Source organism: Enterobacter sp. ECC-175, from assembly GCF_043968675.1.
Classification (GTDB): domain Bacteria; phylum Pseudomonadota; class Gammaproteobacteria; order Enterobacterales; family Enterobacteriaceae; genus Enterobacter.
Genome location: NZ_CP143776.1, coordinates 3495487 through 3553157 on the forward strand (window position 1 = coordinate 3495487; position 57671 = coordinate 3553157).

Here is a 57671-nt window from a genome sequence, read left to right on the forward strand (position 1 = left end):
TTTTTGTTGTAGAGTTTTTTAAAGCGGCAAGATGTCCATCAGCCAAATCCATTACGTGAATAAAATCACGGACACCTGTGCCATCTTTTGTTGCGTAGTCATTACCAAAGATGGATAACACCTTCAACTCTCCACATGCAACACGAGTCAAATATGGAACTAAATTATTGGGTATTCCCTGAGGCGCCTCTCCTATCAATCCGGATGGATGAGCACCAACAGGATTAAAATATCTTAACAGCGTTACATTGAAGTCCTTATTAGAAAATGCAATATCCTGTAATATACGCTCAGCAAAAAATTTAGATGTTCCATAAGGGTTAGTTGTCCCTCCAACAGTACATTTTTCTGTTAAAGGTATGCTTTCAGGCTCTCCATAAACTGTAGCTGAAGAACTAAATATAATATTATTGACACCAGCACAAAGCATAGCTTCGACTAGAGTCAAAGTTCCTATGACATTGTTAGTGTAATAGTCAATTGGCTTTTCGATGGATTCACTAACGGACTTTAACCCCGCGAAATGAATCACATCTGAGATTAAGTGTTTTGAAAAGATTTTTCTAAGCAAATCTTTATTATTCACATCACCTTCATAAAAATGAAAATCTTGCCCTGATAAGTATTTTATTTTATCAATTACGTCAGATGATGAATTTGCAAAGTTATCTATAATAACAACTTCATAGCCAGAGGATAAAAGTTCAACTGCAGTATGCGAGCCGATATAACCGGCCCCTCCAGTGATCAAAATCATATTTTCTCCAATAAAACCACATTCAAACCCACTGAAAATTAATATCTTTTATTAATAGTAAGAAAAACATAACTCATCATCAAATAAGACAATTTAACAGGCTTAAAGCCAATTATTTTCTTAAGGATTTCATAATGCCAGCGTAAAGACTTAAATTTATTTGATGATAAAGAAGACTTTCTCACCCTATATTCTGCAAGAGGTAACTGAATCCCAACCGAGTCTGTATTTGACATAATATTTAGCCACATCAAATAATCCTCATGGCCAATTGTTTCTTGATATATTTTCCCTAAAGCATAAACATCATACAGCCCAGTTAAATTTCCAATTTCGTTATGTTTTAGCATGTCTTTTAACGAAACTAGTTTTTTACAATTGACTGTTGAGATTATGTTACCATCTTCGGTTATCCTGTTATAAGCAGTGTGACAGCAATGACAATTCGACCTCAATAGTGTATCAATTTGCGTCTGCAGCTTCGTTGGCTTCCACATATCGTCGCTATCTAAAAAAGCAATAAACTGGCCAGATGCACGTCTTATTCCTTCGTTCCGAGCCTCCGCAACTCCTGAGTTGTGAGTCATATTAATAGCGATAATTCGATGATCATCGTAAGTTCTGATAATATTTAAAGTATTATCAGTGGAACAATCATTGATAACGATCAACTCGAAGTTTTCATAGGTCTGTGCTAATACTGAATCAATTGATTTAGCAATGTAATCGCCTGAATTATATGCAGGCATTATAACCGAAACACATCCATCCATAATAAATCCAATTATATTTTTTCGGCGAGATTAATCGCATCAATCATAGAATCTTCGATAGAACAATATTTCCAGTCGCCATAACGACCAATTGTAAATATATCACTTTTTGCAAGTTCTTCTTTAATCACCTGCTTCGTTTCATTTAAATCGCTATCAATGTGAACGTATGCAGGATTCATCATTATAGGAATATAAGATATTAACTTATGGTCACTGATTATGCCAGATGCTCTTAAACCTGCTAGGGTTTTTTCAAGTTGTTCTTCAACATCGAATTTATCTTGATCTGCATAACCAATCTCAACGTATAAACTAAGGCGTTCATCGTTAAGAATGTTGTTATAGAAACCAACTCGGTAAAAGTTATAATCTTTTTCAGGGAAGTATGCCCAATGAATATCTGTGAAATCAGTATTCTTGTCGAATCCAAGATTAAGCACCAGTACTTTATTCCATGAAAGCCGTGCAACAACCCCACTATAATCAACATCAGTAATCATACTGAGAAACTTATTAAAAGGGATTGAATTAATTAGATACTTAAAATTCACTCTCCGTTTATTAGTTATTATATATTTTTCATTGACACATATTGAAAGAACTTTTTCCTCAAGGTGGATTATATCTTCTGGTAATTCTTGGGTTAGTGCATCAATAAATACTTTAGCACCTTTTTTAGGATACAAGAAATGAGAATTGTAACTCCCCTGATAATTCTCTTTAAAACCTTTAACAATTTGTTCAAAGTTTGCATAGGGAAAGAAACGCCCCATTGCATTTTGGTCTAATTTATTCAAATTGCATGCATATAACTTCTCGTTGTAAGGTTTGAGGAACATATCTGTAATCGACTTCCCAAACTTACCATAAAGCATATCTAAAAAAGAATTGTATTCATCTTTATCTTCTCTAAAATAGAGATCATAAAGACAATTAATAAAATCCTGCTTTTCTAATTGATGTATGTTTGCTTGGAACGGAAAATCCAGTACATTTTTTTTATAGAAAATTTTCGTGCATTTCTCTTTTATTACTAATTGTTCTGCCGAGATTTTTTCTTCAAAGAATTTTTTAATTTCTGAATTTGCAAAGTGAAAAAAGTGCCCAGCATAATCCCAAATATATCCATCCTGATAAATCGTTCTACAATATCCTCCTAATTCATTCTCTTTTTCAATGATTAACGTATCATCATTCTTATGTTTATTAGCAAACATTAAACCTGAAACACCCCCGCCTAAAACGAGATAATCACAGCTTGTAACTTTCATTTCATATCCTCTCGAATAAACTTTATAGAGCCAGTAAACATCTTTGATGTGAATTTTGGAATGCTGTATTTAGAAATATATTCTTTTCTTTTTTTCATGGCAAATACAAGGTTTAAAAACATACCTTTGACCCCAAACAATCTAACAAAAGCAGCACCTTTGGAACTGATTAAGCTATCATTAAAATCAGAACCGGAACTTTCCTTCGGATGTATAACAATTGGTATTGGAATATAAAGTATTTTCAATCCTTTATCTAAAGCATCTTTTAAAAAAATAATTTCATCATGCACTCTATACTTACTACCGAGCCCAAAATTGGTATCTAACCGCAAGTTATTTTTGAGAATCGAATCACGTTTGAAAACAATTTCTATCGAAGCACACCGAAGAATTGAGCGCCAGTTATGCCATTGTTTATTTTTAAGGTATCCATCATTAAACAATGCTCCGTCTGGTGTTTTTATTTGGAATGTAATTATATCGGCCTCAGGGTTTTCATGGAATGCATTTCTGATGATCTCTTCAGCATTATCAACGTAGCCAACGTCATCATCCGCGATAACACAAATATCGCCCGTCGCATTTTCAATAGCCATATTTCGACTATTAGAAGAGCCTCTTTCATTACACGAAAGCATCGTGACGTTGTTGTAAATTTCCTTCCCAATAAAATCACTTTGATTAATTAAAAGAACAGGTAGATTTGTGTTTTTATAATCCCAATCAATTTCACTCACAGATTTTCTGTGCATGGTTGCCATTAAAATTTGTATGCTGTCCATTAACATTCCTAAATATTGAAAATTTTAGATTTCTCTTGCCCTTTGGCATTGAAAAAAAACACAGGTAAAGATAAAAAGATTAAAGAGTACAAATATGCATCCCATGACTGGAAAAAGAATAAAATATCAGTACCACCTCTGGCGATAAAGCATAGTAGAAAACTGAAAAGTAGATATTCTCGCATGCAAAATAGTCTTATTAGCGCCCAAAGAAGAAAATAAAAAATTATTAATGAAAAAAGCCCCAAATTTGAATAAAGACGAATGAAACTATTATGTGGATTATCCGTACCATTAGCTAAAAAACTACAAGTATTACTTGCGAAATAATCTAGACCTAATAATAGAGAAAAAGAATCGAATTTGTCATAATAGCATTTGATGACATCAAAACGACCAGTGTCCGATAACTCACCTGCCGATAAACGACGAACAACCCCGAGTGAATTATACAGATAGTCATATATTTCTGTAGTATAATTTAATATTACAATAGGTAATATAATTAAAACTCCAGATACCAGTACGAAAGATGTTTTTCTATACTTGTTTGCATTACAACATATATAGAACATTAAAACCAAAGAAAATGAAATAAATGCTGAACGACTATTGCTAAAGAGTATAATCAATGAAACTAGGACCAGAAACATTACTTTTAATTTGTTACTGGCGGTAGATATAACTACGCAATAAAAAGAGAAAATACCAAGAACAGAAATATAGTTTCGGCTGGATGATAAAAAAAGTGCTGTATTTAAATCCCATCCCATGATTATAGCATAACCACAGTAGCAAACAGAAAATGTACAAAATGCTAGTGCCGGCCATTTTAATTCATGCCTATGTAAACTAATAAGTCCAGCAAAGAGTGGCATTGTCACAGCAAAAGCGATATCACCGAATTTAAACTTTAAACTTAGTAGAGTCGTTAGTGTAGAAAACACAGCTAATAATATAATAAAAAACCAACCGTTACGACTTAAATATGGATAAATATAGAAAATTGAAAATGCTCCCAAAAGCATATTTAAGAATTGAAACGCAATCAATCCTGAATAAACATAGGAAAACTGGCATGCAAAAAATAAATAAAATAAAATTATCACACCATATTTCGACTTTGATGAATGTATGGTACTTTCGTTATGCATCGCGAGTTAGCCTACTAAAAGTCAAAATTGAAAGAATCACTGATACTATAGACGAAATCATAAGTGCATAAGGGACGTTGAATAGTGCCGAATTTGTATTTAGAATGCACCACAAAAAAGTCAAATGTGTAAGCGATGATATACTTGTCATTAAGAGAATTAATTTTGTTCTTCCTCTAATAAAAGCTATGTTCATCAATAAAATACTCAAAAACACTAGCGGATAGCTAAAGAAGTAAATTCTGGACATATATTGAGCTGAAATATATCTTGAATCAAAAAAGACATTCAAAATATATGGTGTCGCAATTGAAAGAATCACAATAACAAATGTGAAAAATAAAACCACTGACAAAGTAAATTTAAGGAATTGCCTTATTTTATTTTCATTTAGTAAGCGCATCGTAAAAGGCATAATAGCTTGATTTAGCGAAAGCATAAATATGTTTGCAATCATTGCGAATTGATAGCTTACACCGAATAATGCAAGACTTGAAACTCCAAAGAAGTGAGCAACATAAAATCTGTCAGCACCGAATCGTACAAAATTCATCAATCCATTAGGGAGTAATGGAATGGTAAACCGAATGAATGTAGAAAATTCATGCTTCGAAATAGTAGCATCCGATTTAAACTCTTTTAATAAAGAACGAAGGGACCATAAACAAAGCATTAATGCAGGTAAAAGTAAGGCAATTAATCGATTAGTTAAATTTTTTTCATTAAACGTAAAAGCTCCAATGGTGAGTAACACGCTTAATGAAATATTCAAAAATAATATTATTGATGCGGTCACCGTTTTTAGTTGCAATCTAAATGTTAGTGTTCTTATTTGAATAATACACATTGAGAATGCATATATTGGTGCAATTGCAAGCCAGAGAGATTGATTCAAAAGAATTAAAATAAAGAATGCAATCAAACTAATTATAGCTGATATTTTAATACCTAATATTAGTTTTCTTGAAAACTCATTCCTCTCCAGACCATTGTACATAGAAGCACACCAACCATCTAAACCAAACAAAATGAGGAGGGTAAGCAATCCAACATAAGTATTAAAAAGTTCTAAGTTACCAAGATCTACTACGGACAACATATGTGTAAGATAGGGCAAAAACAGAAATGGTATAGCCTTATTAATAATATCGAAAAAAAGATATGTCCCTGTATGCTTTAAAATAGCCTTATTAATCTTCAATTTGAAATGCCTCAACAAAATCTTCCCAACCATCGAAGTAGCTTTTGTTAAAATATTCCAATGGGATTAATTGTTTTTGCCTTAATGCTAAAGAATGCTCTTCAGAATTTATTGAACTCGAACAAAGGGCAACACAATAAATAAACTGCCCATCCAAAACATACTTGAGTAATTCAACAGGAAAATCTTTCGAAATAACGCGCGCATTAGGAATTTTATATTCTTTCTCTTTAGGGTGAAATTTGATATAAACCTCATAACCTTTATTCAGAAACTTCAGCGCAAGCTTACTATAAAGCTCAACTTTATCTTTCGTACAACATATTCCAACATCATCAATAGGCTGAGTTAAAATCAAACATGACCTGCTATTGTCAAATGATGAAAGCCCCTGAAGTTCGAAGCTATCTATCAACCGCGCTCTATTAGTGACATCCAACGATATAAGTAACGAAGATATAGTTAATTTATCTGCTTTCTTCCTAACCCTTTTCGGTAATAACTCCGGTGATTCTACTTCAAGGGATGCAACCCATTTTTCTTCCCCCCAAACCTGGCCAAAGGGAGATAACCCCCAAAATAACCGGACAGCGGCTTTTAAGGGATGTAAGGGTTGTATAACATAATTAGATAATCCATCCTCTCTAAGTATAATCTTTTGACTGACACTTCTTACTACTTTAGATGTGAAGGGTCCAGAATGATAGATGTATGTGGTATTGTATTTTCGTTTAGCTAAAAAATGAGGGACCCATTTACCACAACCGAAATAAAATCGGCCATCTTTAATGGAAAAATTTCGCCTGATAATTCCAGGTATATTTTTCTGAATAGGGCAAAAGTCGTTAATTAACTCGTATTCTTTGATAAAGAAAAATTCAATCGTTTCAAAATTAGTTATCAATCGTTCTTGCCTTTCAAAAGAAAGGTCTTGATAATCAAGAAGGAATATGATCGTGGTTTTTCTTTTTGTTATTACTGCATCACAAATTGATATTAATAACTGTCTGAGTGTAATACAAACATGCAGTGCATTATCTTTCATGCCTGAACCTTAATAGCTTTTTATTCAAATTCCAAATAAAAATCAACTTTCTCAAGCCTTGATATTAAGATCATAAAAATCTTTATAGCCAGTTGAGTTTTTCTCCAAAAAGCTCTTAATTATGCCAACGATATTATCAAGTACCTTTCTTTTGAAATAAGGATTTAATGTTTGTTGATTTTTTTTGTCGAAAAAATTAGTTTGGCTTTTCTCAATTGCTAAGAATATGCTCTCAGTTTCACAAATACAATCGATAACAGAGGGTCCTCGCACTCTCCCTTTCTGCCGATCACCGATATTTATAGTTGGAATAGCCAGAGAAGGTATTTCTATTAAACCAGATGACGAGTTACCAATCAGGCCCTGTGAATATTTATTAAGTGCAAGATATTCCTCAGGAAGGAGTGACGTGAAAAATTTAGAACCATACTCCTTACAGAACTGTTTTATTTTTATAGTAATTTCATCTGAGCCAGTATCAGAATTGGAACCAATGAAGACAAAATCATACTTTTGGATAAACTGACGTAAGGCTAATAAGAGAGACGCTGTTTGTTGAATTGGATCATTATGACTCATCGTTTCAGGATGAAATACTACTACAAAATATGGACGCTCCAATGCTCCGTACTTTTTCTCAATTTCTTGTTTAGTGGGAATATCCATTAGCATCGCATTTTCTGCACCCAATGCACCAACATCAAAAACAGTTTCTGGATTCTCTCCCATTTGAATGATGCGTTTCTGATATTCTGCAGTTGATGCTAAATGTAAGCGGCTCATTTTAGTAATTGCATGACGAATGAATTCATCATAGTTACCTAATGTTTTTTCACCGCCATGCAAATGAATAATAGGCAAATTATGCATAGCTGCTGCAATAGCAACTGAAAAAATTTCATATCGATCGCCAAGAATCATTACTGCATCAAACTTATGATCTTCAAAATATTCGCCAAATTCAGTTTGACATCTAGCCATTGTTGCGAGAATACCCGCATTGGTATCATTATTGATTTCAATGTCAATTAATTTGTCAATAACAAGGCCATCATTCTCAATATTTTTGTATGTAAATCCATATCTCTCATCACAATGCATACCAGTTGCGATAATGGTTAGTTCAATCTCTTTTTCTTCAGCAAGTCGCAATAACAATCGCTTCATTATACCGTATTCAGCACGAGACCCAGTAACGAAAACAATTTTTTTCATAAGATCAATTCCCTCAAATCACATTCAAGTTGCTCATACGCTTCTTGAGTGAAATGTAAACCATCATAAGTGTATGCAGCTTTTAGATTCCCGAATTGGTCATAAAAAGACTCATTAATTGGAACCCAGTTTACATTATGAATCTTTTTTATCTCTTTTTCTAATACCTTATTCAAATACTCAATAACTGAATTATCACGTTCTAGCCTACCCAACACTGGTGGTACGGAAAGAAAATAAATTACTACATTCGAATTTATTGATTTTATTTTTTCAATTATTTTCTTCGACCAAAAGACTGTATATTCAGCAGTCCAATTTTCAAGAACAATATCATTTGTACCTGATATCAACAGTACTGCATCACCAATTTTATCAATTAAATTTTTCGATAAGATAAGTTCATAGTATTCTTCACTTGTGATACCGGAGATACCAAAATTATTTACATCTTTATCATTTAGTCTTTCCAAATCCCAGTCATCAAATATCGAATGACCTATTAATGTAATCGGTTTCTTATCAATTTCATTTGCAAACTTTTCTTTAATCCTTTTTTTAATACTAAACCTCATGGTTTCTTTTCTTTTTCTTTTCAAAAGTTGAGATATAGCAAATTCAAAATCTAATCTATCATCTATATCAATAGAATCTGCTTTACTCATAATATATGCTACGCTATCAGCCCCAAAAAAATGTTTTTTATGAAGATACTCATCTTTTTTACCGATAAATATAGCACCATTTGGGCTATATTCTTTTGCGTCCTGCCTTCTATAATTACTAAAATCAAAACTGAAATTTGTTAACTTCAATGATGCATCTAATGGCTTAACTAATTCAGAACTTTTACTACTTTCTGTAACAGACACTAAGAAATTAGTGTTGTCAGAAGCTTCAAATAAATCAATTGATTCCTGAATATGTCTTGCATCACGGAACGGGGATGTGGGTTGTAATAAAACAAAATAGTCACACCGTTTGAACTGCTTCAATACATCCTCAACAACCATGAAAGAACTTGCTGTATCAGATGCAAGTTCCTTGCTTCGCATTACAACTTGAGCTCCATATTGTTCGGCGATATTTTTATATTCAAGAGAGTCTGTTGAGACTATGACCTTCGAAAAGCATTGAGATACCAATGCGGCTTCTATGGTATAGGCTATCAAAGGTTTGTTTCCGAGCATTAAAATATTTTTGTTCTTCAACCCCTTGGAACCTGACCTCGCCGGAATTATCGCGATCCGATTAACCATTTAAACCTCTTGTCCAACAAACCCAGAATGAATGATTAACTGATCTTCTTCAAAGTCCATTTCTGCTTCTTTACCCAAAATATCATACCATGACATTGGACTAATTCCATTCCCAGGCCGCTTAGTTGTGATGTTATCTATTGTAAACTTATCACCTTTATTAATGTTGCACTTTGCTACAATTGATTTTCTTGCCACAATTTTATTTTTTCGTTCTGATGGCGTAACTTTTTTATCAAAACTACCTAAAGATTTTTCTACTGCCCGAATACCTTCACATAGTAATGCTAGCTCATCTGGAGTAACCGAAGCCTTATGATCAGGCCCCTCAAAGTCTTTATTTAAGGTGAAATGCTTTTCGATGAAAGTAATTCCGAATGGTATTGATGCTATACCGCAAAAATAACCAGGAGAATGATCGGAAAATCCTATATTATATTCACTGAAGATCTTTTTAAAACCTGATATAGTGTTTAAATTAACATCTTCGAAAGGAGTGGGATATTCTGTATTGCAATGAAGAATTGTAATTGCAGAAGAGTTAATGCCATTATCACTAAGGACATTCAATGCCAGTTGAATTTCTTCAATTGTCGCCATCCCAGTTGAAATAACAATTTTTTTATCATTAATTGGTAATTGAGCTATTTTTTCTAAATATGGTAGATTGAGCAACTCACCAGATGGTATTTTCCATACCTTTTGATTTCTGGATGCTAAAAAATCAATTGAATCGAAATCAAAAGGCGTTGAAAAAACATCCAATCCCAGTGTTTTTGCATAATCTTCCAATTTTATGAACTCATCATATGGAAGTTCAAGTTTACGTGTCATTTCTAGCTGTGATTCGGTATTACCTGTAACTTTGATTTGATATTCAGCTTTCGGTGCATACCGAGAAATCAATTGGTCCGCTTTAAACGTTTGAAACTTTACAGCATCAACGCCTGCTTTTTTTGCCTCATCAACCATTTGTTTAGCTAATTTGAAATCACCATTGTGATTACAACCAATTTCTGCAACAATATACACGTTAGGCATTTTCTTTTCTCTTTCTCAATAATCTAGTAGGTGAACCAGCCACTACAACACAATCAGGTATATCACGGATAACAACTGAACCTGAACCCACGATGCTTGAATTACCAATAGTCAATTGCCCATTTACAACGGTACAACTCCCAACGAAAGTCTTTTCACCAACAACCACATCTCCATTCAACACAACATTCGTTGAAATATTAGAACAATATGAAATCCGATTCCCGTGTTCAATTAATGCTCTTGTATTAATCACAACACCATCTGCTAGAGAGGAATCGCAGTTTATTATTGCCATCTTGCCGACATATATACAGGAGCCCAGAGTAGCACGCGATGAAACAATAGCCGTTTTATCAATAACATTAATAGTATTTAAATTGGCATTTTTTATTTTTTCGAACCACGAAGCTCTATCATCTGGATCTCCAATTGCTATAAAGTATTTAAAACTATTCGGCACTGTAAGATCATCTAATGAACCACCAAGGATTGGATAACCTTGATGATGTCCAGATTTTATACTATCAAGGAACCCGATAATCTCATATTGATTGTGATCTAGGCTATCAATGACTGCCTTTGCGAATCCACCAGCGCCTATAATGACCAGCTTAGTTTTCATTTAGCACCATTCAAGATAACTTATCTGAGATAAATCAAAATACTTTTTAAAAACCCATGCTACCGCCCCTGGCTTAACAGCTACCAGTGCACTGGGTAAAGTTAAAATGCGTTAATCTTTGAGCAAACGTTCGCCAGAAGCAGCTACCAATTGTCGTCCTAAACGCCTTCAGAAACAAGCATAAATCTTCAAACGCGACTACCAAAAAACGGTACATAACCCATTGTTATGATTGCCATTTTAAAACGCAAAAGCGGCAAAGGCCAATCAGGCATCACTTGCATGCTCTGACCGATCGTTTGCCGCTTTCGGTGGTAAGTGCGTATCAGCCGTTAGCCAACAGCTTCTCAATCCTGCTTCTGAACTTCGCCCCTTCCTTATGGTTACGCAGGCCATAGTTCACAAACGCCTGCATATATCCCATCTTCTTACCGCAATCGTAGCTGTCCCCCGTCATCAGCATCGCATCAACGGACTGCTTCTTCGCCAGCTCGGCAATAGCATCCGTCAGCTGAATACGATCCCAGGCGCCAGGCTCGGTTTTTTCCAGCTCGGCCCAGATGTCGGCGTTCAGCACATAGCGGCCTACTGCCATCAGGTCAGAATCCAGCGTCTGCGGCTGATCTGGTTTTTCAATGAACTCGACGATGCGGCTCACCTGCCCTTCCGTCTCCAGCGCTTCTTTCGTCTGGATTACAGAGTACTCGGAAAGGTCGCCCTTCATACGTTTCGCCAACACCTGGCTGCGGCCCGTTTCGTTGAAACGCGCCACCATTGCCGCCAGGTTATAACGCAGTGGATCGGCAGAGGCGGTATCAATAATGATATCGGGCAGAACAACAATGAACGGATTATCGCCCACTACCGGGCGCGCGCACAAAATCGAGTGGCCCAGACCCAGCGGCTGCGCCTGACGCACGTTCATGATGGTCACGCCTGGCGGGCAGATAGACTGAACTTCTGCCAGCAGCTGACGTTTGACGCGCTGCTCAAGTAGCGCTTCAAGTTCGTAAGAGGTGTCGAAGTGGTTCTCTACCGCATTTTTGGAAGAGTGTGTAACCAGGACGATTTCTTTGATCCCTGCAGCAACAATCTCGTCGACAATGTACTGAATCATCGGCTTGTCGACGATCGGCAGCATCTCTTTTGGGATTGCCTTCGTGGCTGGCAGCATATGCATACCTAAACCCGCTACCGGAATGACTGCTTTCAAATTAATCATTATATCTTCCACCTTAAAATGGTTGACGAAGTATAGCCTCGATCCCGCGAATTAACAGGTGAATGAACTCTACTGCGCCATATGCAAATCACGTTTTTAGCTGTAACTGATACAACTTAACCGCAAAACGTGGTTTGCGTGACCCAGAATTGTCGGAAACCCCACTTAAAAACTGATTTAGGCTCTGTTTCCGACAAATCGCAGCCGGCCAGCGGTCATTCCGATACAAACGTAATGTCGTCCTGTTTTTCATGCACAAATTCATACTTAAGCGTACGGTCCAGCCCCTGTGAGAGGGTATAAGGAGCCGTAAAGCCGGAACTATGCACTTTGGTGGCGTCAAACTGGGTTGTGGCACAGAATTTTTTCACGCGGACCGAGCTGATTGCATATTTTTTGCCCGTGACCTTGCTGAGAATATCAAAGCAGTAACCGCCTAACATGCCGAGAGGATAGGGAAGATGAACGGACGGGATCTTCTTATTGAGGCTTTTCTCAACTTCCGACACCAGCTGATTCATGTTCAAATCCGGTTTATCAACGTAGTTGTACACATCATAACCGGGCTTGACGTTACTGAGTTTGAACTTGATAAACTCAACGATGTTGCCAACGTACGCCATGGACTTGTAGTTAGTACCTGCCCCTACCATCGCAAACTTACCCCCCGCTATCTGTTTAAGCAGGTTGTATACATTTCCGCGGTTGCGCTCACCGAAAATGACAGTGGGTCGAACGATCGTCAAAGAGCGCGCTTCTGGGGCTTTGTTGTACCACTCTCGCAAAACCTCTTCAGCCTGCCACTTGCTTTTCCCGTAATGGTTGAATGGGTCATGCGGATGAGTTTCATCAGGATTGACTTTATTGAGGCCATATACGGCAACCGAACTGGTAAAAATAATGTTTTGCACATTATTTTTTTCCATTGCAGCCAAAACGTTACGCGTTCCCTGCACGTTTACATCGTAGTACAAAGACGTTGGGCTTACGTCATCTCGGTGTTCAGCCGCAAGCAACACAACGGTATCGAAACCAGCCAGAGCCCGATCGAGTTGGTCCTGATTACGCACGTCACCTGAAACGGTGATGTCTGGGTAAAAGTGACTTTGCTGTTTGTCGAAGTTAGTGACATCAAACTCAGCCTGAGAAATCTCGATCAAACGGGTCCCAACAAAACCAGACGCGCCAATAAACAAAACTTTATCGTTCATACACCACTCAATGCGTTATATGTGTTTGTCACACCTCTGGTATTCACGATCTTCCCTGAGGTAGAGCTATTGATTAAACAAATCCGGCAGAATATTGCTACGGATTATAAACCCTAACATCACTGAGTTCAGTAACAAAATTTAGGGATAGCAGAAAGTTCCGCGATCCCATAAGTCTAAAGCATCATTTTCTGCTGGACGGAAGCGCAAAATTCAGCCGCTCCGTATTCACCACCTGCTGGTCCACCCGGTCGATATCCACCGAGCTTTGCCCCTTCTCATTCACCGCATGGATGTTCGCAAGCGACAGCAGCGTCTCGTCTTTGGCCATAAACTTACCGCGCACGTCCTTACGCAGATCGAAATTGATCTTCAGCGCAGGGCCTACCGCAGCCTCCTGCATCACATTGATATTGCGTAAGAAAAGGTGCTGCGGCTTGTTGTGCAGCTCAAGCGTTGCGCGCTGCATATCCACGTTGGTGATGGCGACAAACGAGGTCGCGTTCCCGGAGGAAATCTGTATCCCGCGCAGCTTATAGGCAAGCCTGCGGTTGTCCAGACGAATACCGTTGAGCCTAAAGTTCTGGGGTATCGACAGGTAATCGCCTTTGATGACGCCATAACCAATGAGCATTCCGGCGCTGTTTACCATATCCACATTATCAATAACGAAATTATCACAGCCATATATCGCGACGGTTGCGTTATCTATTCCCGCTTTTTTACTGAAGTCAGGTGTGATATTGACGGCCTTTATATTACGGATAATAAAATGTTTCCCGTTCTCAACGTGAACAAGCTGTCGACAGTTACTTCCCGTGATATTTGCCACCACAAAGTTTTTTACGGTTTGCTTTTCAGGGTAGTCGTTATCGTAGGTGCTGCCCGCGAGGCCGATGCCAATCCCCCAGTTTATCTTGCCGTTAGTGCAGTTAATGTTGTCGATTACGTGGTCGGAAATCAGAATGTTGCGATCGTTAATGGCGACGTTCCACTCGATGGCATCGCCCTGCAGGTGGCTAAACGTACTGTTGGTGATCCGTGCGCCGTCCACCTGATTGTGAAACCCCTGGCGCAGGATGGCGTAGTTGGCCTGGCTTACGTGGATGTCATCAATGAGCAGGTTGCGCATGACTTTCGGCTTTTTACCGCCGATATAAATCTGCGTAACCGGGCCAAAACCGCTCATCGCCAGCCCCTTTATTACGCAGTCAGAGCCGCGCACGTCGAGCGTAATGTTCTCGGTACGCCCCTTCCCTTCACCGATAACCTTACTCCCTTCCTGCAGCACGAACCGTCCGCGGCCGTTGCCGGTCAGCGCGCCGCGGATCAGCAGCGTTTTGCCGTCAGGAATAAAAATGCCGGTGTTGATGTTTTCACAGGTCACCCCGGCGGGGACAACAACGGTATCGCCTTCGCTAAACGCCTGCTTAAAGGCGGCGATCCAGTCGTTGTTATTGTACTGATTAACGGAGACGGTCTTTCCGCCTGCCGCCCGCGCGGTGCGAAGCGGCAGGAGCGGCATGGCTGCAAGAACGGACAGCGTTGATACAAAATGGCGTCGGGTAATCTTTTTCAGCATACAACCTCGGCGTTACAGCGTTTGCAGCAGGCTCGCGAGCCGGCGATTGATCGCCTGCTGGTTAAAATCAGCCTCGACCTTTTGTCGGGCATTGCGCAGCACGGGTACCAGCGTCTGCTGGTCGATATCGCTGAATGCGGCCAGGCGGTCGGCGAGCGCCAGCGCGTTGTTTTCAGGCACCAGCCAGCCGGAATGCTCGGACGTGATCAGCTCGGGAATGCCGCTGTGCAGCGTCGACACCACCGGAATGCCTACCGCCATCGCCTCCATCAGCGCCACCGGTATCCCTTCCATATCGCCATCGGTTCCCGTGACGGAGGGCAGCAGGAACACGTCCGCCTCGTCAAGCATTGCCTTCACCTCGTGGCTCGGCTTAAAGCCGGGCATCTCGACCAGGTCGTCCAGCTGATACTGCTCGATCAGCGTGCGCAGCCGGCGTTCCCACGGGCCAATGCCGAGGATGCGGTAGCGAAAATCAACGCCGCGCGCCTTAAGCTGGCGGCAGGCCTCAATCGCCACGTGCAGCCCCTTTTTCTCGGTGAGGCGCGCCACGGAGATAATCTGCAGCGGCTTGCCCGGCACCTTCACCGGACGCTGGGTAAAGCGTTCCATATCCACGCCCATTCTCGAGACGGCGATCTTCTCGCTCGGGCAGCCCATGGTCTTCAGGCGTCCGGCCCACAGGTCGCTGATCGGCAGCATCATGTCGCCGCGGCGAAACAGCTGCTGGTACTCCGGCGTGTAGTGGTTCAGCACCTCGCGGCTGGAGATGTCGATGCCGTGGAAAATGGTCGCGATTTTGCCTTCGATCACGCCCAGCTCGCGCAGCTTGGCCGCCGTAACCCCCGCCGGGCCAAAGTGGGCGATAAACACGTCCGCGCGGTACGGCGTCTGGGTTTGCCCGCAAATGGCAGAAAGAATAAGGTTGCGGGATTCCGCCCCGTAGCGAGAGACGTTAAGCGCCCGCCAGGTCGAAGGGCGATGGATGCCGCGCAGCGTCTGGCCGGCGCGATAGCGCAGCTTGTTTATCCGCCCGCTCGGCTCGTCCTGCAGCCAGCGGGTTTTCGCCTCCAGCCCATACTGGGTATACGCCGCATGGGTGTTTTGCGTGTCGCCCTTCTGCAGGGCGACAATCTCCACGTCGTATCCCATATCGATAAACGCGGTGATCTGGTTCAGCACGAAGGTCTCGGACGACAGGGGGAATTTCAGCAGGAAAAAGCCAACCTTCATTTCCCCTCCCCGACGCGATCCAGCACGGATTTCACCATCGCGATGCCCTTTTCGCGCTCGGCTTTCACCGCCGCGGCCAGGCGCTCGTTGATGGCAGGCAGCTGGCCGAGCGTATCGCCGACCATCGCCCCGAGGGAGCCGTCCAGCAGGTGGCGAATATCCACCGCCATTTCCGGCATGCCGAGCTGCTGCATGATGCCCGCAGACTTGTGTTCGTAGTTGATAGCAATGGCGGGGGTGCCAAAGTTCATGGAGATAATCGCCGAGTGCAGGCGCGTGCCCACGGTCAGGTCGCAGGCTGCAAGCAGCTTGCCCATCTCCAGATCGTTCAGCTCGTCCATCACCACGTGATAGCGCGACGGGTCGTTGACCAGGCCGCGAAGGTTGAGCGCCACCATGCGGTCATCCTTGTTGTAGCTGTCGATGCCGGTGCAGGTAGAGAGCGCCAGCACCTGGTAGCCGCTGTCCAGCACGCGGTTTACCACCTCGGCGAACGCTTTCTCGTAGGCAGCCTGAGTGGTACCGAGACGCTTGTCGAACGGAGCCAGCTCGCGCAGGGTAATCGCCACGGTTTTCTGCTTCGCCGCCACGTCCAGCCAGTGCTGCACCGCGTAGCTCGCCTGGAAGCTATCCTCCTGATGATCCACCAGCCACGCCGTGTCGACGCCGTGCTCCACTTTGGAGGTGTCGATGTCGCTGCGCTTCATCAGGTCGAGGCTCACGGACTCGCGCAGGATCAGCGCGTCGCAGTGGCCAAACACGTAGTTCGCCAGCTGGTTAAACTGCGGGTCCTGGAACGGCCCGACGCTGTGGCCAATCATAAACAGCGGCTTTTTCGCCATAAAGGTGCAGAGCGCGTGTTCGAACTGCGGCACGCCGTAGAGGTCGACGAAGAACGATCCGCCTACCTGAATAATGGCGTCGTAGCCGGACAGCAGGCGAACGAAGTCGGTAAAGCCCTGGGCAATCGCGATGTTGCGCAGCCTGCCGGTGTCGGTCACGCGGGAGAGCAGCACCTGGTGCTGGTAGCGGCGGCGCAGCACTTTTTTGACGCGCCCCATCACGCCCGCGGCGTTGTTGTGCTGCTTCATCTGGCCGTACAGCGGATCGCCCATCACCGGGCGGTTCAGCAGCCAGGACGAGCTGACCGGATAACGGCTCATCACGTCCACTTCGGTGTCAGGATTGAGTGTGTTAATCGCATCCAGTAAACCGCGCAGAATGGCGCTGTCGCCACGGTTGCCGCAGGTATGGTTGCCAAGAATCAGTAATTTCATAATGGCCTCTTAAAGAACTAGCCTGCGCGAAGCAGCGTTTTCATTTTTTCGTTACGGCAAAACTGGCGCTTCATCTCTACCACCAGCGCGTTGCGCGAGAGCACAATCATCACGCCGAAGGCCAGCGCGCCCGCGGCGACCTGCACCGCCAGCAGCGCGGCCAGCGGCAGATGGCCGTTGAGCACGATGCCCAGGCCATAGCTCACCGCAAGCGTGGGCAGCGAAAGATAAAACGGCAGCCACAGGCTCAGGATGTACTGCCGGTAGCTGGAGCCCAGCACCGGTTTGATCATCACGAAGTAGCTCAGCACGGTATTGATGATTTGCACCAGCAGGAAGCCGATCGTTACCCCGATGGCGCCCGCCGTATGCCCGCCGACGATAATCGCCGGAATGAACAGGAAGGTTTTGAAGACGTTAAACTTGAAGCTGATATCCACGCGGGCCTTCGCCATCAGCAGCGAGCCGATCGGGTTACCCACGGAGCGCAGCAGCCCCACCACGCACAGCAGCTGCAGGATCGGAATGATGCTGTTCCACTTCTCGCCAAACACCAGCGGCACGAAATTACTGGAAACGACCATCAGCCCCAGCAGCACCGGGAAGTTGATAATCCCCACCACCGAGAGCAGCTTGTAGAAGTTCACGCGCAGCTTCTCGGTGTCGTCCTGGATCTTGGCGAACGCCGGGAACAGCACGCGGGTGATAATCGGGTTCAGCTTCATCGGCGGCACAACGGCGACGTTATAGGCCAGGTTGTAGCCCCCCGCGACGCTCGCCCCGAGAATGCGCGCCAGCACCAGGGTGGAAAGGTTGGTATTGACGTAGTTGATGATGCTGTCCGCCGTCAGCCACGCGCCGAAGCGCAGGTTGGACGACACGGACGCCAGCGAGAAGTGCAGCCCCGGGCGGTAGATCTTGCGGCCAAAGTAGCCGAACAGCAGCGTGCGCACGGCGGAGTTCACCAGGTAGCCGAGAATGGCGGTCATCGCCAGCGGCCAGAAATGAGCGCTGACCACGGTAAAGGTAAAGCCCGCCAGCACGGCGCTGGTCTCAATCATGCCGATCTTGTTGAACTCCAGCTCTTTTTGCATTAGCGCGCGGAACTGCTGCCCGTGCGGGATCAGCACAAACGCGAACGACAGCGCGCGCATGAGCGGGGCCAGATCCGGGTTGTGGAGCACCTGCGCAATCACGTCGCTCAGCAGGAAGACCAGCACAAACACAACAATCCCCAGCCCAACGTTGAGCCAGTAGAGCGTGGTCAGCTCCAGATGGCTAATCTCCTTGCGCTGGATAATCGAGTTGGCAATACCAAAGTCGGACAGCGTATCGGCGAGGGCGATAATCACCAGCGAGACGGTCAGCAGGCCGAACTGGTGATTATCAATGATGCGCGCCAGCACCGTCATTTGCACCAGGCCAAGGCCGATGATGACGATGGTCGCCATCGCTGACCACTTCGCGCCGCTGATGGTTTTTTCTCGTAAGCTCATCTCAGTACGCCGCTTTGTTAACAAAACCTTTGAACACGGTCAGAAAGACGATCTTGATATCAAACCAGAGGCTCCACTCGCGGATGTACTCCAGGTCGAACTCGACGCGTTTTTCCATTTTTTCCAGGGTATCGGTCTCGCCGCGCCAGCCGTTGATCTGCGCCCAGCCGGTAATGCCCGGCTTCACCTTGTGGCGCAGCATGTAGCCCTCAATCAGCGAACGGTACTGCTCGTTGTGGGCGACCGCGTGCGGACGCGGCCCGACGATGGACATCCCGCCGGTAAAGACGTTGATAAACTGCGGCAGCTCGTCCAGCGAGGTGCGGCGCAGGAAGTTGCCCACGCGGGTTACGCGCGGATCGTTTTGCGTCGCCTGGGTGACCACCTTGTCGTTTTCCATCACCTTCATGGAGCGGAATTTCCACACCATGATCGGCTTGCCGTCCATGCCGTAGCGGGTCTGGCGGAAGATCACCGGGCCAGGCGAGGTCAATTTCACCGCCAGCGCAATGCAGCACAGCACCGGGGAGATCAGCAGCAGGATCAGCGACGAAAGCACAATATCTTCCGCGCGCTTCAGCACGCGGTTGATGCCTGACAGCGGCGTGTCGTACAGCGGAACGACGGGAACGCCGTTCACCTCTTCAATGCGGGAGTGAAGGATGTTGAAGGTAAAGACGTCCGGAATGAGGATCACCGAGCAGGTGGTATCCGCCAGCTCGCGCATCAGCGCTTTGATGCGCGTCTCGTCCTTCATCTGCATCGCGATATAGACGTTGTGAATTTTACCGGCCTTCGCGTCGTCGATAAGCTGATCGTAGCTGCCCGCCCATTCCGCGGGCACGCCGCCAGGCTTCGCATCGTGATAAACCCCGACGACCTCAAAGCCCAGCCACGGCTCTTTGCGGAAGCTGTCGAGCAGCACCTGCCCTACCGGCAAATCACCGGCCACGGCCACGTAGCGGGTGTTATAGCCGCGGTTGCGCAGCCAGCCTGCGCCAAAGCGAATCAGCGAGCGGCAGACCACCATCCCAACGCTGGTGAGCAGATACCAGCTCAGATAGGTGACGAGGCGGTTATCGAAAGCATGGCTGAAGGCCACCAGCCCGGCGCTGAAAATCAGGCTCAGGGTCCAGTTTTGCAGCAGCAGCATCAGCTCGGTCGTTATCTTCACGCCGCGCCACGAGCGGTAAAAATCGGTCATTCCGCCGATCATCTGGAACACCACCAGCGCGATCAGCGCCATCAGCAGGTGCATATATAAGAACGGCTGTCCGCTAACCTGACACACCAGCCACAATCCGCCGACCATGATGGTGATATCAGAAAATCGCTGCACCATAGAGATTAACGATGCATTCGTTCTCGCTCGGTCGCGCTTTTTTAGATTCGTCATCGTTGTTCCTTTAGTTCAAAACCCGAACCCCGCCCCTCACCCTAACCCTCTCCCCAGAGGGGAGAGGGTGTTTACGTTCCCTCTCCTCTCTGGGGAGAGGGTTAGGGTGAGGGGCAGGTTTTAGGTTTTGGTATTACTGATTCAACAGCGCCAAAATGTCCTTCGTTCGCGCTTCCATCAGCGCCGCATCCGCGCGCGACTCCACGTTCAGGCGCACCACCGGCTCGGTATTTGACGAGCGCAGGTTGAAGCGCCACTGCGGGAACGACATGCTGATCCCGTCGGTGCGGTCGATTTCCAGGGCGTGGATCGCAAAGTGGTGCTCCACGCGGGCAATCGCCTCGGCGGGCGCGGCCAGCTTGCTGTTAATTTCACCGCTCGCCGGGAACGCCGCCATGCGGTCGCGCACCAGCTCGCCCAGCGTCTGGCCCTTCAGGCACAGCAGTTCGGTCACCAGCAGCCACGGGATCATCCCGCTGTCGCAGTAGGCAAAGTCACGGAAGTAGTGGTGGGCGCTCATCTCGCCGCCGTAGATGGCGTCTTCTTCGCGCATGCGCTCTTTGATGAAGGCGTGACCGGTTTTCGACATCACCGGCTCGCCGCCCGCGGCGCTCACCACGTCGACGGTGTTCCAGGAGAGACGCGGATCGTGAATGATTTTTGCGCCCGGGTTCTTCTCGAGGAACGCCTCCGCCAGCAGGCCGACGATGTAGTAGCCCTCGATGAACTGCCCTTTCTCGTCGAACAGGAAGCAGCGGTCGAAATCGCCGTCAAAGGCGATGCCCATGTCCGCGCCGTGCTCAATCACCGCGTTGCGGGTGTCGTCGCGGCACTCCGGCAGCAGCGGGTTAGGAATACCGTTCGGAAAGTTGCCGTCCGGGGTGTTGTGTACTTTGATGAAAGTGACCGGCACGTTCAGCGCCTTAAAGCGCGCCTCCAGGGCGTCCACTACCGGGCCCGCCGCGCCGTTGCCGGAGTTAATCACCAGCTTCAGCGGCTTCAGGTTCGCCACGTTGATGTAGCCGAGCAGGTGGTCGATATACTCTTTTTGCAGATTGATCTGCCTGTAGCTGCCGCGTTTCGCTTCATCCACCGGCGGGAAGTCGTTGGCTTCCGCCAGGCGCTGCACGTCGCGCAGGCCGGTATCGCCGCTGATCGGGCGCGCGCCCTTGCGCACCAGCTTCATGCCGTTGTAGTCCATCGGGTTATGGCTGGCGGTCACTTCGATACCGCCGTCCACGCCCAGGTGGAAGGTGGCAAAGTAAATCTCTTCGGTGCCGGACAGGCCGATATCCAGCACGTCCACGCCCGCGTCCTGCAGCCCTTTGGCCAGCGCCAGCTTCAGGGATTCGCTGGTCAGGCGCACGTCGCCGCCCAGCACGATGGTTTCTGGCTTCAGGTATTCGCCGTACGTGCGGCCGATTCGCCACGCAATGTCTTCGTTCAGCTCTTCGCCCAGCTTGCCGCGGATATCGTAGGCTTTAAAACAGGTTAACTTTTCCATGATGACCCCTTTTTCAGGCAACAGTTGGCCCGCCCGATTAACAGGCAAAATTGTTTTTATTCATTCGTAGGCCGGATAAGCGAAGCGTCATCCGGCGTTAAAACGGTGCTACACCCGGCCGTAGCGGTCCTGGAAGCGAACGATGTCGTCTTCTTCCAGATACGATCCGGAGCGCACCTCAATCAGGTCGAGCGGAATTTTCCCCGGGTTTTCGAGGCAGTGCGTCGCGCCCAGCGGAATGTAGATAGATTCGTTCTCACCGAGCAGCTTTACGTCACCGTCGATGGTCACTTTGGCGGTACCCGCCACCACCACCCAGTGCTCGGCGCGGTGATGGTGCATCTGCACCGACAGCCCCTCGCCCGGCTTCACGGTGATGCGTTTCACCTGATAGCGCTCGCCCGCGTCGATGGAGTCGTATTTGCCCCACGGACGATAAACCTCACGGTGAATGTGGTGCTCGTGGCGGCCGTCGGCCTTGATCTGCTCCACGACCTTCTTCACGTCCTGCACCGCGTTACGGTCGGCAATCAGCACGGCGTCTTTGGTTTGCACCACCACCAGATCCTTCACGCCCACCGTGGTCACCAGCCCGGACTCGGCATACACGTAGCTGTTTTCCGTTTTATGGCTGATCACATCACCATGGTGGACGTTACCCTCCGGGGTATGCGCGCTGATCTCCCACAGGGATGACCATGAGCCAACGTCGCTCCAGCCCGCGTCCATCGGCACCACCACCGCGTCGGCGGTGCGCTCCATCACGGCGTAGTCAATGGACTCCTCCGGGCAGGCGAGGAAGGATTTTTCGTCGACGCGGATAAAGTCGAGATCCGGGTCGGTCACGTTCATCGCGCGTTCGCAGGCGTTCAGGATATCCGGACGGTATTTCTCCAGCTCCTCGAGATAACGCCCGGCGCGGAACAGGAACATGCCGCTGTTCCAGTAATATTCCCCGCTGGCAACGTAGGCCTGCGCGGTTTCCAGATTCGGTTTTTCAACGAACTGCGCGACGTCAAACGCCACGCTGTCGCCCTCGCCCGGCGTCACGTCGCCGCGGCGGATGTAGCCATAGCCGGTTTCCGGGAGATCCGGCACGATGCCGAAGGTCACCAGCTTGCCGTGTTCGGCATACGGAATGGCCGCGCGCACCGCGTCACGGAAGGCGTCTTCCTGCTGAATCACGTGGTCAGCGGCGAGCACCAGCATCAGCGGATCGCAGTCCGGGCTGCTGCGCTTTGCCGCCAGCGCCGCCAGGGCGATGGCCGGTGCGGTGTTTCGTCCGGCAGGCTCCAGAATGATATTTTCGGTGAGTTTGTTCAGCTGGCGCAGCTGCTCGGCAACGATAAAGCGGTGCTGTTCGTTACAAATCACCACCGGGCTTTCACACTCCACGCCGTGCAGACGGTTAACCGTCGTTTGCAGCATGGTGAGATCCCCTTTCAGGCAGAGGAACTGTTTTGGATAGAGCACGCGGGACAGCGGCCACAACCGGCTACCAGAGCCTCCAGCCATCACGACCGGATACAGTTTGCTTTGACTCATGATTTATCCCCGTATATCTGCAATAAATTGGCTCAGCACGCTCTCTTTCTCGAGGGTGCGTTCGGCATATTCACGTGCCACCGTGTTCTCTTTTGGCATGGCAAGCGCCCGTTCGATTCCGGCCACCAGCGCGGAAACCGACTCCGGCTCCACGCAGACGGCGATACCCGGATAGCCGTCGCACAGCTGGCCCAGCTCCGTCTCGGCTTCAGCCGTGATCACCGCGTTTCCGCCCACCGCCAGAATGTTGGTCAGCTTGGAGGGCAGTACCGCATCCGCCGCACCGCGTTTTTGCACCACCAGATGGCAGTCGCCCATCTTCAGCAGCGCGGGCAGCGCGTCATAGGACTGCAGCGGGAAGAATTTCACGTTGGTCAGGCCGCGCTCGCGCGCCATTTTTTCCAGCCGCGCCTTTCCGCCGCCCTGCCCGACGATCGCAAACGTCAGCGGGCGTGCGCTCAGCTGCAGCGCCGCCTCGATGACGGTCTCCAGCCCCTGCTTTTCACCAATGTTGCCCGAGTAAAGAATGATTTTATGGTCATCAGGCAGGCCGAGCCGGGCGCGCAGCGACTGAGCGTCTTGCTCCGTCACGTCGCGAAAGCGCGCCACTTCGGACCAGTTCGGGAAGAAGATCACCTTTTCCGCCGCCACGCCCTTCTCCTGCGCCTTGTTCATCATCGAGCGCGAGATGGTCGAAACGTAGTCGACGTTGTGCAGCCCGCTGCGCTCGAAGGCGCTGGCGAGCTTCGCCACCCTGCCGCCCTTGCCTTTGCCCGCCATGCCCAGGCCGAGCATCGCGTCCACTTCATAATCCTGGATGTGCAGCAGGGTGCGCGCGCCGGAGAGCTTGCCCAGCAGGCGCATGCCCGGCGTGCAAAACAGCGTCGGCACCACGCCGATAATGCGGTCCGGCTTCCAGCGACGCTGCGCCATCAGCGGGAAGAAGCTGCTCAGGGCAAAGCTGCCCAGATGCAGCAGCCGCTTGAGCGTTGAAGGCTGCTTCGGCACGTACAGCGGGCAGCGCCAGACGGTGGCGGCCCCCTCTTCGCGGCGGTAGCGCCAGCTCGAGTAGCGCTCGCCCACCTTCCACTCCGGGTAGTACGGCGGCGCGGTAATGACCCGCACGTCGTGCCCCTGGCTCGCCATCCACTCGACCATCTCGCCGGTGTATTTGCCGATGCCGGTCAGCTCCGGCGAGTAGTTGATTCCATAAACGAGGATCTTCATAAGCCCGGCACCTCGGCCTGACGCTCCGCGAGGAAATAGGCCCGACTGTTGTCGTGAACGTTATCGCTCGCCAGCAGCGCGTCCGGTGCCAGCCAGCGGTAGTCGTCATGCTGGGCATCAGGCAGACGCAGGTCTGCCTGAGTCACCTTCAGGCGGAACCCCAGCACGATGTAGTGCGTGGTGAACCCGGTGCCTGAAAAGTTATCGTCATAGAAGTGCTGCCAGACCCCGTAAAACTGGCCCGCCGCCATCGGCAGCTGAAGGCCCAGCTCAGCCAGGGTGAGACGCTCAAAGGCGTTTGCCAGCGTCTCATCCTTCTGCACGCGCCCGCCGGGCACGAACCAAAAGCCCTGTGCGGGACGGTTGGTTCGTTTTCCCAGCAGGAACTCGCCGCGTTCGTTCTCCACGATCAAATCAATCGAGATGAGCGGAGTGGAACGCACCACCGTGGCAAAATCTTCCTGACTTAAAAACATCGTTACCCCCGGAAGCGGTGCTGGTTTTCCAGGAACCACTGGTAGGTGCTGGCCAGCCCCTGCTCCAGCGACACCTCGTGGTACCAGCCCAGCTGATGCAGACGGGTCACGTCCAGCAGCTTGCGCGGCGTGCCGTCCGGTTTCGTCGCGTCAAACACCACGCGGCCCTTGTAGCCCACCACCTGCGCGATGGTCTGCGCCAGCTCGCGGATGGTGCAGTCCACGCCGGTGCCCACGTTGATGTGCGACAGCATCGGCTCGGTGTTCTCCTGCCACACCTCGCGATCCAGCTCCATCACGTGAATGCTGGCCGCAGCCATGTCGTCCACGTGAAGGAACTCGCGCATCGGCGTGCCGCTGCCCCACACCACCACGTCCGGCGCGCTCTCGGCGGTCGCCTCGTGGAAGCGGCGCAGCAGCGCCGGGATTACGTGCGAGTTGCTCGGGTGGAAATTATCGTGCGGCCCGTACAGGTTGGTCGGCATCACCGAGCGATAGTCGCGGTTGTACTGACGGTTGTAGGACTCGCACAGCTTGATCCCGGCAATCTTGGCAATCGCGTAGGGCTCGTTGGTCGCTTCCAGCGTGCCCTGCAGCAGCTCGCTTTCGGCGATCGGCTGCTTCGCCATTTTCGGGTAAATACAGGATGAGCCGAGGAACAGCAGCTTGTTCACGTTGTGCAGGTGCGCCGCGTGAATGATGTTGCTCTCGATCATCATGTTCTCGTAGATGAAATCCGCCGGGTAGGTGTTGTTGGCGACAATGCCGCCCACCTTCGCCGCCGCCAGATACACCTGGTCGATACGTTCGTTGGCAAAAAAGTCCTGCACCGCTTTGCCGTCGAGCAAGTTTAGCTCGTCGCGCGTGCGGACAATCACCTCGACGTCGCCGCGCTGCTCAAGCTGGCGCACAATCGCCGAGCCCACCATGCCGCGGTGGCCGGCAACAAAAATACGTTGTTTGGTCATTCTCAGGACTCCAGCGCGATGGCAACCTCGTAGCCATGGGACTTCAGCAGGGAGTGTTTTTTCGCCGCTTCGAGATCTTTAGCCACCATCTCGGAAACCATCTCCTGCAGCGTGGTTTCCGGTTTCCAGCCCAGAACCTCGTGCGCTTTGGTTGGGTCGCCCAGCAGGGTTTCCACCTCGGCAGGACGGAAGTAGCGCGGGTCAACCTGAACGATTACGTCGCCCGGCTTCACGCCCGGCGCGTCGTGCCCGGTCACGGATACCACGATACCTTTCTCATCCACGCCGGTGCCTTCAAAGCGCAGCTTGATGCCCAGCTGTGCCGCGGCCATTTCCACGAACTGGCGAACGGAGTACTGCACGCCGGTGGCGATCACGAAGTCTTCCGGTTTTTCCTGCTGCAGCATCATCCACTGCATTTTCACGTAGTCTTTCGCATGGCCCCAGTCGCGCAGGGAATCCATGTTGCCGAGGTGCAGGCAGGACTCCAGGCCCTGAGCGATGTTGGCGATCGCGCGGGTGATTTTGCGGGTGACGAAGGTTTCGCCGCGGCGCGGGGATTCGTGGTTGAACAGGATGCCGTTACAGGCGTACATGCCGTAGGATTCACGGTAGTTAACGGTGATCCAGTAGGCGTACAGTTTGGCGACCGCGTACGGAGAGCGCGGGTAGAACGGCGTGGTCTCTTTCTGCGGGATTTCCTGCACCAGGCCGTACAGCTCGGAGGTGGACGCCTGGTAGAAGCGGGTTTTCTTCTCAAGGCCGAGGAAGCGAATGGCTTCCAGCAGGCGCAGCGTGCCCATGGCATCAACGTCTGCGGTGTATTCCGGGGATTCGAAAGAAACCGCAACGTGGCTCATCGCGCCCAGGTTGTACACTTCATCCGGCTGCACTTCCTGCAGGATGCGGGTCAGGTTGGAGGTATCGGTCAGGTCGCCGTAGTGCAGGTGGAATTTCGGGTTTGCCGCGTGCGGATCCTGATAGATGTGATCCACGCGCTCGGTGTTGAATGAAGACGCACGACGCTTAATGCCGTGAACTTCATACCCTTTTTCCAGCAGCAGTTCTGCCAGGTAAGAACCATCCTGCCCGGTAACGCCGGTGATGAGAGCGACTTTAGACATGTTTATATTCCTCTGTACTTATCAAAGTTTTTCAGTTTCAACGCGTTCGCGTATCACCACTGCGGGGTTGCCACGGCAAATTTTATTTGCCGGTAGCGATTTAAAAACGCTGCTGCGGGCACCAATAACCGTGCCGTCGCCAACAGAAACGCCGGGTGCAACAAAGACGTCCGTTGCCAGCCAGCATTTTTCGCCAATCACAATAGGCGTGGCGGTAATATCAAAATGCGGGCTCATAAAATCGTGGCTGCCGGTACACAAATAACACTTCTGTGAGACTACCGAATTTGCGCCAATGGTAATGTCGCCAAGGGTATATAACACCGCGTCATCGCCTACCCAGGCATAATCCCCGAGGGTTAATTTCCACGGATAGGTAATTTTTACCGATGGGCGAATAACTACGTTTTTTCCTATTTTTGCGCCAAACAGGCGCAGTAAAAATGCGCGCCAGCGGTACAGTACCTGCGGCGACCAGGCAAATAACGTTGCCTGCACCGCCCACCACAGCTGCACCTTAATTCCGCCCGCGCCGCGAAAACCTTTCGGCACGGAGAATCCGTTTAATTCCTGCATTACGTTTCCTTATATCTCAGGCTTTGTTATATAAGGTTTTGGCTTTACCCGTCGTTTTCAGGCGCAGGTAATAAGAGAGCTCTGCCCAGAATCCCGGCACGCGCAGTATTTTGCGCTGCACGTTTTTTGCGTCCTGACATAATTCCAGATTATTCGAGGTTGACACCCCGCCCATTGAAAATTCGGACACCAGCCCTTTAATTCGACGGAACGGATAGCCTGCCTTGTACAGGCTGGCGGTCAGCGCATAATCGGAAGACACTTTATACTGCAAATCGTAAGGCTGTTTTTTCAGACCTTTTACCGGAAAGAAAATAGCCTGATGGCTCGCCGGCAGGCTGTGGTAGATATACCAGCCCGGCTTTGCGCTACGCAGCACTTTATTCCCTTCGCCAAAATCGAGCAGCGCATCGCCAATATACAGCGCCTCTTTTTTCTGACGGGCCAGCTGGCGGACAAACAGCGCGACATCGTTATGGAACACATCGCCCGAGTTCAGGAAGATGGCGTAACGGCCCTGCGCCATGGCGATGCCTTTATTCATGGCATCGTAGATGCCTTTATCTTTCTCGCTGACGTAGCGTAAGTTAAACTCACCGTTGAGTTTTTCCAGAAATTCTGCGGTGCCGTCGTTTGAGCCGCCGTCGACCACGATCCACTCAAAGGTGATACTCGGATCGCGCGCCAGGTTGCGCAGCGAGCGCCAGGTTTTTACCACCCCTTCGTAATTACGAAAAGCGACAGTAATGACGCTAAGAAACATAAATCACCTCATTTCGTCATACGTTCGTAATATTAAGCGCCTTGCGCAGAATAAACGGACAGACAATCAAGAAAGCATATTCCGGGCTAAATATTGACCCGGTAAAAAACAGCGACACCGGCGTAAAAAGATAAAGCTGCACGCGGAAGTTTTGGTTATCACCAAACGCGTTAATCATCATTTTGAAAACTTTAAACAGATACCACAGGGTCAACAGTACGGCGAACCACGAAAAATAAATAATCAGCAGATACAGACCATTGTCTATGGTTTTTCCGACGTCCGCACCGTTAAAGATTCCGAATGATGCAACATATTCATAAAGTGAGCCGAATCTTACTACGCCATCAATATGGGTTAAGGAATAACCCACCATCACCAGTGGACCGATGATGCGATAATAAGATGATGACCCTTCCGTTCCCAAATCTCCCAGACGTTCAGAGATGTACGGGAAGGCAAATATCACGCCAACTAAAAATACCGTCAGGGAGATAATCGCCAGCGGCAGCTTTTTCTTAATCGCGTCTTTGTTCAGGTACTGAAAGGCCCACTCCAGCAGGTAAAACAGGATAAATGTCATTACCCCTGAGAACGATCCTGACAGAACAATTCCTGCAAGAATCATAGCATCGGTCTTAGGGGTTTTGATACCAAACTGTTTGATGCTGAGCCAAATTGAGATTAACGCCAGAGCGAAAAATGCCGGTTCAAAATAAAGCGCCGTAGTACGCTTCCCGCCAAACTTAATGAAGTTCAGTACATAGCTGTTACTGTATATAAGATATTTCGAAATTATTTCCATCAGGCTGCTGCCGCCCGTCAAAATAATTTGCGCCATCTCCATAGCGGCAAGCATAACAATCAGCCCGACGACAATATAAAAGAACCTGAGGATTTTCCGATAATTGTGCGGAGAAATTGTTTTAAAGCGAATACTCCACACCATGCCGATAATAATCACGATATAGACGAACAGCATGGTGGAGGTGACGTATTTGCTGGCATCCAGCGATTGGCCAAAGATGTAGTTAAAGGCCGTCAGGCCAAACCCAAGCCCCAGCGCGATCATCAGCTTCTTAAGGCTGATTTTCTCAACGTAGAGTAAAAGCAGCACCGGCAGGAAGGTCACGATGGTAATCGGGAAGCTTTCGCCCAGCTGGGCAATCTTGACGTTGACCAGCAGGTAGATCAGCGGCAGCAGCAGATAGCTACAGATTCTGATAGAACGAGACATACTCCTCCAGCATCTGTTGTCCACTGTAGGCCTTGCGGCTGCGCTTGCGGAACGATTCCAGGTCAGTGCCAAAAACGGCCTGCGCAATCTCCGCCTTCGGCATCTGCACCAGCGGCAGCACCTCGTTTTCCGCAAAGGTTTTACCGCCCGATTTTTCCAGCACCTCACGCGCCGCGTCGCTGTGGGTCGCAATCACCGGCACGCCGATGGAAAGCGCTTCGCAGAGGATCAGCGGGTAGTTGTCGACGCGCGAGCTGAACACCAGCGCGTCCATTTCATTCAGCGCGCTCATCAGCTTACGCTTGTCGGTTTCAAACCCGTGGTTCACCACGTTGGCCCCGTCAAACGGTGAAAATTTGCCGAAGGTATGCAGCTCAATCTTGTCGCCGAGCGCCATCATGTCGCGCACCAGCTGCTGGTTAGTTTTGCCGTCGTAGCGCAGGTCGTGCGCCACCACGGCAATTTTCGGCCTGCCTGCGGTCTGCGCAACCGGCGTGAGCTCTGCCAGAATCTCTTCCGTCGCCACGTCGATGCCGTTATTGATAATTTTGCAGCGCCCTGCCCCGTACAGGCTGTTAAAGGCGTCCGCCACGTGCTGGCTAGGTGAAATAAAGGTGCATCCGAGCGAAAGCATCTCGCGGAACAGCTGGCGCTTGTCGGCTACCAGCTGGTGGGCGCGATCCACCTTCACCGGCGGATAGTTGCTGAGCGTCGGGCATTTCTGGCAGTTATCTTTCCAGCCTTCGCAGCCGTCGGTAAAGGCGCAGCGCCCGGTCACGCTCCAGTGGTCGTGCAGCGTCCAGACGAAGCGAGTGTCCGGCTTGTGGGCCTGCACGTTTTCACAGAACGACACCACCTCTTCCAGATTCAGCCAGTAGCTGTGCAGCACGTGAAAATGCAGCACAACCGGGCCGCTGGTGCGGGTGACCGTGCGGTAAAGGTTGTTGAGGTTGCCAAACAGATCGCGGTTGAACAGGCGAAACAGGGCGATGTTGGCCATTGAGGTCAGGCGCGGCGTCTGCTTTACGACGTGCGGATAGCTGTCGTGGCTGACGCTTTTTTTGCCGCCCTTGCCGTAGCCGTAGACAAAGCGCGACTGAAGTCCCTGTTGCAGCGCGCGCTGGTGCAGATCCAGCGCCACGCCTGCCGCCCCGCCCTCTGCGAGGCGTACGTTAAATTGCAGAATGTTCATTTAATCACCTTCACGCGGGCCTTCTCGCCCACCACCAGCGCGTTGTCGGGAACGCTGTCCAGCACCACGCTGCCTGCGCCAATCGTCACGTTATTGCCCACGGTAATCTCCCCGATCATCACCACGTTGGCGCCGAGTTCGACGTTATTGCCAATGACCGGGCAGGCCAGGCTGTCCGGCCCGCGGTTGCCGATGGTCACGGCGTGGCGAATGGTGAAGTCATCCCCCGCGACGACAAACTTGTTGATGACGACGGCATAGCCGTGGTGAATGGTGAAGCGTCGGCCGATGGTGGCAGCAGCCTGAATCTCATAGCCAAAAATGCACTCGGTGACGATGCGGTACAGCACCAGCACCGGCGCGGCCCAAATGTTGTTCAGCACGTTTTTCTTGCGCCATACGGAGCAAAAGTGCGCGATGCGATAGGCCAGAACCATGCAGCACGGGCGCAGGCTCCAGCTATTTGCGCGGCAATCTTCCAGAAACATTATTTCCCCCGAAGCCCGTCGGCCAGACGCTTGCCGTTGCGTACCGACAGCAGCGTCATCAGCGTGCGCCAGTTCATGCGCTTGTTGCGGATCTGGTAAAGGGTGAAGAGCTGATATTTACGGCTGGCGCGGTCGAACTTGTCCTTGTGCTTGCGGTAAAAGTGGAAGTAGCCGGAGAATTTTTTCGGCGACGAGGTAATCTGCATTTCGCCGTGGTTGATGTGCAGGATCTGCGTGGCTTCCTCTACCTTCCACGGCTCGCCGTACTCCACCACCATGCGCAGGAAGATGTCGTAATCCTGCGCCGCCTTCAGCTCGGTATCGAACAGACACTCCTTAAAACGCCACGCCCAGGTAAAGACCTGATTGCCAATAATGTTGCGCTTGTAGAACAGGCGGCGAGAGTACGGCGATTTCGGGTACAGCGGCAGGCTCGCGGGCTGCGAGTACACCTCGCCCTGGCAGACGTAGTCGTTGGCATATAAAAACGCGTGCGTCACCAGCTGCGCCTTGTGCGACAGGAAAATCGACAGGCGGTTTGGCGTCCACTCGTCGTCATCGTCAATACCGGTCAGGTACTGGCCCTTCGCCTGCATAATCGCCTGGTTGCGCACCGCGCACGCCCCGGAGTTGATGGCGTTGTGCGTATACATCACGCGCGGGTCGTTGAGGTCGGCGACGAACTTTTGCAGCTGCTCGAAGGAGGATGAACAGTCGTCGACGATAATCAGCTCCCAGTTATCGTAATCCTGACGTAACACCGACTTAATGGCGCGGATCGCCAGCTGCTGACGGTTCCATGTCGGCATGTAGATTGAAATTAAAGGGCGTTGTGTGTTCATGGTCTTCCCCTCACCCCAGCCCTCTCCCCAAAGGGGAGAGGGTGAAAGGCAGTCAGTAGTCGTCATTATGTTCATACCCAAACTCCCGCACCGGACAGTCCCCTCTCCCCTGTGGGGAGAGGGTTAGGGTGAGGGGTGTGGGTATTTTGTTATTTACTGTCAGACTTATATTCGTACTCGTAATACCCGTAATCCTGATAACCGGTCGCGCGGCGGAAGATGGAGTTCAGGATCACCCCTTTCACCTCGATGCCGTTTTGCTCGAATCGGCTGAGGCTGGTTTCCACTTCCTTCAGCGTGTTCACCGCATAGCGCGCCACCATCAGCGTGGTGCCCGCATGGCGGCCCACGACGGCGGCATCGGTCACGGCCAGAATTGGCGGGGTATCGATCAGCACCAGGTCATAGTGTTTGCTCGCCCATTCAATCAGCTGCGTAAAGCGCTCGCTCATCAGCAGCTCGGACGGGTTCGGCGGCACCTGGCCGCGCGGGATCAGGTCGAACTTAGGAATCGAGGTCGGCTTGGCGCTTTCGCTGATTTCCCCTTTGCCGAGCAGAATTTCAGACAGGCCGTTAACGTTGTTGGTGCCCAGCAGCTCGTGGGTATAGCCCTTACGCATATCGCAGTCGATCAGCAGCACGCGCTTGTTGGTCTGGCTCACCACCGCCGCCAGGTTGGCGCAGACGAAGGTTTTACCAATCGACGGGCTGACGCCGGTCATCATCAGCACGTTATTCTTGGCCTGCATCATGGCGAAGTGCAGGCTGGTACGCAGGCTGCGCACCGCTTCAATCGCCAGGTCGGTCGGGTTACCCACGGCAAGGAGCTGGCTCTGCTTGTAGCGCTTAACGCCCTTCACGGTTTTCACGCTGTCACGCGACTTCTGCCACTCGGACAGCGGGATGCTGGCGTAGACGCTGATACCGTTCTCCTCCAGCACCTGCGGGCTTTCGATACCGCGGTTGAACAGGGAGCGCAGCAGCACGCCGACGATGGAGAGCATCAGGCCGAGAATAATGCTGCCGAAAATAATCAGCGCCTTCTTCGGCTTCAGCACGCCGGGCTGGGTGATGGCCGGGTCAACGATGCGCACGTCGCCAACGGTGCTGGCCTCGGTGATCTTCAGCTCCTGCTGCTTGTTCAGCAGCTGCATGTAAACCTGCTGGCCGGACTCCACGTCGCGCGTCAGGCGAACGATCTCCTGCTGCGTTTTCGGCATGGCGGTCACGCGGTTGTTAAGCTTCGCCTTCTCTTCTTCCAGCGTCTGGCGTTTTTCCAGCAGCGTGCGGTAGGCCGGATGGCGCTTGGTATAGAGCTTGGAGATCTCCGCTTCCTTAAAGGTCAGCTCGTTCAGCTGGGCGTCGATGTTGACCATCGAGTCGAGAACGGACTTCGCTTCCAGCGGCAGGTCAACGGAGTCTTTATCCTGGCGGAACGCGTTCAGCTTGTTTTCGGCGTCGTCCAGACGAGCACGCACCTCCGGGAGCTGTTTACCGAGGAAGGCCAGGCTTTTCGCAGCCTCGGCCGACTTGCGCTCAACGTTCTGCTCAAGGTAGTTGCGGGTGATGCTGTTGAGGATGTCGCGGATCTGATCCTTATCTTCCCCGGTAAAGGTCATGCTCAGCACGCCGGTGTCTTTGCCGTTTTCCGTCACGGTAAGGTTGTTTTGCAGGTTGTTGATCATCCCGAGCGTGGAGAATTTGGTGACGGTAAACTCGCCGCCCTCCTGCGCGTGGATCGCGCTGACCCGCATGCTCACGCCGTCTTTGGTCAGCATCTGCCCAACTTCACCGCGCGCGCTGAAGCCCGCGTCGCTGGTTAGCTGATACCGGGTTGGCCCTAGCACGGTAAGGGTGAAGGTCTGGTCGCCTGCCCCTTTCGGCAGCACGAAATCGCTCACTTTTACCGTGTCATTGCTGCGGCCCATGAGCCTGTCCCAGCCCGCGCCGAAGATCGGGAAGGTATTTTTGGTCACGGAGATGTCGAGTCCGAGGTCGTGAACCGTTTTACCCAGCACCAGGCGCGACTGGATCAGCTGAATTTCAGCGTCGGATGCTGGCGGCTTGTTCGCCAGCGCGGAGCCGATATCCTGCACCAGCGAGTTGCCGGTGTTTTGTTCGATTTGCACCAGCGCGTCGGCGCTGTAGATCGGGGTGGCGAAAAGCGTATAGATCACCGCGGCGGCGGCAAATACGGCAGTGATCCCAAGCACCCACCACTTCGCTTCGACAACGGTGCCAACCAGGCGGCCAATATCAATTTCATCACTGCCCGACGTCGGGGCGGCAGAAGGTTTTGTTTTTTCTGTCATGTTATCCCTGCTGAGCTTTCAGTGCCTGCGCCCACTGTTGGGCAGACTGGTCAAGTAAGGTGTATACCGCCTCAAATGCCTCACGGCTCTTGCGATACGGGTCGGGAATTTCGCGCTCGCCGTCCCAGTGGCCAAAGAGCATCACCTTGCCGCGCATTTCGGGTGCGATATCGCAAAGCGCGTGAATGTGGCGCTTTTCCATCGCGAGGATCAGGTCATATTCCCGACACATCCGGCCGGTGACCTGGCGGGCAACGTGCCCGTCGAGGGAGAGGTGATGATCCAGAGCGACGTTTGAGGCGCGTTCGTCGGCGCCTTTGCCGACCAGCGCGCCCAGACCCGCAGAATCAACCGTTAACGCAGGCTGGTACTGCTTCAGCAGACGTTCAGCCGTTGGGGAACGGCAAATGTTCCCCACGCATACCACCAAAATTTTGTTAAACATCGCGGCTTACCAGGTGTGAATGTCGCGCGCCGTATCCGTCATGTAGCGAACGCCACTGATGGTTGGCAGCAACTGGTTGATCAGGCGGTTCCAGCGGGCAACCGGCGCGGTAGTGACATACACCACGTCATAAGGCTGGAGGCGGAACGACGTTGCCATCACCAGCGAGGTGGCGTCGGACATATCGAGCTGGTAAATGTTGGCAATCTTGCCTTTGCTGCTGGCGTCGTCCTTCAGAGGGCGGATCACGAAGATGCCGCTGGCGTTGGAGGAGGTCAGGTCGATGCCTTCCGCATTGCCCAGCGCTTCGGTCAGGGTCATGCCGCTGAAGTCCATTTTGAGCGTGCTCTGCTTCTTCACTTCGCCCATCACGAACACTTTCAGATCGTCGTTGCGCGGCACGTAGAGAATGTCGCCCGGATAAAGCAGGCGGTTTTGCGTCAGATCGCCGTTTTGCATCAGCGCCTGGAGCGAGATGCGCTGCTCTTTTCCGCCGTGCGTCAGCACCACGTTGCGCCAGTCGGCGCCGTCGGTCAGGCCGCCGGCGGCGTTGATAGCGTCCAGCACGGTCAGCGGAACGTTGGTGATGGCCTGCTGGCCGGACTTGTTCACCTGGCCGGAAATGTAGGCTTTCTGCGAGCGGAACGCGGCGATATTAACGTCTACCTGCGGGTCGGCGATGTACTGCGCTAAGCGGCCGGTAATATCACTACGGATCTCGGCAAGCGTTTTGCCTGCCACATGCACTTTGCCAATGTACGGATAGAACATCGTCCCGTCAGACTGCACCCAGTTGCCGGTGTCGCTTGAGCTGCGGTACTGACCCGCTGGCGTGGTGAGTTCGGGGTGGTCCCAGACGGTCACGTTAATGACGTCACCCGGCCCGACGCGATACTGGTAGTTGGCGATTTCCTGATCCAGGGACATATTCGGCTGCGCAACATTTGGACGCGGGCGTAATTGTTCAACCAGACGCGGGGTTAACGGATACACATTCACCATTTTGTCGAGGTCAAAATCAGCATCCTGCTGTTTAATCACATCCTTTCCCATTGTTGACATATTGCTGCCGGGAAACACCGTGCAACCACTCATCAAGGTCACAGACACCAATAATGGCATCAATTTCATTTTGGATTTCATCATTGATTATTTATCACTTTGGCAGAGTAATTATCCTGTGCAAATTAAATAAGCGCGGATCGTTATGTCATTCAGAATGCAGTTAACACGAAAGAAATATAACTGGCATCAGTCCTAAAAAAAGCTTATTCATCCATTGGCTATTGACAGAATAATTGAGGCTGACTCACACGCTTTCGGGCACGCTACCGCCCTTGGCTTTCAGTTACCAATCCACTGACTAAACAATGTGTTATGGATAAACTCCCTCTTGGATGAGGTCTTTTGGAAAATAGTTCAGCAACGTTTGACGTCGGCTGAAAATGAATAACCTTCTCGTCAGACCGAAACAATAATAGCAACAAGGAAATTTAACATTTGATGCTGGGAGAATTGTTGCAGCTAACCTAATAGCAGGCAAGGAGACAACCGTCCTAATATTGGTTTTTAAGAATAATATTAAGCGCAAGTTTTCGTGGTTTTAGGATTTTCTTTATATTGACAAAATATTATTAAAAGCCCTGGCCTGCGATATTTCCTAAATACGTGACTATGTAATATATTCTGCGCAACTGGCTTATTTACAGACACATTATTTGGCGATCTTATATCTCGGCAGTATTAAGAGAAATCTCAGCATGGCATTGCATTTTTCCTGCATATTATCCATGATCGAAGTGTGACATTGGTCATACAACAGAAGGTATTGCTATTACTATGGAATGGATTGCCGATCCATCAATCTGGGCCGGGCTGGTTACGCTGGTTGTTCTTGAATTAGTCCTCGGTATTGATAACCTGGTTTTTATCGCTATCCTCGCGGAAAAACTGCCCCCTGCGCAGCGTGACCGCGCGCGCGTCACCGGCCTGCTGCTGGCGATGGTGATGCGCCTGCTGCTGCTGGCGTCAATTTCCTGGCTGGTGACGCTGACCACTCCCCTCTTCACCGTTCACGGCCTGAGCTTTAGCGCCCGGGACCTGATCATGCTGTTCGGCGGGTTGTTCCTGCTGTTCAAAGCCACGGTGGAGCTCAACGAGCGGCTTGAGGGCAAGGACAGCGAAAACCCGACCCAGCGCCGGGGCGCCAAATTCTGGCCGGTGGTGGCGCAAATCGTGGTGCTGGACGCCGTCTTCTCGCTGGACTCGGTGATCACCGCCGTCGGGATGGTGGACCACCTCGCGGTAATGATGGCCGCCGTGATCATCGCCATTACGCTGATGGTGATGGCCAGCAAGGCGCTGACGCGGTTTGTGAACAGCCACCCGACCATTGTGATCCTCTGCCTGAGCTTCCTGCTGATGATCGGCTTTAGCCTGGTGGCCGACGGGTTCGGCTTCTACATTCCTAAAGGCTATCTGTACGCGGCGATTGGCTTCTCGGTGATTATCGAAGCGCTTAACCAGCTGGCGTCGTTTAACCGCCGCCGCTTCCTCTCCGCCAACCAGACGCTGCGCCAGCGCACGGCCGACACGGTGATGCGCCTGCTCAGCGGGAAAAAAGAGGACGCGGAGCTGGATGCGGAATCCTCCGCGATGCTGGCCGACCATCGCGACGAGCCGATCTTTAACCCGCAGGAGCGGAGGATGATCGAGCGGGTGCTGAACCTGAACCAGCGTACGGTCAGCAGCATTATGACCTCGCGCCACGATATCGAGCATATCGACCTGACGGCGCCCGAAGAGCACGTGCGCGCCCTGCTGGACAAAAATCAGCACACCCGCGTGGTGGTCACCGGCGGTGAAGAGGAAGAGGAGCTGCTGGGCGTGGTGCACGTGATCGACCTGCTGCAGCAGCAGCTTCACGGCGAGCCGCTCAACCTGCGCGCGCTGGTGCGCCAGCCGCTGGTGTTCCCGGAGGGGCTACCGCTGCTCTCCGCGCTGGAGCAGTTCCGCAACGCGCGCACCCACTTTGCGTTCGTGGTGGATGAATTTGGTTCCGTGGAGGGTCTGGTGACGCTCAGCGACGTGATGGAGACCATCGCCGGGAATTTACCGAACGAGGTGGACGAGATCGACGCCCGTCACGATATCCAGAAGAACGCCGACGGCACCTGGACGGCAAACGGCCATATGCCGCTTGAAGATCTGGTGCAGTTTGTTCCTCTGCCGCTTGATGAGAAGCGCGAGTACCACACCATCGCGGGGCTGCTCATGGAGTACCTGCAGCGTATCCCCACGCCGGGCGAAGAGGTTCAGGTGGGGGATTACATGATTAAGACGCTGCAGGTTGAAAGCCACCGCGTGCAGAAGGTGCAGCTTATTCCGCTGCGCGGTGAGGATGACCTGGATTATGAAGTGTAGATAAAAGCAAAACGGCAACGCCGTTGCCGTTTTTACTGTTTGCCCCCTCTCCCCGTGGGCTGAGGGTTCCCCACAAATTACAGTCTGGCACCGAATACTCCCTCTCCCCGTGGGAGAGGGCTTGGGTGAGGGCATCAGGCCGCACATCCCACCCGGCACTCGCGCTATCAAAGCTTATCCAGCAGCTTCTTCACGTCCTTCCCGTTCTGCGAATCCTTGTTGCGATCCGCCCACTCGTTCAGGCGGCGTTTTGCCTCATCCTGCAGATGCTTACGCAGGATCTGGTCGACCTGCAGGCTGTAGTTCAGCGCCTGCCATTTACCGTAAACGGTGAGCGGTATCGGCGTAACCTTCAGGAAATCAATCAGCTCGCTTTGCCCTTCCCAGCCTGACAGCACGCGAACGTTGAAGCGGGTGTCCGCCGTCTCTTTTACCAGGTCCATCGTGCCGGACCCGGTCAGCGCCAGCATAGAGGACGTGCCCTGCATCCCGTTCAGGGACAGGTTTCCATTGTTCAGCGTCAGGTCGGTGCTAAAGCTGTCGAGACGCGTGGCGCTGTCATAATTCTCCTGCGCCTTCACGCTGCTGCTGCGCTCGACCGCCTGCTGCACCAGCTGCTGGAAGTTAAGCCCTTCCATGCGGGTATCCTTGAGCGCAACGTGCGCCTGGCCCTGCCAGCTGCGGCGGAACGCCTCGGCGTCAATTTTGGTGCCGGAGAAGTCCCCTGCCAGCGACATTTTCCCCGTCAGCGCAATCGGATAGTTAAAGGCGTTGAGGATCGTACCAATCTCTACGTTTTCAAGGCGCGGCTTGAACTCCGCGCTGGCGGTATCCGTGCGCACGTCCAGCGTGCCCGGCAGTGAGATATTCCCTGCCCCCATCTTGCCCGCCAGCTCGGAAATCACCAGCAGGCCGCCGTGGTTAAACATCTGGCCGCTGACGTCGGTGAAGTCAATGCCGCGCCAGCGCACGCTGTTGGCTTTCAGCAGAATATCGGCGGTAAAGCCGCGCAGCCCGTTGTAGTCAGGCTGTTCGAGATTCGAGGAGATCACCGGGCGCGACTGCGACATCGGGTTTTTTCCGATCTGTCCATTATCGAGTGCTGCGGCGCTATCCGGTTCCGGCGGAAGCAGATTCTCCAGGTTCAGCTTGTCGAACTGGAGATCCAGGACCCATTTAGGGTTTTCGGCGAGCAGGACGCTGGCCTGACCTTTCAGGCTGCTGTCGTTGGCCTGCAGGTCGAGCTTGTCCAGCTCCAGCTGCTTTTGTTCTTCATGCCACACGGCCTGAAGGGTGCCCTGGCCGGTAATGCCCTTGGCTGGGAGGTCAGCCCCGGTCAGCTGCCAGTTCATCTGCTGGATATCGGCCATCAGGCGATGGGGGTAATCGGATGCATCGATGTTGGCGTTCAGGGAGAGGGTCAGGTCACGCTGATCGCGATTGACCCGGCCAGAAAAATCGAGCGTGCCGACGTGGTTCGCATCCTGCTCCATTTTTAGGTTGATGCCGCGAACGGTGACCTGCTCGTCGCTTTCGTGCTGGAAGACCAGCACGCTGTCGGCCACCTTCAGGGTCGCGATGTCAAACGACCAGCCGGTGTCGGACGGCACGTCAGGAAGCGTATTTTCTCGCGGTGCCACCGGCGCGTCCGGCTGGCGTACGGCTTCCGTTTGCGGCGTCAGCTGAATCACCGCGCCTTTCAGCATCACCTGATTGACCTGAAGCTGATGGGAAAAGAGCGGAATGAGCGCCACGTCAAGGCGCATATTGTCTGCCGCCACGATCGGCTGTGCCGCCCCCGGCGCGGTCAACGACATGCGGCCAGAAAGAATGCTGAGCTGGGGCCAAACGTGCCAGCGCAGCGGCCCGTCGAGCTTAAGTTGGTAACCGCTGCGCGCCTCAACCTGCCGCACCATATAGGTGCGGAAGTCATTCGGGTTTACCAGCAGAACCAACGCTGAAAGGCCAGCCACCAGCACCACCAGCAAAATCATCAGCGTTGTCAGAACTCTTCTCATGGCATCCTCAGTGGACTAGCAATCAGTCTTTATCAATACGACTGGCGACCGCACCCTGCTGATCGCGGTATTTTGCGTCCTGGCGGCGGTTGTAGGGACGATCCGCCGGGCCCGTTAACGGTTCAAAGCTGAGCGCACCTATCATCATGCCCGGGCGCAGCGCCAGCGGCAGTTTACCGGCGTTGAAAAACTCCAGCACAATGCGCCCTGACCAGCCCGGATCGATTCGGTGCGCGGTCACGTGGACCATCAGCCCCAGGCGCGCCAGCGAGGAGCGTCCGTCAAGCCAGCCCACCAGATCGGCCGGCAGCGTGACCGACTCAAAGGTCACGGCCAGCGCCAGTTCGCCAGGATGAAGATAAAACGCCTCGCCGTCTTCAAGAACAATTTCGTCGCTCATCACCCGGTCAAGCGCCGCACTGACTTCATCTTTCGGCCCGCTCAGGTCGATAAACGGTGCAGTATGGCCGCTGAAGGTGCGGAATTTATTCCCCAAACGCACGTCGACGGTGACGCCGTTAATACGCTCCACCGGCGGACGCGGGGTAATAGACAGGCGGCCTTCATCCAGCCAGGCTTCTATATCACGGTCACAAAGACGCATGGCACTCTCTCCTTTCGTGCATCGCGCCCTGACGCCGTACAGGCTCAGGGCAAAACCAGGTTATCTCTGAACGGTACACAATTCGCACGGCTTATTCAAAAAACTGGCTGATTTTCGCTTTTAAGATATCAATGGCGATACGGTTTTTGCCGCCACGAGGGACGATAATATCGGCATATTGCTTGGAAGGATCAATAAATTGCAGGAACATCGGGCGCACGGTTTTTTGATACTGCGCCATCACGGAGTCCATTGAGCGGCCGCGCTCGTTGACATCGCGCTTAATACGGCGCATCAGGCAGATATCCAGCGGGGTATCGACGAAGATAGAGAAGTTCATCGATTCGCGCAGGCGCGCGTCCGTCAGCAGGAGAATGCCCTCCAGAATGATGACCTTCTTCGGCTCAATGCGAACGGTCTCCTTGAGGCGAGTATGCTCGACGTAGCTGTAAACCGGCAGCTCAATGGCCTGGCCGCTTTTCAGCGCCTCTAAATGCTGGAACAGCAGGCTGTGATCCATCGCGTTCGGATGGTCATAGTTGGTCTTAACGCGCTCTTCCATCGAAAGATGAGATTGGTCTTTGTAATAGCAGTCTTCGGGTATGACGCCGATATGCTCATCACCAACTTGTTCGCGCAGTTCGCGATAAAGCGTACTGGCAATAAGACTTTTACCTGAAGCTGATGCGCCGGCGATGCCGATAATGACGCACTGATGAGACTTATCAGTCATAAATTTAGCGACCTGATTGACCTGGATGTTAAGGAAGGACGACGCCGTAGCGTCAAACGCGGCAATTATAGGGATTTCGCCTGCGCGATACCAGTCGAATGCGCAGGTATTGCGAGAGGGGCAGCAAAGTCGTTTATCACTCCCTGAGCTAAATTTTAACGCCTGTTTTTTCAGCGTCTGGGATGAATTTTTAGCAGAGTAACTCTTTAATAAGTCTATGATGTCAAATTATGAGCAGTCGGCATAGGAATTGTAAATTGTTTGTACTAGCATAAACCCCACTCTCACTTTCACGCGTCCGGATTTCGCTCCTGACGGCATGGCGTCCCTGGATAACGCGGTAATGAATAAACAACACCATCGGGTTTTGGTTACCTCCTCACATCCTTTACTGCGACTTGTCTGTCTGGGCCTGGTCACCTTTATTTTTACGCTTTTCTCGCTTGAGCTCGCCCGCTTCGGCACGCTTCTGGCGCCGGTGTGGTTCCCGACGTCAATTATGATGGTGGCGTTTTACCGTCATGCCGGGAAAATGTGGCCCGGCATTGCGCTGGCCTGCTCCTTTGGCAACGTGTTTGCCTCGTGGCTACTTTTTTCGTGGGAGTCGATAAGCGTTATATATACGTCGATTAACGTCATCGAGGCCTGCATCGGCGCGCTGCTGCTGCGCAAGCTCCTTCCCTGGTATAACCCGCTGCAAAATCTGAACGACTGGGTTCGGCTGGCCATCGGCAGCGCCATCGTGCCGCCAATCGTAGGCGGCGTGCTGGTGCACCTTCTGGTGCCAGACGATGAACCCCTACGCCACTTCCTGGTTTGGGTATTATCAGAATCCATTGGCGCGCTGGCGCTGGTGCCGCTGGGGTTACTGTTCAAACCGCACTACCTGCTGCGCCACCGCAATCCCCATCTGCTGTTTGAGACGCTGGTAACCATGGCGATTACCCTGGCGTTCAGCTGGATTTCTATCCTTTGGATGCCGTGGCCATTTACCTGCATTATCGTTCTGCTGATGTGGAGCGCGGTACGCTTGCCCCGCATGGAAGCGTTCATGGTCTTCCTGGCGACGGTAATGATGGTCTCCCTGATGATGGCTCACGCGCCCTCTCTTCTGGTCTCGCAGCACTCCAACGCGATGCTTAACGCGCCGTGGCTGCCGTTTTTGATGATGCTGCTCCCCGCGAACATCATGACGATGGTGATGTACGCCTTCCGCGCCGAGCGTAAACACATCACCGAGAGCGAAGAGCGCTTTCGCAACGCGATGGAATATTCCGCCATCGGGATGGCGCTGGTAGGAATTGAAGGCCAATGGCTGCAGGCGAACAAAGCGCTGTGTCAGTTCCTGGGCTACAGCCAGGCGGAGCTGCAATCGCTCACGTTCCAGCAGTTAACGTGGCCTGACGATCTGAACATCGACCTTGAGCAGCTCCAACAGCTGCTGAACGGCGATATCAACACCTACTCCATGGAGAAACGCTATTACACGCGTAGCGGAGAAGTGGTGTGGGCGCTACTGGCGGTTTCACTGGTTCGCCACGCCGACGGATCGCCGCTCTACTTTATTGCTCAGATTGAGGACATCAACGACCTCAAGCAGACGGAGTGGGTCAATAAGCGGCTGATGGAGCGCATCACCCTCGCCAACGAAGCGGGCGGCATCGGCATCTGGGAGTGGGATTTAGCGCCGGACGTTATCAGCTGGGATAAGCGGATGTTTGAGCTTTACGAAATCCCGCCCCACATCAAGCCCACCTGGCAGCTTTGGTATGATTCGGTTGTGCCGGAAGACCGCGAGCACGCCGAGCAGGTCATTCGCGACTCGCTGACGGCGAGACAGCCGTTCAAGCTTGAGTTTCGTATTCGGGTCAAAGAGGGCGTGCGCCACATTCGCTCGCTGGCGAACCGGGTGCTGAGCAAGGACGGCGACGTGGAGCGCCTGCTCGGCATTAACATGGACATGACCGAGGTGAAACAGCTTAACGAAGCGCTGTTTCAGGAAAAAGAGCGTCTGCATATTACCCTCGACTCCATCGGCGAAGCGGTGCTGTGTACGGACGTCGACATGAACGTGACCTTCATGAACCCGGTGGCGGAGAAAATGAGCGGCTGGCCGCAGGGTGAAGCGATCGGTCAACCGCTCCTCAAGGTGTTGCATATTACCTTCGGGGTAAAAGGCCCGATCATGGAGAACATCCACAGCGGCGATATATCCCGCTCGAAGATGGATCAGGAGCTGGTGCTCAACTGCCGCCACGGGGGCAGCTTCGACATTCACTACAGCATCACCCCGCTCAGCACGCTGGACGGGCAAAACATCGGTTCGGTGCTGGTCATTCAGGACGTCACCGAGTCGCGCAAAATGCTGCGCCAGCTTAGCTACAGCGCATCCCATGACGCCCTCACCCGCCTGGCGAACCGCGTCAGTTTCGAAGCGCACCTCAAGCGTCTGCTGCAAACCGTGCAGGAGACGCACCAGCGCCACGCGCTGGTCTTTATCGATCTCGATCGCTTTAAGGCCGTCAACGACACCGCGGGGCACGCCGCGGGCGACGCCCTGCTTCGCGAGCTCTCCTCTTTGATGCTGACCATGCTGCGCTCAAGCGACGTGCTGGCGCGCCTGGGCGGCGATGAGTTTGGCCTGCTGCTGCCGGACTGCAACGTTGAGAGCGCACGCTATATTACGGGTCGCCTGATTCATTCGATCAACAACTATCACTTTATGTGGGAAGGCCGCCTGCACCGTATCGGCGCCAGCGCCGGGATTACGATCCTCGACGACGCGAACTATCAGGCCGCGGAGGTGATGTCGCAGGCGGATATTGCCTGCTACGCCTCGAAAAATAACGGACGCGGCGTAGTGACGGTTTACACCCCGCAGCAGGAACGCGCGCACAGCATGCGCAGCATGATGTCTCTGGATGAACAGTGGCACATGATTAAAGACAACCCGCTGGTGATGATGGCCCGCAGCGTTGCGTCTCCGCGCATTCCGGAAACGTGCAGCTTCTGGCTGATTTCGCTACGCCTGTGGACCAGCCAGGGAGAGATGCAGGAGGAGCAGGCCTTCCGCGCAGGGCTGACCGAGCGGGAGCTGCTGCACGCGCTCGACAGGCGTCTCTTCGGGGAGTTTTTCCGCACCTTCGCCGCGCTGGTGGCCACGAAGGGGCTCGGCGTCGCCCTGCCGCTGTCGGAGGCGGGGTTGTCCAGCGCCACGCTGGTCGATGAGCTGCTCGATCATCTGCAGAACGGGCCGCTGCCGGGACGGCTGCTGCACCTGGTTATCCCCGTTAACGTCGTTCGCTCTGAAGACGTCAAGCTCCAGCAGGGGCTGCACAAACTCCGCGGCGCGGGCTGCCGCGTTGTGCTGAGCCAGGTCGGGGGGGATATGGACATATTCAACCACCTGAGCGCCAACGTGGCCGATTACCTGATGCTCGATCCGGACATCGTCACGCACGTCCACGGGAACCTGATGGACGAAATGATGGTGACCATTATTCAGGGCCACGCCCAGCGGCTGGGGATGAAAACGCTGGCCGGGCCGTGCAATCAGCCGATCATGATGGACACGCTTTCCGGTATTGGCATCGACTACATCTACGGGGATACCCTCTCGGAACCGAAACCGCTGGAGCTTCTGCTGAACACCAGCTACTTCGCGATTAACTAGGGCTTCCAGCCCTCCGTATACCAGATGTGCAGCAGCGCGTACGAGCGCCAGGGCCGCCAGCGCTCGGCGTAGCGGCGTATCTGCGCGGCCGTCATGCCGGCAAAGCGCTGCTTGATCAGATAATCGTCCGGAAGAAAAACATCTTTCGCCTGCCAGCCGCGCAGGGCGAGATAGTTTGCGGTCCATCGGCCAATGCCAGGCCGCTGCTGCAGGCCCTTCATTCCGGCCTCGACGTCCTCGGGCGGCGATAGCGGAAACTCGCCGTCGACCACCGATTGAGCCAGATGAATCAGCGACTCCGCGCGCTTTAGCGGCATGCCGAGGGCTTTCAACGCCAGCGGATCGGCCGCGGCCAGCGCGTATGGCGTTGGGAAGCAGCGGTATCCCGGGGCGTCTTTCACCGGTTCGCCGCACAGCTCGACCACGCGCGTCGCCAGCCTGGCCGCCATCGCCACGCTCACCAGCTGCCCAAGGATCGCCCGCACGCCCTGTTCATACGCATCCATCGCGCCGGGCAGGCGCAGGCCGGGCCGTTCGGCCCCCAGCTCCCCCAGCGCCGAGCGGATCGCAGCAGGATCGCAGTCGAGATCGAAAAGCCGCCCGATTCGCGCAAGGCAGGCCTGCGCAACCGGAATTAACCCGGGGCTGAGCGTCACCTGAAGCGTTTGGGCCTGCTCGTCCGGCGTCACGCGAAATATCCCCTGGTACCCCTCGCAGGCAAAGCTGCGCTCGTAGTAGGCCTCCGTGACGGTTTCGACGCCGGTCACCGCACGCGCGCCAAGAAAGCTAAACATCCAGTGCCAGTCGTAGGGGGGTTGCCAGGTCAGGGTATACATCGTCGCTCCTTTCAGGTTTTCCTGAGTCTAAACGGAAAGCATCGGTTTCGCCTTGCTTTCATATTCCTGTTGTCGCCAGGCGGACATTTCGCTAAAGTCTCGCCCCTTCTCACCGGCATGGGGACTTAACGTGTTTATTGGATTCGACTACGGCACCGCGAACTGCTCGGTGGCGATTATGCAAAACGGCCAGCCTCAGCTCCTGAAAATGGAGAAGGAGAGCACCCTGCTGCCGTCAATGCTCTGCGCCCCGACGCGTGAAGCGGTCAGCGAATGGCTGTATCGCCATCACCAGGTTCCTGCCACCGCGGCGGAAAGCCAGGCCCTGCTGCGCCGGGCGGTCAGCTTTAACCGCGATGAAGACATTGAGGTCACGCCGTCCAGCGTGCAGTTCGGCCTCTCCTCGCTCGGGCACTACATTGAAGACCCGGAAGAGGTGTACTTCGTTAAGTCACCGAAATCCTTCCTCGGCGCCAGCGGCCTGAAGCCGCAGCAGGTGGCGATGTTTGAAGATCTGGTCTGCGCCATGATGCTGCACATCCGCAACCAGGCGCAAACGCAGGTGACGGAGGCGATTGACCAGGCGGTGATTGGTCGTCCGATTAACTTCCAGGGGCTGGGCGGCGATGAGGCGAACCGGCAGGCTCAGGGCATCCTTGAGCGCGCCGCGCACCGCGCGGGCTTTCGCGACGTGGTGTTCCAGTACGAGCCGGTCGCGGCCGGTCTGGACTTCGAGGCCACGCTAACGGAAGAGAAGCGCGTGCTGGTTGTCGACATCGGGGGCGGGACTACGGACTGCTCGCTGCTGCTGATGGGGCCGCAGTGGCACGCCCGTCGCGATCGCGAAAACAGCCTTCTCGGCCACAGCGGCTGCCGCGTCGGCGGTAACGATCTGGATATCGCCCTGGCGTTCAAAAGCCTGATGCCGCTGCTCGGCATGGGCGGGCAAACTGAAAAAGGCATCGCCCTGCCGATCCTGCCGTGGTGGAACGCCATCGCCATCAACGACGTGCCGGCGCAGAGCGATTTTTACAGCACCGCCAACGGCCGCTTCCTCAACGACCTGGTGCGCGACGCGCAGGACGCGGATAAAGTCGCCCTGCTGCATAAGGTGTGGCGCCAGCGCCTGAGCTATCGCGTGGTGCGAACCGCTGAAGAGAGCAAAATCGCGCTTTCCGATCGCCCGGAACACGCGGTGTCTCTGCCGTTCATCAGCGACGACCTGGCCACGGCGATTTCACAGGAAGGGCTTGAGGCGGCGCTTTCCCAGCCGCTGCAGCGGATTCTGGAGCAGGTGCAGCTGGCGCTCGAAAACGGCAACGAGAAGCCGGACGTGATTTACCTGACCGGCGGCAGCGCCCGCTCACCGCTGGTCAAAAAAGCGCTGGCGGAACAGCTGCCGGGCATTCCGATTGCGGGAGGCGATGACTTTGGTTCCGTAACCGCGGGGCTGGCCCGCTGGGCGCAGGTGGTGTTTAGCGGCTAAGCCCGGCATCCACGAAAGAGGCTCTCCCCTAAGGTGCGGTGAGCCTCACGCTATCATCACCATAGCGCCAGCCCTTCTCTGCTCCGAGGCCGGAGGCATGTTCAAGCCGGGCATAGTAAGCGAAGTCGCAAAAGCTGACCGGCGGTAAATAATAATATCCCTGCAGCAGGTCGACCTGACGATCGGTAAGCCACTGATGCTGCGGTTCACGCTCCACGCCTTCCGCCACGATGCCCAGCCCCAGCAATTTCGCCAGATTGATGATCGACTCCAGCATCGGCAACGTCTGCTCCTCGTTCTTAATAGTATTGATAAACACTTTATCAATCTTAATAACGTCCAAATCGAGTTCATTTAAATAACATAAATTGGCATAGCCCGTACCAAAGTCATCGAGCGCAAACAGGACGCCTCTATTTCGTAAAGAGCGCATGAGCTCCTTCAGGGCAAGGTTAACCTGAAGCGTTTGGTTTTCCGTAATTTCAATCATCAGCGTAACCGGTAGCGAAGCCGTAAGCTCGAGGAAATGCAGGCATTCCCAATAAAATACCGGATTGCTTAAATGCGCCGGGCTGACGTTGAACGCGACATAAAGCGATTTATCCCCCCATCCGCGGCAAAGGTTAAGATCCTCAGCCACTTTGTTCATCAGATAGCTTGTGAGCTCGCTCATTAGCCCGCTTTGCTCCGCGAGAGGAATAAATTCGCGCTGCGAGATTGCGTAGTTATGGCCCATTGGCCAGCGCGCAAGTATTTCCACGCCGCGCACTTCTCCCTGACCATCGACGATGGGCTGAAACCAGGGAACAATTTCGTCATTTTTTAATGCCAGGCTCAACCGCTGGGCCTCAGGGCTTTCCGATCCGTTTTTATCAGCCGGCGCGTGGGCGTGCTCTTTTCCGTGCGCAGAGAAGCCAAGCAAATTATTACGGCAAACGAAAATGATGCTTTCATTAAAATGGCTCAGGCCCAGGCGATGGGTGATTTTTTCCCTGTAGCGATACAGCGCTTTTTTGGTCAGCGAGTTGGCGATGCAGAAATCGTCCAGAGCCTCCTTATCAAAGGAAACTCTGAATAATTCCTCTTCAAAATCGGTAAGCTGAAATGTCATCACCTCCTCACCCTGCGCCATGCCATTGACCATTGGATTCAGCGCTCTGCTTTGCAAAAAGTGGATAATACTCTTAATGGTTAAACTGCCGCTTACCGACTCGAGAGATTCATATCCCCGATTAATGCACTGACTTTCACTCATCGTTAACGCGACGCATTTGAAATTGCTGAACTAGCTGCTGTTTCGCTGCAGCCATTTATTCACCCAAAGAAAAGGCACGCGCGTATCCACAATAAGCAGGCACGAGCTGAACCGAGGCGTTAATAAGCTCGCGTCCAGGACAAACGTGTTTGCATCTACCAGTACTAGATTAGGTATGAATGATTTAATCCCTGAGAAAAGATAAATATCATAGCTTAGAAGAAATATCTTTTTCGCATTCATAATAATTACCACACCGTTATTTATACAACGTAATCCTCTCGCCCGTTTAAAAGCGCCTATGAATTTGTATTTCGCATGGAACGGCTTATAGACGCTACGCGCCAGGCGCAGCGTGACGTTTTAAGTCGGAATTTCGGTTAATCCCCTCCCTTAAAAAGTGCTTTATCGCATTATGGGCATAGTAAAATCCTTTTAAGAATCCGGACAGGAGAAAACGCAGTCAGGGTCCAGTACACATAAACGTCCTGAAATTCACATCAAGACAGCATAAAATAATACAGTACTGCGTTATTCAGGATTTATATTCACCACGACGACATGGCGGGTGAAAAAATCCTGGTGAACCGGTGCATGCCTTCCGGCCGGTCGGCTCTGCAAACAGCAATCGTACGACGTAAATCTCTTATTCCATAAATATTCCCGGATATGGGCATGACTTTATAAAAAAATAGCTTTTGCTTAGACATCAGGATATCCGTGATGGCGTCAGGGAGATCATCATTCTCATTCTTAACGATCCCCTTGCGCAGGGTGCGCAGATATCCATCGCTGTCCTTACCGACAAACTTTATGATTGTCGTTCGGTTTACCGAATAGGCTTTCTCATTTACTTTAATGACGCCCACCTGTGAAACAACCCCTTCTGACTTCGAAGCGATGCGAAAAACCTGTAAAACCTCACCGCTGATAGCGATCCCATCCTGCTGCGTACTTAACGCGAGATGATATCGGGCAGTACACACCAGCGCGCTGGGGTTAGCGTGAATCAGAAAGGCCAGCAAGAAAATAACCATAAGAAGCACGCTCAGGCTAATAAACGTAATTTTCACACGCATACGCCATACCTTTTTTATCCGCCGGACACACGCTTAGAAAATGTTCTTTTAGCCTGTTATCGCCTGAAAGACTGTTGTCATCATAGAACACGATCACCCGCTGTCCTTCTGAACAGACGGAGCGGATCTTCTGCCATTTTTCCGTCAGCAGGAAATGGGCAATTTTCCCAGGAGGGTTATCACGCGTTGTGAATATTTTACAGCCTCCTATTTTCCGCACGAAGGTAACATCGTCATTTTTGAAGAAACCACAATACAAAAGTCCTGAGGCAAGCAACACTAATACGCCAACCGTTAGCCATAGAAAATAAAATATCCTATTGCTGTTGCGCCCCTCTTCATTTCTGTCCATTGCCGTTGACGGTGTGATGTCCAGAGAATAAGGATCCAGACTCCTGATACTGGCCCGAAAAACGAAGCCTTCGCGAGGGATGGTTTCAATTAAATTTAATTCGCCAAGTTCAGAAAATGCTTTGCGTAAAAGGCTAATATTTTTATTGAGACTGTGTCCAGAGGGTGCCATGCCATGCTTTCCCCACACCTCCTCAATAATAGGCTCACGATTAACCTGCTGACCATTATGCATAATAAACAATGCGAGTAATCTTGCCGTTGCTGCGGGTAAAGTTACCTTTCTGGAATATAAACTCAACTCTCTATTGTTGAAATCATATACGATCCGTTCATTAATCACACATTTCATCTGAATAGGCTCTTATATTCTCATGGAGATATCATCACCCGATCCAGAATAATTTTATTGAAAAGAGTTAGCAATATAATATTCTTTTCATTTGATGCTGTTTTGCGCATCAAAACAGGCATTACCCAAGGGTATATATTTTTTCATCGCGACAATGAATTTTTTATTTTGCCCCTTCAACCTTGCGCTATCAAACGTTTCGCCGGGCAGCAGGTAAATCATCTCGGCCTCATCGTCCGCCGAGTGACAGCCTTTGTGCAGAATGAGCTTAAAAAATGTATTTCCGGTATTTTTTATTACGCCTCGACTCTCGTCCAGCGAATAGCTAAAACTGATTTTTCTGGGGCGAACCACCAGAATGGTTTCCATGGCAACGACGGGTACCGCCTCGCTTTTTTTTCCTCCACGTTTCTCGGGAAACAACAGCATAGGCATCTCCCTAAACAGGATCCTGTAGTAGCGCTCCCGATCGTCTTCCGGTCCGCGATAGAAAATCTTGAAAAACTCACCGCTTACCGGAGACAGCGAGAAGCTCAGCGGAGCAAAGAGAAGCTCTCCGTTTGCAATACGTTCACGACGTTCGCCTCCCGCTCCCGGCCGGTCTATTTTTACGGCTGCGATACCGTATAAATTCTGTTTGCTGCCGTCGTTCACGATTCGCTTGCTGATAAACGACTCGTCGGACGCCATTTCATAGATCGTTGAGTCCAGATAAATGGCGTTCGCGCGTGGTAAAAACAACGCCGCCAGCAGGAGTGCTGAATAAAAAATCGCTACGCGCCCACGGCTCATGGCGTGACTCCCACCCAGTTTGCCGTCACCCGCAGCTCGCCGCTTGCGCTCACCACGCCTTCCCAGTCGCTGCCGGAGACCGTGAGCAAAGAGCGGGAGTCATTCATAGGAAACAGCAGCGTCAGGTTTGTCGTGAAAAAGCTGCCGTCGTCGGTGTTGTTTGCATCCCATGGAGCCTGCTGCCATAGCGCATTGCTGAGGCTTATGGCCTCTTCGCCGCAGCTGTTGCGCGCCTGCACGGTGCCGCCGGAACGGTCGCTGTAGCGCAGATACGCCGGAATGGGCACATTTATGCCGTCCTGCCCGGACGTAAACAGGCAGTAAGGAACAGAATTGATCGTCGTGCTGTCTCCGGTAACCTGCGCCGTAATGCTATCTGCCTGGCGCGGGCCGGATACGGTAATGACATAATCCATCTCAATTGGCGTTTCTTCTCCTATGACGCCGCTGCCGCTGGCTGAGGTGGTATTGTCCGACGTCAATATGCTTATCCCATACTCTTTCGGCACAATATTCAGCTGTAGCGACGGTGAAAACTGATAATAACCCGACTCCGGCGTCACGCTATTCGTAAATGCAAACGTAAAGGGCTGCGTGTTCGAAATACTCACGCCAGCGTCGACCATATTCTTTAAAAACGTCTTTGAGAGAAAGACATAGACATACTCTCCGCCGCTGCTGAAGAGGTTGCTGTAAATCACCGCGCTGCTGAAGTTTGTCCAGCTTTGCCCATCGCCGGAATATTTAATCGTTGCCGCAGCCGGTGAAAAGCCCAGCAGCGCGCTGTCGGCGTACATTCGAATACGCAGCGAATTTGTCAGGCTGCTGGACTGGCTAAAATGATACGAGATCATTTTGCAGATCACGCCGTCGACGTTGCCCACCACGCCCAGCTCGCAGAAGCCGCTGTCTTTGGCGATGCTGGGCGTACCGTCGCTGGCGATCCACAATTCCTGGAACGCGTTGGTCGATTCAAGCGACAGGTGCCCTACCTTGGTCAGTGAATAGGGCCGAATGTACCAGTTGCCGCTGCTTTGATCCTTACAGCGCTCGCCGGCTGCATAATCATAGTCGACCGTCGTGCGGCAAAAGTTGAGGTTATAGGTTTCTGTGGCCCCCACGGACATATTGCGGAAATAGTCATAGGCAGCGTCGCCCAAAGACGCGAAGCCGTAATACCCTCCGCCAATGCCTCCCCCCGTCGCTTTCGTGTGATAGAAACCGAATCGGTCGGTTAAATCCGCGGATATGTAGCCTGACGACGGGCAGTTAGCGCCCGTCGTACAGCGGATCCCGCGGAACGGTTCGCTTATTGGCGAGTTTTCAATCCACATGTCTTTATAATAATTCGTATTGGCAACCCAGCCGACGATGCCCATATAGCCCAGGCTGTCCTGATCGGAACCATATTTCACCCACGTGTTCGCGCCGCTGATGCGCGGATCGAGCGACGAAGGCGTGATGAAAAATTCATTATCGACGTTATTCTCGATAAACAAAAACGTGTTGCTCACCGCCGCCTGCGTTGACGCCGTGAGGGCCAGCGCCGGGCCCGAGATCGGCAGTATGGCGCAGGCAAAAAGCAATCTATGAAGTAATTTCATTTTTTTATCCTTACCTTTGGGCCAGCGATTCCTGAGCGTTACACTGAATATCGCCCACCCACGCGGCACCGCGCGCCTTGTTAAGATCCAAATCGGCTTCGCAAATATTTCCGCTGCGTGAAACGAGGGTAATCACGGGGAATTTTTTATCGATATCAATGGCAAACTCGCCCTTATCGTCGGTACGCGTTTTTCCAATGTGATTGTGAATATCGACGTTCGCCGCGAGGTTACCGTCGGGATAGCGGATGCGGCCAAATACCGTCACCATGCTTTTTATATCGGGCGACACGATGCCGACGTTGCCGGGATAAAGGTTAAGCGTATCTTTACGCCCGGAAACAATATCAAAGCTGTCTTCCGAATTTTTATCGTTCATTATTTCCAGCTTGTATTGGGCATACGGCGGCAGGGCGATAAAGCTCGAGCTGCCGCTCAGCACATAGTGTTGATTATTAATTTTCGCCGCCAGCCTTCCGTCGCCCACGCTATCGGTTTTAATGATTATCCCCGAACGCTCCCTTTCCTTACTCAGGCCAAACTCTCCGCCCGCCCACGCGACCGAGCCCTGCGAGGAATAGTTCATGTTGGTAGAGGCATCCCCGGCGCGGGTCACCGAAACGGTGCCGGCATTGTATTTCGTGTCATACCCCAGGTTGCCGTTGACGGAGTAGCGGTTATCGCCGGCCTGCTCACCGCTCAGGCGCGTTGATGCAGAAAGCCCCACCGACCTGATCGCCCCTTCTGCGAACTGCTTGCGGGCGCTGATATTCCCCTGCGTGCTGCCGTAACGATCCCTCGAAACGCCCAGGCTCATCCACGAGGCCAGCGGGAGGGAGAAATCCAGGCTGACATAGCGCTCCTGGCGTCCGTCATCGTTGACGTTGTTGTAGTAATAGCGCTGGAGCCCCGCGCGCAACCCCACCGTGGCATAACGACCGGAATAGAGCGTCGTGCTGTAGTCGAGATTGCGGTACTTGTTGCCGGAATAGCGGTTCACGGTTTGGCTCACGGTAAGTGAACCGCCGTGAGGCACAAATTTGCTCAGATTGAGCGTCGCGCCTACCGAGTCGTTATCGCGCTCCTGCACCGGCAAACGCGATCCGATATGGCTATCCTCGCGGGACGCCCACAGCGATCCGAATCCCCCCGGCGACGACAGCGTAATATTGCTCACGTTTCGCCACGTGCCGTCGTTTGCCACCAGCGTCTGGGCGCCCACGCTCACGTGCTCATTGACGCTGAGCGTCACGTCCGTTTCGTTGACGGCGTTCGCGTCGAAACCGTAAAGCGTCGATTTCACGTTGAGCCCGGACAGCACCGCCAGGGTGGCGGACGCGGCGCCTCCTGCAATCCACGTCTGCTCGCTGCCCTCGTCGCGGTAATGATGACGCCTGTAGCTTACGCGGTCGTAGTCCAGGGAGCCGCCAAAAACCTGCCACGAGAATGAACCGGCCCCCGCCTGCTGTCGCCTCGAGAAGATTTTATTGACCCGGCTTACGAGAGTGTTGACCGTGCGGCCATTCACCACAATATCGACCCTGACGTCGTACACGCCGTAGGGGAATTTGCTGGTATCAATTTCATAGCTGCCCATATTGAAGTTTTGGACGCTGAGCAGCCGCCCCTCACGGAAAACGTGCACTTCACCTGCCGCGGGCAGAAATACCTTTATCGGGGTTAGCGCCAGCGTCGTATTCTCGATAACCGTGCTGCCCTTATTGCCGTAGCTTACGCCGTAGATTTTTCCGCCGTTTAGCGCGTTAAGGCTGGCAATAGACTGAACGTTCCAGGTATCGAGCATCCCCAGCGCCACCCGGTAGCCTCCAACGTCGCGCTCGTACATCGCCCGATAAAGTTTGCCGGTGCTATTGCTGTTGCCAATGCCATAAAGCGAGCCGTTGATATTAAAATGGTGCTCCCGGAGCGCCGTCATATTATCGACGGTTAAATAGCTCCGTGAGCTGCTGCCGTTTTTATAATCGTTGTAATACGAGCCAAAATTATAATTCAGCACGTTGGAGACGCCGTTAACGCTGGAAGGCCCGAGCAGGCTGCTTCGCGCCACGATTGCTTCCGTGAGCGCATCCTTGCTGACGATCATTTCCAGATGAAACGAAGAGACGTTAAGCGTCAGGCTGGCGTCGGGCGTCAGGACGATTGAGGTGTTATCGCGAAACTTTACGTCGCGCATTTTATCAACCATCGCGCGGGTTTTATCCGACAGCACGGCGTTATCCGGCAAATCAACCAGCGTAATAGACCTGACGATAATATTTCCGTTATCCAATGAAATAACTGCATCAGCTATCTTTTGCTGGCTTTTTTCATCAGTTTTCTCATATCGAATATAAACGGGGACGCTCATCCCCTGCTCCAGGGATTGTGCAAAGGCACCGGGAATAACGTAATGACCAATTTTAACAGGCGCGGCATTCAGGTACCCAGGAATTAACGTCAAAGAGAGAATAACGCCTCTACCTGCCAGAGAGTTAAATGACATATGCATCCTTACGCTTCGCTATTTTAATCCCGACCGGAAAACGTCATTGCTTATTACTTAGCGGAAATAAACTGTTTGCCATGCCAGATACCGACATGTGAATTTTTATTATTTACGTCCGTACGCTGAAGCTTAATTGTCGTACCCGGCATCACGTAATACCGCTCGCGACAGCCTTTCCCGCGGTCGTGAGAGGGGTCTTTACATGCGCCGTAGGCGATGACGCGAAACGATACATTTCCCTTATTTTCAATGACGTCATCACGTCGAGCGTAATCGAACCGCTCTTTTCGCGGCGCGACGACGAGCAGCGTACCGATTTCAGCGGATGCCGTCGCAACGGCGGCCTTGCTGGCATGCGTTACGCCGGTTTCACTCACCGGCTCATCGATCCACTGCAGCCGGTAATAGCGCTCCCTGTCATCGGCGGGGCCTTTATAGAAAAAACGAAATACGTCTTTCGCCTGGCCGGGCAGAATAAGGTTGGCCGGGGTCAGCAAAATCTCGCCCGCATTATTGGGTTTAATTTCCACACCATCGGGCAGCGGTGAAGAAAGCGGCTTTATGGAGACGCTGACGTAGCGGGCAGCATCGGTAGTATTGGTAATTTCTTTCGATAATGAACTCTGGTCTGCGGTCATTATCGACGTAATATCGCCCACGTTTATTGCCAGGCACGAAAAGGACAGCACCATCCCTGCCAAAAAGGTTATTGGCAAATATCTCTTCATGACATTTCCTCTAAAAACTCGGGGGAGATCTCCCCCGAATTCTGATGCATTACGCCGTTGGGGTGGTCCAGGTTGCGTTGAACTGTACCTTCACGTCGCCCGTCCAGTAGCCGTCCGGTAGCGAGGAGTAATCCGTTACGGCCGTCGTTCCGTCAGACGTGGCGGAGGCAATGGTGAACTTGAAGCTGGACCGATCGCTAACGCGCTTCGTACCGTTGTACGCGCCGTCGGCCATCAGGCTTTCAAGACCGGACGTTGAGGATCCGTTCACAAGGATGGTTTCAGAGGCGTTTGACAGGGCTTTGCCATTCCACGCCACGCCAACGTTCAGCGTCGAGGCATCACCGCTGGCATTCGTCAGCGTGCTGCTAATAACCTGCGCGGTCAATTTGAAATCCGTTGCGCTGTCCTGGCCCTGAATCGTGACGTCAAACGCCCCGTCCTGAGCGTTAAAGCCCTTCAGGCCTTCGGCGTACTGGAACGTCAAAGAGTTCAGAGGGGTCACCACCAGCATGCTGGTCGTGTCTTTCGTCGCGGTCGCATCCCATGATGCGGTGGCCGAAGCGGTGACGTCCGCCAGCGCATTTGCTGTAGCAAATACAGAAGCCAAAGAGGCAACCAGTAATAATTTTTTCATTTTATCTTCTCCTGAGAACATACTTGCTACCTGACAATATTAGGGATATGTCAGAAGCTCCATTAGATGCGAGCAATAACCGCTGCGCGAAAAAAATTATTATTTGAATTAAGTTACATAACAACAAACAAAAATACGAATATTCTCAACCTACTTGAGAAAACCCCTAACCTAAAATCAGCAAAAGTCGACAAAACTAGCATTAAAACCCCGCAATGCTCTTTTAATAAGAATTAAAAACCAACAATATATTCAAATTCATATTTTTTCACTAATTTTAATTTTTGATCCACATCAAATTGCACGCATCGTCCTGAAGGTAAAATTTGGCAATTAAATCAATACTCTA

Annotated in this window: 47 protein-coding genes and 1 pseudogene (1 of these 48 running past the window's edge); 3 read left to right on the plus strand and 45 right to left on the minus strand. The window is 51.7% G+C overall.

Features of this window, described 5'->3' with window-relative positions; translation table 11 throughout:
• The 33 genes from galE to V1599_RS16905 all read right to left on the minus strand — a co-directional run.
• Positions 1–757, minus strand: the 5' portion of a protein-coding gene (galE, locus tag V1599_RS16745; RefSeq protein WP_112010476.1) for a UDP-glucose 4-epimerase GalE. It extends 239 nt beyond the left edge of the window; the window shows 757 of its 996 coding nt (coding positions 1–757); it begins with the start codon at positions 755–757; the stop codon falls past the left edge of the window.
• Positions 758–795: 38 nt separating this feature from the next.
• On the minus strand, positions 796–1530 hold the full coding sequence (locus V1599_RS16750; RefSeq protein ID WP_112010475.1) for a glycosyltransferase family 2 protein: 735 nt from the start codon (positions 1528–1530) through the stop codon (positions 796–798).
• A gap of 11 nt (positions 1531–1541) precedes the next feature.
• Entirely contained in the window at positions 1542–2804 is a 1263-nt protein-coding gene (locus tag V1599_RS16755) for an NAD(P)/FAD-dependent oxidoreductase (RefSeq protein WP_112010474.1), read from the minus strand.
• Positions 2801–3589: a glycosyltransferase family A protein gene (locus V1599_RS16760; RefSeq protein WP_181573204.1), complete on the minus strand. Its 789-nt coding sequence runs from the start codon at positions 3587–3589 to the stop codon at positions 2801–2803. The genes V1599_RS16755 and V1599_RS16760 overlap by 4 nt, the downstream gene beginning before the upstream one ends.
• Positions 3590–3597: 8 nt before the next feature.
• Complete coding sequence (locus V1599_RS16765) at positions 3598–4698, minus strand: O-antigen ligase family protein (protein WP_181573203.1); 1101 nt, start codon at positions 4696–4698, stop codon at positions 3598–3600.
• A 37-nt stretch (positions 4699–4735) separates the two neighbouring features.
• A complete protein-coding gene (locus V1599_RS16770; protein WP_181573202.1) occupies positions 4736–5944 on the minus strand; it encodes a lipopolysaccharide biosynthesis protein in 1209 nt (402 codons plus the stop codon).
• The gene (locus tag V1599_RS16775) at positions 5934–6989 is read right to left on the minus strand and encodes a polysialyltransferase family glycosyltransferase (RefSeq protein ID WP_112010470.1); all 1056 of its coding nucleotides are present in this window, start codon (positions 6987–6989) and stop codon (positions 5934–5936) included. The genes V1599_RS16770 and V1599_RS16775 overlap by 11 nt, the downstream gene beginning before the upstream one ends.
• Positions 6990–7040: 51 nt before the next feature.
• Entirely contained in the window at positions 7041–8204 is a 1164-nt protein-coding gene (gene neuC / locus V1599_RS16780) for a UDP-N-acetylglucosamine 2-epimerase (RefSeq protein WP_112010469.1), read from the minus strand.
• The gene (locus V1599_RS16785; protein ID WP_112010468.1) at positions 8201–9463 is read right to left on the minus strand and encodes a cytidylyltransferase domain-containing protein; all 1263 of its coding nucleotides are present in this window, start codon (positions 9461–9463) and stop codon (positions 8201–8203) included. The genes neuC and V1599_RS16785 overlap by 4 nt, the downstream gene beginning before the upstream one ends.
• On the minus strand, positions 9464–10504 hold the full coding sequence (gene neuB / locus V1599_RS16790) for an N-acetylneuraminate synthase (RefSeq protein WP_112010467.1): 1041 nt from the start codon (positions 10502–10504) through the stop codon (positions 9464–9466). It lies immediately after the preceding gene.
• Complete coding sequence (locus V1599_RS16795) at positions 10497–11129, minus strand: acetyltransferase (RefSeq protein WP_112010466.1); 633 nt, start codon at positions 11127–11129, stop codon at positions 10497–10499. Before V1599_RS16795 ends, neuB begins: the two co-directional genes overlap by 8 nt.
• 325 nt (positions 11130–11454) lie before the next feature.
• A complete protein-coding gene (gene galF, locus V1599_RS16800) occupies positions 11455–12351 on the minus strand; it encodes a GalU regulator GalF (protein WP_112010465.1) in 897 nt (298 codons plus the stop codon).
• 215 nt (positions 12352–12566) lie between these two features.
• Positions 12567–13562, minus strand: a complete 996-nt coding sequence (locus V1599_RS16805; protein ID WP_112010464.1) for an NAD-dependent epimerase/dehydratase family protein — start codon at positions 13560–13562, stop codon at positions 12567–12569.
• Between the two features lie 184 nt (positions 13563–13746).
• On the minus strand, positions 13747–15144 hold the full coding sequence (wcaM, locus tag V1599_RS16810; RefSeq protein ID WP_112010463.1) for a colanic acid biosynthesis protein WcaM: 1398 nt from the start codon (positions 15142–15144) through the stop codon (positions 13747–13749).
• Positions 15145–15156: 12 nt separating this feature from the next.
• Complete coding sequence (gene wcaL / locus V1599_RS16815; protein ID WP_297121759.1) at positions 15157–16377, minus strand: colanic acid biosynthesis glycosyltransferase WcaL; 1221 nt, start codon at positions 16375–16377, stop codon at positions 15157–15159.
• A complete protein-coding gene (gene wcaK, locus V1599_RS16820; RefSeq protein WP_395300475.1) occupies positions 16374–17654 on the minus strand; it encodes a colanic acid biosynthesis pyruvyl transferase WcaK in 1281 nt (426 codons plus the stop codon). The genes wcaL and wcaK overlap by 4 nt, the downstream gene beginning before the upstream one ends.
• Positions 17655–17671: 17 nt before the next feature.
• Entirely contained in the window at positions 17672–19150 is a 1479-nt protein-coding gene (gene wzxC, locus V1599_RS16825) for a colanic acid undecaprenyl disphosphate flippase WzxC (RefSeq protein ID WP_395300476.1), read from the minus strand.
• Between the two features lies 1 nt (position 19151).
• Positions 19152–20546, minus strand: a complete 1395-nt coding sequence (wcaJ, locus tag V1599_RS16830) for an undecaprenyl-phosphate glucose phosphotransferase (RefSeq protein ID WP_112010459.1) — start codon at positions 20544–20546, stop codon at positions 19152–19154.
• Positions 20547–20679: 133 nt separating this feature from the next.
• Entirely contained in the window at positions 20680–22050 is a 1371-nt protein-coding gene (cpsG, locus tag V1599_RS16835) for a colanic acid biosynthesis phosphomannomutase CpsG (protein ID WP_395300477.1), read from the minus strand.
• A gap of 108 nt (positions 22051–22158) precedes the next feature.
• Positions 22159–23595, minus strand: coding sequence for a mannose-1-phosphate guanyltransferase (gene cpsB / locus V1599_RS16840; protein WP_395300478.1), 1437 nt, complete (start codon positions 23593–23595; stop codon positions 22159–22161).
• A gap of 3 nt (positions 23596–23598) precedes the next feature.
• On the minus strand, positions 23599–24822 hold the full coding sequence (gene wcaI / locus V1599_RS16845; RefSeq protein WP_395300479.1) for a colanic acid biosynthesis fucosyltransferase WcaI: 1224 nt from the start codon (positions 24820–24822) through the stop codon (positions 23599–23601).
• Positions 24819–25298: a GDP-mannose mannosyl hydrolase gene (locus V1599_RS16850; protein ID WP_112010455.1), complete on the minus strand. Its 480-nt coding sequence runs from the start codon at positions 25296–25298 to the stop codon at positions 24819–24821. Before V1599_RS16850 ends, wcaI begins: the two co-directional genes overlap by 4 nt.
• Positions 25299–25300: 2 nt before the next feature.
• Entirely contained in the window at positions 25301–26266 is a 966-nt protein-coding gene (locus tag V1599_RS16855; protein ID WP_112010454.1) for a GDP-L-fucose synthase, read from the minus strand.
• Positions 26267–26268: 2 nt separating this feature from the next.
• Positions 26269–27390 (minus strand): GDP-mannose 4,6-dehydratase, encoded by a 1122-nt coding sequence (gene gmd / locus V1599_RS16860; RefSeq protein ID WP_297121775.1) that lies wholly within the window; start codon positions 27388–27390, stop codon positions 26269–26271.
• Positions 27391–27411: 21 nt separating this feature from the next.
• Positions 27412–27966: a colanic acid biosynthesis acetyltransferase WcaF gene (gene wcaF / locus V1599_RS16865; protein WP_297121778.1), complete on the minus strand. Its 555-nt coding sequence runs from the start codon at positions 27964–27966 to the stop codon at positions 27412–27414.
• A gap of 16 nt (positions 27967–27982) precedes the next feature.
• Positions 27983–28729 (minus strand): colanic acid biosynthesis glycosyltransferase WcaE, encoded by a 747-nt coding sequence (gene wcaE, locus V1599_RS16870; RefSeq protein ID WP_297121780.1) that lies wholly within the window; start codon positions 28727–28729, stop codon positions 27983–27985.
• A 16-nt stretch (positions 28730–28745) separates the two neighbouring features.
• The gene (wcaD, locus tag V1599_RS16875) at positions 28746–29966 is read right to left on the minus strand and encodes a colanic acid polymerase WcaD (RefSeq protein WP_297122498.1); all 1221 of its coding nucleotides are present in this window, start codon (positions 29964–29966) and stop codon (positions 28746–28748) included.
• Positions 29941–31158 (minus strand): colanic acid biosynthesis glycosyltransferase WcaC, encoded by a 1218-nt coding sequence (wcaC, locus tag V1599_RS16880; RefSeq protein ID WP_395300480.1) that lies wholly within the window; start codon positions 31156–31158, stop codon positions 29941–29943. Before wcaC ends, wcaD begins: the two co-directional genes overlap by 26 nt.
• Positions 31155–31646: a colanic acid biosynthesis acetyltransferase WcaB gene (wcaB, locus tag V1599_RS16885; protein ID WP_395300481.1), complete on the minus strand. Its 492-nt coding sequence runs from the start codon at positions 31644–31646 to the stop codon at positions 31155–31157. Before wcaB ends, wcaC begins: the two co-directional genes overlap by 4 nt.
• Positions 31646–32488: a colanic acid biosynthesis glycosyltransferase WcaA gene (gene wcaA, locus V1599_RS16890; RefSeq protein ID WP_395300482.1), complete on the minus strand. Its 843-nt coding sequence runs from the start codon at positions 32486–32488 to the stop codon at positions 31646–31648. Before wcaA ends, wcaB begins: the two co-directional genes overlap by 1 nt.
• Positions 32489–32637: 149 nt before the next feature.
• Complete coding sequence (wzc, locus tag V1599_RS16895) at positions 32638–34800, minus strand: tyrosine-protein kinase Wzc (RefSeq protein ID WP_395300483.1); 2163 nt, start codon at positions 34798–34800, stop codon at positions 32638–32640.
• Position 34801: 1 nt separating this feature from the next.
• Entirely contained in the window at positions 34802–35245 is a 444-nt protein-coding gene (wzb, locus tag V1599_RS16900) for a low molecular weight protein-tyrosine-phosphatase Wzb (RefSeq protein WP_112010445.1), read from the minus strand.
• A 6-nt stretch (positions 35246–35251) separates the two neighbouring features.
• Positions 35252–36391, minus strand: a complete 1140-nt coding sequence (locus V1599_RS16905) for a polysaccharide export protein (protein WP_112010444.1) — start codon at positions 36389–36391, stop codon at positions 35252–35254.
• A 693-nt stretch (positions 36392–37084) separates the two neighbouring features.
• Here V1599_RS16905 and V1599_RS16910 point away from each other — a divergent pair.
• On the plus strand, positions 37085–38668 hold the full coding sequence (locus tag V1599_RS16910) for a TerC family protein (protein ID WP_112010443.1): 1584 nt from the start codon (positions 37085–37087) through the stop codon (positions 38666–38668).
• A 167-nt stretch (positions 38669–38835) separates the two neighbouring features.
• Here the strand turns inward: V1599_RS16910 and asmA are convergent, their stop codons facing one another.
• The 3 genes from asmA to udk all read right to left on the minus strand — a co-directional run bounded on the left by asmA (position 38836) and on the right by udk (position 42023).
• On the minus strand, positions 38836–40686 hold the full coding sequence (gene asmA / locus V1599_RS16915; RefSeq protein WP_112010442.1) for an outer membrane assembly protein AsmA: 1851 nt from the start codon (positions 40684–40686) through the stop codon (positions 38836–38838).
• A gap of 22 nt (positions 40687–40708) precedes the next feature.
• Positions 40709–41290, minus strand: a complete 582-nt coding sequence (gene dcd, locus V1599_RS16920) for a dCTP deaminase (RefSeq protein WP_112010441.1) — start codon at positions 41288–41290, stop codon at positions 40709–40711.
• Between the two features lie 91 nt (positions 41291–41381).
• Complete coding sequence (gene udk / locus V1599_RS16925) at positions 41382–42023, minus strand: uridine kinase (RefSeq protein WP_112010440.1); 642 nt, start codon at positions 42021–42023, stop codon at positions 41382–41384.
• A 343-nt stretch (positions 42024–42366) separates the two neighbouring features.
• Here udk and V1599_RS16930 point away from each other — a divergent pair, with 343 nt between their 5' ends.
• On the plus strand, positions 42367–45696 hold the full coding sequence (locus tag V1599_RS16930) for a diguanylate cyclase (RefSeq protein ID WP_112010711.1): 3330 nt from the start codon (positions 42367–42369) through the stop codon (positions 45694–45696).
• Here the strand turns inward: V1599_RS16930 and alkA are convergent.
• Positions 45693–46532: a DNA-3-methyladenine glycosylase 2 gene (gene alkA, locus V1599_RS16935; RefSeq protein WP_112010439.1), complete on the minus strand. Its 840-nt coding sequence runs from the start codon at positions 46530–46532 to the stop codon at positions 45693–45695. The genes V1599_RS16930 and alkA overlap by 4 nt on opposite strands.
• A 130-nt stretch (positions 46533–46662) precedes the next feature.
• Between alkA and yegD the strand changes: the two genes are divergently transcribed.
• Positions 46663–48018 carry a molecular chaperone gene (yegD, locus tag V1599_RS16940; RefSeq protein ID WP_112010438.1) on the plus strand — a complete coding sequence of 452 codons (1356 nt, stop codon included), beginning with the start codon at positions 46663–46665 and terminating at the stop codon, positions 48016–48018.
• Positions 48019–48046: 28 nt separating this feature from the next.
• Here the strand turns inward: yegD and V1599_RS16945 are convergent.
• The 8 genes and pseudogenes from V1599_RS16945 to V1599_RS16980 form a co-directional block, all read right to left on the minus strand.
• Positions 48047–49516: pseudogene (locus V1599_RS16945) on the minus strand (EAL domain-containing protein).
• Between the two features lie 305 nt (positions 49517–49821).
• Positions 49822–50352, minus strand: a complete 531-nt coding sequence (locus V1599_RS16950) for a hypothetical protein (RefSeq protein ID WP_395300484.1) — start codon at positions 50350–50352, stop codon at positions 49822–49824.
• Entirely contained in the window at positions 50327–51055 is a 729-nt protein-coding gene (locus tag V1599_RS16955) for a transcriptional regulator (RefSeq protein WP_395300485.1), read from the minus strand. Before V1599_RS16955 ends, V1599_RS16950 begins: the two co-directional genes overlap by 26 nt.
• A gap of 87 nt (positions 51056–51142) precedes the next feature.
• Complete coding sequence (locus tag V1599_RS16960) at positions 51143–51847, minus strand: molecular chaperone (protein WP_395300486.1); 705 nt, start codon at positions 51845–51847, stop codon at positions 51143–51145.
• A complete protein-coding gene (locus V1599_RS16965; protein WP_395300487.1) occupies positions 51844–53451 on the minus strand; it encodes a fimbrial protein in 1608 nt (535 codons plus the stop codon). The genes V1599_RS16960 and V1599_RS16965 overlap by 4 nt, the downstream gene beginning before the upstream one ends.
• Positions 53452–53461: 10 nt before the next feature.
• Entirely contained in the window at positions 53462–55960 is a 2499-nt protein-coding gene (locus tag V1599_RS16970) for a TcfC E-set like domain-containing protein (protein ID WP_395300488.1), read from the minus strand.
• Positions 55961–56007: 47 nt separating this feature from the next.
• A complete protein-coding gene (locus V1599_RS16975) occupies positions 56008–56685 on the minus strand; it encodes a hypothetical protein (RefSeq protein WP_395300489.1) in 678 nt (225 codons plus the stop codon).
• 49 nt (positions 56686–56734) lie between these two features.
• The gene (locus tag V1599_RS16980; RefSeq protein ID WP_112010710.1) at positions 56735–57322 is read right to left on the minus strand and encodes a common pilus major fimbrillin subunit EcpA; all 588 of its coding nucleotides are present in this window, start codon (positions 57320–57322) and stop codon (positions 56735–56737) included.
• Between the last annotated feature and the right edge of the window lie 349 nt (positions 57323–57671).

Bases quoted from the DNA above. Each gene is read 5' to 3' on its own strand.
- dcd (WP_112010441.1), bottom strand. From the start codon at position 41,290: ATGCGTCTTTGTGACCGTGATATAGAAGCCTGGCTGGATGAAGGCCGC.
- V1599_RS16970 (WP_395300488.1), bottom strand. From the start codon at position 55,960: ATGCATATGTCATTTAACTCTCTGGCAGGTAGAGGCGTTATTCTCTCT.
- V1599_RS16955 (WP_395300485.1), bottom strand. From the start codon at position 51,055: ATGAAATGTGTGATTAATGAACGGATCGTATATGATTTCAACAATAGA.
- V1599_RS16785 (WP_112010468.1), bottom strand. From the start codon at position 9,463: ATGGTTAATCGGATCGCGATAATTCCGGCGAGGTCAGGTTCCAAGGGG.
- V1599_RS16965 (WP_395300487.1), bottom strand. From the start codon at position 53,451: ATGAAATTACTTCATAGATTGCTTTTTGCCTGCGCCATACTGCCGATC.
- cpsB (WP_395300478.1), bottom strand. From the start codon at position 23,595: ATGAGTCAAAGCAAACTGTATCCGGTCGTGATGGCTGGAGGCTCTGGT.
- V1599_RS16960 (WP_395300486.1), bottom strand. From the start codon at position 51,847: ATGAGCCGTGGGCGCGTAGCGATTTTTTATTCAGCACTCCTGCTGGCG.
- gmd (WP_297121775.1), bottom strand. From the start codon at position 27,390: ATGTCTAAAGTCGCTCTCATCACCGGCGTTACCGGGCAGGATGGTTCT.
- udk (WP_112010440.1), bottom strand. From the start codon at position 42,023: ATGACTGATAAGTCTCATCAGTGCGTCATTATCGGCATCGCCGGCGCA.
- V1599_RS16805 (WP_112010464.1), bottom strand. From the start codon at position 13,562: ATGAACGATAAAGTTTTGTTTATTGGCGCGTCTGGTTTTGTTGGGACC.
- V1599_RS16795 (WP_112010466.1), bottom strand. From the start codon at position 11,129: ATGAAAACTAAGCTGGTCATTATAGGCGCTGGTGGATTCGCAAAGGCA.
- wcaB (WP_395300481.1), bottom strand. From the start codon at position 31,646: ATGTTTCTGGAAGATTGCCGCGCAAATAGCTGGAGCCTGCGCCCGTGC.
- alkA (WP_112010439.1), bottom strand. From the start codon at position 46,532: ATGTATACCCTGACCTGGCAACCCCCCTACGACTGGCACTGGATGTTT.
- V1599_RS16855 (WP_112010454.1), bottom strand. From the start codon at position 26,266: ATGACCAAACAACGTATTTTTGTTGCCGGCCACCGCGGCATGGTGGGC.
- V1599_RS16905 (WP_112010444.1), bottom strand. From the start codon at position 36,391: ATGATGAAATCCAAAATGAAATTGATGCCATTATTGGTGTCTGTGACC.
- wcaF (WP_297121778.1), bottom strand. From the start codon at position 27,966: ATGCAGGAATTAAACGGATTCTCCGTGCCGAAAGGTTTTCGCGGCGCG.
- wzxC (WP_395300476.1), bottom strand. From the start codon at position 19,150: ATGAGCTTACGAGAAAAAACCATCAGCGGCGCGAAGTGGTCAGCGATG.
- V1599_RS16750 (WP_112010475.1), bottom strand. From the start codon at position 1,530: ATGGATGGATGTGTTTCGGTTATAATGCCTGCATATAATTCAGGCGAT.
- wcaE (WP_297121780.1), bottom strand. From the start codon at position 28,729: ATGTTTCTTAGCGTCATTACTGTCGCTTTTCGTAATTACGAAGGGGTG.
- wzc (WP_395300483.1), bottom strand. From the start codon at position 34,800: ATGACAGAAAAAACAAAACCTTCTGCCGCCCCGACGTCGGGCAGTGAT.
- wcaJ (WP_112010459.1), bottom strand. From the start codon at position 20,546: ATGACGAATCTAAAAAAGCGCGACCGAGCGAGAACGAATGCATCGTTA.
- wcaI (WP_395300479.1), bottom strand. From the start codon at position 24,822: ATGAAGATCCTCGTTTATGGAATCAACTACTCGCCGGAGCTGACCGGC.
- wcaK (WP_395300475.1), bottom strand. From the start codon at position 17,654: ATGAAATTACTGATTCTTGGCAACCATACCTGCGGCAACCGTGGCGAC.
- V1599_RS16850 (WP_112010455.1), bottom strand. From the start codon at position 25,298: ATGTTTTTAAGTCAGGAAGATTTTGCCACGGTGGTGCGTTCCACTCCG.
- asmA (WP_112010442.1), bottom strand. From the start codon at position 40,686: ATGAGAAGAGTTCTGACAACGCTGATGATTTTGCTGGTGGTGCTGGTG.
- wcaL (WP_297121759.1), bottom strand. From the start codon at position 16,377: ATGAAGGTTGGCTTTTTCCTGCTGAAATTCCCCCTGTCGTCCGAGACC.
- wzb (WP_112010445.1), bottom strand. From the start codon at position 35,245: ATGTTTAACAAAATTTTGGTGGTATGCGTGGGGAACATTTGCCGTTCC.
- neuB (WP_112010467.1), bottom strand. From the start codon at position 10,504: ATGCCTAACGTGTATATTGTTGCAGAAATTGGTTGTAATCACAATGGT.
- V1599_RS16755 (WP_112010474.1), bottom strand. From the start codon at position 2,804: ATGAAAGTTACAAGCTGTGATTATCTCGTTTTAGGCGGGGGTGTTTCA.
- V1599_RS16980 (WP_112010710.1), bottom strand. From the start codon at position 57,322: ATGAAAAAATTATTACTGGTTGCCTCTTTGGCTTCTGTATTTGCTACA.
- V1599_RS16910 (WP_112010443.1), top strand. From the start codon at position 37,085: ATGGAATGGATTGCCGATCCATCAATCTGGGCCGGGCTGGTTACGCTG.
- V1599_RS16775 (WP_112010470.1), bottom strand. From the start codon at position 6,989: ATGAAAGATAATGCACTGCATGTTTGTATTACACTCAGACAGTTATTA.
- V1599_RS16950 (WP_395300484.1), bottom strand. From the start codon at position 50,352: ATGCGTGTGAAAATTACGTTTATTAGCCTGAGCGTGCTTCTTATGGTT.
- wcaA (WP_395300482.1), bottom strand. From the start codon at position 32,488: ATGAACACACAACGCCCTTTAATTTCAATCTACATGCCGACATGGAAC.
- wcaM (WP_112010463.1), bottom strand. From the start codon at position 15,144: ATGCTGAAAAAGATTACCCGACGCCATTTTGTATCAACGCTGTCCGTT.
- galF (WP_112010465.1), bottom strand. From the start codon at position 12,351: ATGATTAATTTGAAAGCAGTCATTCCGGTAGCGGGTTTAGGTATGCAT.
- wcaD (WP_297122498.1), bottom strand. From the start codon at position 29,966: ATGTCTCGTTCTATCAGAATCTGTAGCTATCTGCTGCTGCCGCTGATC.
- V1599_RS16930 (WP_112010711.1), top strand. From the start codon at position 42,367: ATGAATAAACAACACCATCGGGTTTTGGTTACCTCCTCACATCCTTTA.
- cpsG (WP_395300477.1), bottom strand. From the start codon at position 22,050: ATGGAAAAGTTAACCTGTTTTAAAGCCTACGATATCCGCGGCAAGCTG.
- V1599_RS16760 (WP_181573204.1), bottom strand. From the start codon at position 3,589: ATGGACAGCATACAAATTTTAATGGCAACCATGCACAGAAAATCTGTG.
- wcaC (WP_395300480.1), bottom strand. From the start codon at position 31,158: ATGAACATTCTGCAATTTAACGTACGCCTCGCAGAGGGCGGGGCGGCA.
- neuC (WP_112010469.1), bottom strand. From the start codon at position 8,204: ATGAAAAAAATTGTTTTCGTTACTGGGTCTCGTGCTGAATACGGTATA.
- V1599_RS16975 (WP_395300489.1), bottom strand. From the start codon at position 56,685: ATGAAGAGATATTTGCCAATAACCTTTTTGGCAGGGATGGTGCTGTCC.